This window comes from Salinisphaera sp. Q1T1-3 (genome assembly GCF_003602005.1).
Taxonomy (GTDB): domain Bacteria; phylum Pseudomonadota; class Gammaproteobacteria; order Nevskiales; family Salinisphaeraceae; genus Salinisphaera.
The window spans coordinates 1-44,859 of record NZ_QZWD01000025.1; the positions used below are offsets into that span (position 1 = coordinate 1).

Sequence of the window (44,859 nt, forward strand, 5' to 3'; positions counted from 1 at the left end):
AACGCTGAGTCGCGCATTCTTGTGCGTGTTCATCCGGGTGGCTCCTTTGGCTTCTGGATTTCAGCACCCATCAGCTTCAAGGGTCGCGGCTCGGATGAACAATCTACTGAGAGGTCACACCTAGGGCCTGTTGAGGTTTCGTTCGAGCGCCTTTTCGTCGAGAGACCGCCGTGTGTCCGGCAAGGCTCGCAACGCCGCCGGGCGGGATTTGTGGCCCAACCCTTCGGGACAAGTGCCCCAAAATCAAAAACACGACGGCAATCCAGCGTTCTACACGCTGGCGCAGAATGACACGCTATGCGTGCTATGCCTCGTCTTGCCGCCCATCGTCAATTTCAGGGCGCACTTGGCGCGGACTCGCACGAAGCCTCAACAGGCCCTAGCCGCAACACCTGCCGCGGGCGGGACGGCGATCTATCGCGCGACGACAGACCAAGCCCATCCGGCCGGCGCCGACGACACCGGCCCGGGTGGTCGTCTCATTCGTCCTCGATGCCCAGCCGCCGACGGACCGCTTCGGCCGTGGCCCGGTTGCTGGTGACGACGGGCAGGCCGAACCGGCGCTCCAGATCAGCCAGCAGATGACGCGTCGGCAGATTCGTACAGCTCAACAGAAGCGCTTCGGCCGGGTCGTCACCGGCTGCGAGTTCGGCAATCGTCGCGGCATCGACCCGACCGATCGCCTGATCCGCGCTCAGCCCCAGAGAACGACTGCTGACCACGTTGAGATCATAGGATTCGAGATAACGCTGCTCGAGTATGGTCACGTCCTGGGTATACGGTGTGCGCAGCCGCATGGCCCGCCCACGACGACGCCCCGCCTCGGCGAACGCACGTGCGGTCGTGACCACCGGGCAACCGGCAACGGCCGCCAGCCGCTCCGCCAGCGCCGTCTCGTGCGCGGCGCCGCGAAAGAAGGACCCACTGGTACAGGCAAAGGCCACAACGCTCGGGTCGATATCGGCGATGAGTGCCGCCGCCTCGAGCGCATGGTCCTCCATGACAGCGAGCCCTGCCTCGGTGACCGACGGCAACCGCATCCGGGCGAAATGCACGGAGCAGCCTGGGCCGAGCAGCGCCGGCAACTCCTGTTCGATCGTGGTATCCGTCGAGGGCACCAGCACCCCGACACGGATAGGCGATTCCGTCATGACACGACTCCAAAGACGCTCAGCAGCGAAGTACCGCCCAGCAGAACAACCACCGCAACGACAATCAGGCCCAGCAGATTCTGGAGCCAGCCATTACGCCAGGCCCCCATCAGACGCCGATGGTTGACGGCGACCAGCAGAGCGATCACCAAAATCGGCAACAACAGCCCATTGGTGAACTGGGCAAACAGGATCAGCGCCAGCGGCTTGGTCTGGAACGTCGCCGAGATCGTGCCGAACAGCAACACCGCGAGCCAGACGATACGAAACGGCCATGCGCGCATGTTCTGCCCGAACCCGAGCGAGGTGCTCACCGCGTAGGCAGCCGCCAGGGCCCCGGCGATTGCACTGGTCAAGCCTGCCGCGAACAGCCCGAGCGCCATGAAATAAGGCGCGGCCGGGCCCAGCAGCGGTTCGAGCTGGCGCGCCAGCGCCCCGGCACTGTCCACCGTGATATGGCGGCTGAAAAACGCGGCCGCGGCCGTCACCAGGATCGCCAGCGTGATGAGGCCACCGATCGCCACGGAGATGACGGTGTCGATGCGGGCGGCGCGAATCGAACGCGCGAGAGCGCGGCCGCGTGGGTAGGCTTCGAGCACGCCCGATGAATGCACGAACAGGTTGTAGCCGACGACTGTCGTGCCGATGAGCCCGACGGTCAGCATCTGCGCGCCCGAGGGAATCGTGGGGTGCAGCAGGCTCTGGCCCATGGCCAGCAGATCGGGCTGTACGAGACAGGCCGTCGTCACGAAGACAAGACACATCACCGCAACCATGCCGGACAGCGCCCACTGGATGACCCGGAATCGGCCGGTCCAGAGCAACGCACCGACCAACAGGCATATCACCGGCGGCCAGTATCGTGGGTCGGTTGCTGTCAGGCCCGACAGGCCCGCCGCCGTGCCCGTGATATCCCCGGCCGCATAGACCGCACTGCCAACCCCGAGCGCGGAGACGATCAGGGCGACCAGGGCCCAGCGCGCCGGGCCGCGTGGCACGAGCCCGCGTATCGCATTGCCCAGGCTGGCGCCAGTGGCCAGACCAAGGCGTGCGGCCATTTCCTGGAGAATCATGGTCGCCACGATCGAGAACAGGATCGCCCAGAGCAAGGCGAACCCGTGTTCCGCGCCGGCCAGCGTGGCCGTCGTGATCGTGCCCGGCCCGACGAAACAGGCCGCCACCATGATCGCCGGCCCCGGCCGCCAGCCACTCCTCGGCGGTGTCGGCACCGTATCGCGTTCCTCTGCGGTCCGTTCAATCATGCCCTTCCCTTTTGTTGAACAATCAAACCCGAAAAAGCATGAATCGGGCCAGCCATGTCTGACATCGTCTTACCGACGGGCCTCTCGCCACCGCGACGAAACCACTAAGGCCTGATAAATCACTTTAATTACAGATTCTTACGGCACAAACGGTCTTCTTTCATCGGGCCACAACGCAAACCCGATCTGAGGTCCGCTGGTGATGAGTACGTCGGCTTTGACAAAATTGTTCAACAAAAACTAAAGTCCCAAACCATGACTTGTCCACACGCCATTCGTCGCACGACGCTGCTTGCCGGCCGATCCTCGGCCGCGGTCAACGCGCGCGTGCATGGGCGTGATGCTGCCTGCATGCGGGAGACGACCGTGCCGACCGAACGCATCCCACTGCACTCGACGGGGGCAGCAATGCCCGCTTTCGGGGCAGGACATCGATCGGGCGTGACGTGTTGCCACCACGCCGACAAACCGATGATGACGGGCCTCACAACGCCGCGACCCCACGGCTTGCCCGGCGCCATGGCACGGGCCGGCACCGAAATCAAAACGCGTAAACTGCGGGCAAACCCACGCACCACATCGAAACCGGACAATATGGTGGCCAACAGCCCGACGCCCGCATCGGACGCCGTCGTCGATCGCGTTGCGGCCGCGCTGCGCTCGCGCATCGTGGCCGGCGAACTCAAACCGGGAACACGCATTGTTGAACAAGCGCTAGCCCGGGATACGGGCGCTTCCCGCAACACCCTGCGCGAAGCCCTGCGGCTGCTGCGCACCGAGCGGCTTATCGAACATGTGCGACACAAGGGCGCGGTCGTACGTTTCGTCAAACCGGCCGAAGTCATCGATATCTACAAGGTTCGACGCGCGCTGGAAATCCGGGCATTGCAGGAATCCGGGGTCGCTGCCGGGGATCGCCTGCGGCAGGTCCGCGAGGCCATCGAACAATCCGAGGCCGCCCTGCGCGAAGGCCGATGGCAGGATGTCGGTACCGGCAGCCTGCGTTTTCATCAGGCCCTGGTCGGGCTGCTCGATTGCCAGCTGCTCGACGAATTCTTCGAATCCACCGTCGCTCAGATGCGGCTGATCTTTGCCGTCATGGCCGACGAAGGCGCGTTCCAGTCGCCGTGGATTCCGCGCGATCGGGCGATTCACGATGCCTTTGTCGCCGGCCGCCGCGACGAAGCCATCGACCGTCTGCGCCTGTATCTGGACGACTCCGAGCGCGCCACGCTCGATGTGGTCCATGCCCATCACGCCTCCGACTAGAAAAGGACTTGCCGATGCCATCTCCCGCCGCTGCCTATCAGCCCGCCTCGGACACCGAAGTCGCCCGTCACCGGACGTTCTGCGACGGCATCGCCGCGGCCGAGCGCACGCCGGTCGAGCGTTTCACGCTGCCGATTCGCAGCGGCCGGGCCTGGCATGTGCCGGCCGGCCATGTCTGTCGCATCGTGGCGACCGACGGCCCCCAGGTCGGCGACCTGAATATCTGGAATGCCCACAACCCCCGCGAACACATGTGGGCGGCCCGGACACGCCAGATGCAGGCCGCGCACGTGACGACCTACGACCGGCTCTGGTCGACGCTGCCCTACCTGCGCCCGATCGCCACGATCACCGGCGACTCGCTGGCGCACTACGGCGTCGACGATGAAGGCGGGCGCGTCCACGATCTATTGGGCAGCCGCTGCGATCCGTACGTGAACAAGATTCTGTCCGGCGAGGAATTCGACTATCACTGTCACTCGAATCTCACACGAGCGGTGCTGCCCCACGGACTGACCGAATTCGATGTGCATGACGTGCTCAACGTGTTTCAGTGCACCGGGCTGAATGACGAAGACCGTTACTTCATGAAGGCCTGCCCGGCCGAGGCCGGCGATTATCTCGAATTCTTCGCCGAGATCGATCTGTTGTGTGCCCTGTCGACCTGCCCGGGCGGCGACCTGTCGGTACCGCTCTGGGGGCCGGATGCCCGCGACCCGATCGATACCTGCCGGCCACTGGGGGTCGAAGTCGATGCCGTGGCACCGGCGGCCCTGGCGGACTGGCATTCGCCGGCCGTGGCCGACTATGCCGGGATGCACGGCCTGTCCGCGCCGCGCCACGACGGCACGCGCGGCTGAGCGCGGCGCCGCTGCCATGATTCGCCGCGCCTGCCGGATGCATCGCCCGCACGACTCCGGCAGGCGCGCGGGCGCCATCGACGGCGACGCCTCCGGGATCAACCCGGCAGAGGGCCACGCTGCGTTGCTCCCGGCCACAATCTGTCGCAACGTCATCTGACGCCTATTCGAGCCCAGATACGCCTATGCCCACCATCGATCTCAATGCCGACGTCGGCGAATCCTTCGGCCGCTGGCAGCTCGGCGACGATGCCGCGATGTTCGAGTCGGTGACCAGCGGCAACATCGCCTGCGGTTTCCATGCCGGCGACCCGTCGACGATTCGTGCCACCTGTCGGGCCGCGGTCGATGCCGGGGTATCGATCGGCGCCCACGTCGCCTATCGCGACCTGGCCGGCTTCGGCCGTCGCTTCGTCGATTGTGCCTCGGGCGAGCTGGCCGACGACGTGCTCTATCAGCTCGGCGCGCTGGATGCCTTCGCTCGGGCCGCCGGCGGGCGCATCGGCTACATCAAGCCCCACGGGGCGCTGTATCACGCCATGATCGATCACGAGCCCCATGCCCGCGCCGTCATCGAGGCGCTGCGCGCCTTCGATCCGACACTGCCGATCCTGGCTCTGCCCGGCGCGCGCGTGCTGGAACTGGCCGACACACACGGCATCCGCGGCGTGGCCGAAGCGTTTGCCGATCGCGCCTACAACGCGGACGGCACGCTCGTCTCGCGCCGCAAGCCCGACGCGCTGATCAAAGACGACGAGACCATCGTGGCCAATATGATCCGGCTGGCCGAGGACGGCGTGATCATCGCGCGCGACGGCACCCAGGTCCGCGTGGCGGCCGAGAGCATCTGTGTCCATGGCGACAGCCCGGGGGCGGTGACCACGGCACAGGCCGTGCGACGCGCACTGGACGATGCCGGCATCACGATCGCGGCCTTCGCATGAGCGCTGCCGGCATCCGTCGCGTCGGCACCCGGGCGCTGCTGGTCGAATGCCAGTCGCTGGATGATGTGCTGGCACTGGACGCGCATCTGGCCGAGACGCCGCTGGCCGGCCAGATCGAACGGGTCCCGGCGGCCCGCACCCTGCTGCTGGGTTTCGACAGCGCACACCACGTAGCCGCCGCGGGGGCCCGCCTGCCCACGCTCGCCCCCGCGCCGATCGATGCCGACACCGGCCGCGAGATCACGATCGATGTGGTCTATGACGGCGCGGACCTGGCCGATGTCGCCGACCACACCGGCCTGTCGGTCGAGGCGGTCATCGCCGCGCATACCGGCCAGCACTGGCGAGCGGCCTTTGGCGGGTTCGCGCCCGGATTCTTCTACATGGTCGGCGATAACGACCGACTCGACGTGCCGCGACGCGCCGCGCCCCGCACGGCCGTGCCGGCCGGCGCCGTCGGGCTGGCCGGCCATTTCAGCGCGGTCTATCCCAAGCAATCGCCCGGCGGCTGGCAGCTCATCGGGCGGACCGATGCCCGGCTCTGGGATCCGACCCGCGACTCGCCCGCCCTGATCCGGGCCGGCGACCGGATTCGTTATCGGGCCGTCGATACGCTGGACGACACGCCGGCCGACGGCCCGGCGAGCGCGTCCGCAACGCAATCCGATGTCGGGGGTGATGCCGGCCCGGCGCTGTGCGTCGTCGACCCCGGTCTGCAGTCGCTGGCCGAGGATCTCGGCCGACCGGGGCAGGCCCATCTCGGCGTGCCGGTCTCCGGCGTGGCCGACCGGGCCGCGGCCCGCCAGGCCAATCGGCTGGTCGGCAACGCGCCGGGGGCCGCCGTGATCGAGACCGTGCTCGGCGGGCTCGTCGTGCGTGCCGTCGGCGAGGCCGTGGTGGCCGCGTCCGGCGCCCCGGGTGTGCTATCCATCGAGGGGCCGCACGGCCCGCGCCGCGCCGAGACCGGCCGGCCCTTTCTGCTGCGCGACGCCGAAACCCTGACATTCGCAGCCCCCAGCCACGGGCTGCGCCGATATCTGGCCGTACGCGGCGGGTTCGTCGTCGACCCCGTTCTGGGCAGTGGCGCCCGTGACACGCTGTCCGACATGGGCCCGCCGCCGCTTGCCGCCGGCGATACGCTGTCGATCGGCGCGGCCGACAACGGCCATGTTGTCGGCGCACCGGAGCCGACGACGCTGGCCGCCCCGCCCGACGATGGCATTGTCCGACTGCGCGTCGTGCTCGGCCCGCGGGCCGACTGGTTCAGTACGGCCACGATCGAGCGGTTCACCACAACGCCCTGGCGTGTCACACAGCAATCCAACCGGATCGGGCTGCGACTGGCCGTCGATGGCGACGACCAGGGCGACGACGCGGAGCCGCCGCTGCCCCGCGATGCGACCGGCGAACTGCCCAGCGAGGGCACGGTGCCCGGGGCGATCCAGGTGCCGCCGGCCGGCCGGCCCGTCCTGTTTCTCAACGATCACCCGGTCACGGGCGGCTATCCGGTGATCGCGGTGCTCATCGACGCGGATCGCGACCGCGCCGCCCAGCTCGCCCCCGGCGCAGTCATCCAGTTCGTCGCGGTCGACGCCGACGCGCCCCATTCGATCGAAGGAAGCTGACATGAAGCGGATTCTCATCGCCAACCGCGGCGAGATCGCCGTGCGCCTCGTGCGGGCCTGCCGCGACGCCGGCCTGGCCTCGATTGCCGTCTATGCCGATGCCGACGCCGATGCCCTGCATGTGCAGCTCGCCGACGAAGCCTGGGCACTGGATGGCACCGCCGGCGAGACGACCTATCTGGCCATCGACAAGCTCATCGCCATCGCCCGCCGGGCCGCGGCCGATGCCGTGCATCCCGGCTATGGTTTTCTGTCGGAGAATGCCGATTTCGCCCGCGCGGTCGTCGAGGCCGGACTGATCTGGATCGGCCCCTCGGCCGAGACGATCGAAGCGCTCGGCAACAAGCTCACGGCCCGCGAGATCGCCACGCGCGTCGGCGCGCCGCTGGCCCCCGGCACCGACGGCCCGGTCGACACCCCGGAGGCCGTACGCGACTTCGCCGACGAACACGGCCTGCCGATCATCATCAAGGCCGCCCACGGGGGCGGCGGGCGTGGCATGAAGATCGTGCACAAGGCCGCCGACATCGAGGATGCGTTCGCCTCGGCCGTGCGCGAGAGCGAGGCCGCCTTCGGCCGCGGCGAGTGCTTCGTCGAGCGCTTTCTCGACCGTCCCCGCCACGTCGAGGCCCAGATCCTGGCCGACACGCACGGCCATATCATCGTCGTCGGCACCCGCGACTGCTCGTTGCAACGCCGCAACCAGAAACTCGTCGAGGAAGCCCCGGCCCCGTTTCTCAGCGATGAACAGCGCCAGCGCATCCACGACTCGGCCAGGGCGATCTGTGGCGAGGCCGGCTATGTCGGCGCCGGCACCGTCGAATACCTGGTCGCGCCCGACGGCCTCATCTCCTTTCTGGAGGTCAACACCCGGCTGCAGGTCGAGCATCCGGTCACCGAGGCCACCAGCGGGATCGACCTCGTGGCCGAGCAGTTCCGCATCGCCGACGGTCAGGCCCTGACCGTGACCGAAGATCCACCGCCCCACGGCCACGCGCTTGAGTTCCGGCTCAATGCCGAAGACCCGGCCCGGGGGTTCCTGCCGTTTCCCGGCACCATCGAGCGCTTCGAGCCCCCCACCGGCGCGGGCATTCGGGTGGATACCGGCGTGCGCTCGGGCGCGATCGTGCCGGATGCCTTCGACTCGCTGATCGCCAAACTCATCGTCGCCGGCGACACCCGCGCCCAGGCCCTGCAACGCGCGCGCGCCGCCCTCGACGAGTTCGTCATCACCGGCCTGCCGACCGTCATCCCCTTCCACAAGGCCGTGCTGCGCGAACCGGCCTTCACCGCCGACGACCGATTCGGCGTGCATACCCACTGGATCGAGACCGACTTCAGCGAACGGCTGGCCGCGTCCGACGAACTGGCGGCCGCCGCGCCCGAGGCCGATCGCAGACGCTTTACCATCGACCTCGACGGCAAGGCCGTCCAACTCGGCCTGCCCGCCGCACTGCTGAACGCCCTGGGCACCGCCCAGACCGCCACGGCCGACACCCACGCCAGCGACGAAGCCGACGACAATGCCGTCACCGCCACCCTCAGCGGCACCCTCGTCCAATGGCAGGCCGACGACGGCGCCGACGTCGCCGAAGGCGATGCGCTCGCCGTGCTGGAAGCGATGAAAATGGAAACCACCATCAGCGCCCCCCGAGCCGGCACCTTCGAGCGGGGCGACCAACAGGCCGGCGATGCCGTCGCCAACGGCGACGTGCTCGGGCGGATCGGCTGATATCGGCCGGCCGCCCTGCCGGTTCTGCAACGGCGCGTTCCGCATCCGGGCAGCCTCCGGCTTGGCGAGCCTGTCGGTGACTTACAAAAACCGGGCCCTAGACCGGAAACACTCAGATCACCGCCTGCCTCCCGGGCAACGCACGCACACCGCCTCACGTACCACCACAGTGACACGCGATATGCATTTGGACCGATAAAGGCGTCCTCTCATCATGTCCGACACTGTTCCACGAATCGAGTTGTTACAAGTCGAACCCACCACCGTCTGGTAACGCGTCCTGGAGCCCGAGCAAATCAATCTGCGACGCCTGTGTCAGAGCATCCAGTACGCCATGGGCCGGCTGGAAACGAATTTGAAATCAACGGCAAGCGATACGGGCATCCCGAACTGGCCGATGGTCTGAGAGACAACATTGCCCGAGCGGCCAACAAGAAAACTCTTACGCTGTTGCCGCATTTGAATAACGGCTGTCTTCTATATCGCTACGATTTCGGCGACGATTGGACACACCGGATTATCGCCCAGGATAGCGGGCTGCCGAAAACCACGCCGTGCCCGCCACTGCTCGACGGCGCCATGGCCTGTGCCCCCGAAAACATCGGCGGCCACCCGGCCGCGCCGCATTCAAGGCCATCACAAGCCACAAGGCGATCACTGCATTCAGATATTCGGCGCGGATTTTGAGCCGACCGATTTCGATCGGGAAGCCGCCGCGGCATACTCAAGCGTATCCATGGCGCTTTCGGCCACAAGTGACCCCGCGGAGCCGTGAATGCTGACGCAATTCGGCACGGATGAAACCGAGCGGAAAACACGTTAACGCGGCTGCCTCAATCGTCGTCATTCGCGGCCTGCCAGAACACGGACCGCGCTTGCTCGGCCGCCTCGCGCAATGCGGGGCCGATCATCGGCGCCAGCCCGAAACGCGCCCGCACAACATCGCCCGTCGGCTGATAATCGTTCGGTTTGCTGATGTCTTCCGCGATGAATGCCATCAGACCGACGGTTGTCCAATTTTCACCGCTCGCCAGCAGATGCGCCATGGTCTGGTCGTAGCCGTTGATGCTCGCCAGAACCGAGCGCGAATTGCTCTTGGCGATATGCAACGGCGCCATCGCCGCGATTTCCGACTCGATCAAGGGTTCGGGGATATGCAGATAACGCAGCAGATACGGCAGATCCTCGAGAAAACGCTCGGTCAATGTGGCGTACGGCGCGGCCGGCAGCAGCAAAGCGATACGCGAATGCTCGGCCACGGCGATCACGAAAGGTTTGCGACCGTAGCGCACCACGTTCGCCGTCCAGTCCCCGAGACGATTTTCCGGCGTCGGCGTATCGGTTTCGACCGTCGCCTTGAGCGACTTGAGCAGCTTGCCGGTACAGCGGAATGCGGTCATGGCAGATTCCGTGGTTCCGTTCGTGTAGAACACCAAGCGATCATGGCACACCCGAAAGCCTCGTATGCCCGGCGTAACGGGCCAACCCGCAAAACGGCCTCGACAAGCCGGCCGGTGGCCACACGTCGACGCTGCGTCTATGAATTGAGCCCAGCGCGCCTCAGGACCGGCGTCGCTCGATAGCCAGACCGGGAAATCACGTCAGACACCGATGATCACAATCGGCACGGTCGATCATCACCGCCATACACAAAGCCATCGCCGAAACAGTCTCTGTATAGATTCTTCCCGAAGTTTATACACGTGGTGACAAACGTGTATATTTATTCCTTTAAAATATACACGTTTCCGATGGTCGCGCTTCCGTCGCTCAAACAACTCGACCCTGGACGATTCGAAACCGTCGCGATTTTCAAGCGACTCAATGCCACTACGCGTCGGCTCGCGGAGCTCAAGGGTGTGGCATCGACAATCCCGAACCAATCGATCCTGATCAACACGCTCGGCATCCAGGAGGCCAAGGACAGCTCCGCGATCGAGAACATCATCACCACCCATGATGAGCTGTTCCGGGGCGATGCGACCGAGCCTGGCAGCTCGCTGCAGGCCAAAGAGGTCTATCGATACCGTGAAGCGCTATTCACGGGCTACGACGCGGTTCGCCGGGATCGGCTGATCACGAATCGGCATATCCAGACGATACAGGCCACGCTGGAAAGAAACGCGGCCGGATTTCGTCGCATTCCCGGCACAGCTCTGCGTAACGGTTATGGGGAAACGATCTACACACCGCCCTCGCCGGAACAAGTACCGGCTCTCATGACCGACCTCGAGGCCTTCATCAACGACGACGCGCTGTTCGCGATCGACCCATTGATCAAGATGGCGCTCCTTCACTACCAATTCGAGAGCATCCACCCATTCTACGATGGCAACGGCCGAACCGGCCGTATCCTGAACGTGCTGTACCTGGTGAAAAACGCGCTGCTCGATATTCCGGTGCTCTATATGAGCCGGCACATCGTGCGCACCAAGGACGAATATTATCGCCGGTTACAGGCTGTTCGCGATGACGACGCCTGGGAAGCCTGGGTGGAATACATGCTGATCGCCGTCGAGCAGACCGCCGGCGAAACGATCGAGACGATTCAGGCCATCAAGGCCGCACTCCAGCGTTACAAGCATCAGATCCGCGAACGCCACAAGTTCTATAGCCAGGATTTGATCAATAACCTGTTCATGCACCCGTACACGAAGATCGCTTTCGTGCAGGACGAGTTACAGGTGTCTCGGATCACGGCGACCAAGTATCTGGACGAACTCGTGGCCGACGGTTTCCTGAAAAAAGAACGCCTCGGCCGGACCAACTTCTACGTGAACATCGCACTCAACGATATTCTGACCGGCGAGTCGATGACGAACTGAGTCGGCTGCCCCAGAGTACGAATACGCGACCGGCCCGAGAAGACCAAGGTACGACGATGCGAACAGTATTTATCAGCTCGGTGATCGAGGGCTATCAGGAGATACGCCAGGCCGCACGCCGAGCGGTCGAGATCATGGGCTTCAAGCCCATCACGGTCGAAACCGACCTTCCCGCAAAGGCCTACTCTCCGGAGCAAGCCTGTCTGACCGAAGTCTCGCAAGCCGATATGTATATCGTCATCGCAGGCGAGCGCTTCGGATACCGGACCGATAGCGGCCTGTCGGTCACACAAACCGAGTACCGAGAAGCGCAGAAAACTCAGCGACCAACGCTCGTATTCATCGAGCAGGTTCAGCCGGAGGCTGACCAGGAATCGTTCATCGACGAGCTGCAGGATTATGCCGCCGGGCTTTTCCGCCGGACGTTTTCGTCGCCCGACGAACTGAAAGACGAAATCGTTCAAGCCCTCAGACAGCTCGACGAAAATCAGCGAGCCGCTTCCGAGAAAGATTTCCAGCGGCGACTGGAGCAAGCGACGGCGAGTCACCAACACGCCCGCTGGTCTTCGGATCCCAACCAGCCGACCCTGACGGCGGCCTGGTGGCCGCAACCACCACACGATATCGATCTCAGCCGGCTCGAAAACCATCTCGACGACTATTTCGATATCGCTTGCGCCCAAGGTCTCCTGGCCAAACGCGCTGGATACGAATCCGTGTCCGGACCCGACCACGTCGGCTTCGCGAGCCAGGACCATCAGATCCGCCTGTTCGAAGACGGCCTGATCCTCTATCGCGGGATCGCAACGCCGCCGCAAACATCTCGCCATAACCCGCTATCGGGTATGTTTGTAGCGCCTTCCCAGATTCGCGCGTACGCGCTCGCAGCGTCTCACCTGTTCGATGCAACTGGCGCCTGGTGCCATATCGCGTTGACGGGCATGTCGAACAAGCATTTCGCTGAGCCACCATCCGCCGAGCAACGCTCCATGAGCATGCCGATGATGGCGACCGAAAACGTCGCGCGTAATCGTTGCCTCATTCCGTATACGTCTGACCGGTATCAGCAATTCATCGACCGTGCGATCGACCAGTTCGGTCGCGAGCTGTCGCACCGGTTCTGAGACACCGCTATCGCAAAGGGCGGTCTTTCCTGGCTACGGAATGGCTGGGTACACTCCGGCGCGATATGTTTCTTCGTCGGTCGCGCATGACAACGCCGTGCGCGGCGGTCTTGTAATCCAAAAGCTTGCATTGATGAATCAGCAGACGCATGAGCAACTCAAGAGCGCGATCTGGGAGATCGCCAATCGGCTACGCGGCCCCTACCGCCCGCCACAGTATCGACTTGTCATGCTGCCGATGGTCGTGCTGCGCCGGCTCGATTGCGTGGTTGAGGAGCGCAAGGAAGACGTACTCGCCGAATACGAGAAGCTTAAATTCCAAGACTACGACAGTAAGATAAAAACCAAGCTGCTCGAACGCGCTGCTGACCGTAAGCATAAGCCTGCTCTTTACAACGTAAGCCCTTTCACGTTTGAAAAGCTGCTGGGTGATCCAGACAACATCGCAGCGAATCTAGCCGTTTATATCAACGGCTTTTCGCCGATCGCACGCAGCATCTTCGAAAAGTTCGGCTTCACGGAACAAATCGAAAAGCTCGACAACAGCGATCGTCTGTTCACCATCGTGAAAGAGATGGCCGCGCTCGATCTGCATCCGGACCGGATCGACAGCCTGCAAATGGGCTATCTGTTCGAGCATCTGGTGATGCGCTTCAACGAGCAGGCCAACGAAGAAGCCGGTGACCACTTCACCCCGCGCGAAGTGATCCGCCTCATGGCGAACCTCGTGTACACCGGCGAGCAGGACGTCTACACACCCGGCATTTACCGCACCATCTACGACCCGGCCTGCGGTACCGGCGGCATGCTCTCGGAATCCGAGAAATTCATCTACGGCCAGAACGAAGACGCAAATCTGGCGCTCTTCGGCCAAGAATTCAATCCAGAATCCTGGGCCATCTGCTGTGCCGACATGCTCATCAAGGACGAGGAAACCAATAATATCGCTCCTGGCGATACGCTAGGCGACGGCAAGACAAAAGACGGTTTCGAGGGGCACCAGTTCCACTACATGCTCGCCAATCCGCCGTTCGGCGTGGAATGGAAAGACCAGAAAAGCGTTGTCGAACGCGAGCATAAAACGAACGGTTTCAATGGCCGTTTCGGTGCTGGTCTACCGCCGATCAACGACGGTTCGCTGCTGTTCCTGCAGCACATGATTTCGAAGATGCATGCCCCACCCGATGAGGGCGGCGAAGGCTCACGCATCGCAGTCGTCTTCAACGGCTCGCCACTGTTCTCGGGCGATGCCGGCTCGGGCCCGTCGAATATCCGCCGCTGGATCATCGAAAACGACTGGCTGGATGCCATCGTCGCCCTGCCGAACCAGCTGTTCTATAACACCGGCATCTATACCTATATCTGGCTCGTCTCCAACCGCAAGCCCGAAGAACGCCGCGGTCAGGTCCAGCTCATCGACGGCACGCGCTTTTTCCAGCGCATGAAGAAAAGCCTGAACAACAAGCGGCACGAAATCGGCGACGAACAGATCAACGACCTCACACGCATCTACGGCCGCTATCAGGACGGCGAAACCGCAGATGTCGTGATCGGCGGCGAAACCGAAAACCGCGTCGTCTCGCGGATTTTCAAGAATCACGAGTTCGGCTCTCTCAAGGTGACTGTCGAACGCCCACTGCGGATGAACTTCGAAGCCACGCCCGAACGAATTGCCCGCCTCGACGACCAGACCGCCTTCGCCAACCTGGCCCAATCCAAGAAACGCAAGGATAAAGACGCCGCCGCCAAGGAGATCGCCGCCGGTGAAGCGCTCCAAGCCGAGATGCGCGTCCTGCTTACCAACCTGGGGGCCAACGGGCGATATATGGATCGCGCGGTGTTCGAGCGCGATCTGACACAGACCGTGAAGCAAGCCGACGTCAAACTGCCCGCCCCGATCAAGAAAGCGATTTTCACCGCCCTTGGCGAACGCGATCCAGAGGCGGAAATCTGCCACGACAGCAAAGGACGGCCGGAACCGGATAGCGAGCTACGCGATACCGAGAATATTCCGCTACCGGACAGCACAACGCTACCGCTGCCGATGGGCTTCGGGCCGGATACGCCAAACGAAGCGTTGGTCGAAGCGTTCCGGGACGACATCGACGTCTACATGGCACGCGAAGTCTTACCGCACGTACCGGATGCCTGGGTGGACTACGGAAAGACGAAGGTCGGTTACGAGATTCCGATCAACCGGCATTTTTATGTCTACAAGCCACCGCGGCCCCTGGATGAGATCGAATCGGACATCACGAAACTCGAAGACGAGATCGCAAACCTACTCGACGGATTGGTGACATGAGCGGCGAATCGTCTTCTCCTGACGCTCGAACCCAAAGACGGCTTCGCTTTGATATGCGGGTCAATCCCGTTAAATCTGAGCTAGAACTGCCGCCGGAAACCGAAGTGTCTTTCGTCTCGATGGATGCGGTCGGTTCGCTTGGCGGCCTGCGTCTCGATGACATCAGACCGCTCGCGGACGTTTATGACGGCTATACCTATTTTAGGGATGGCGATGTCTGCGTCGCGAAGATCACGCCGTGTTTCGAAAATGGCAAAGGTGCGCTTGCAAGTGGTCTGGCCAACGGTGTTGCCTTTGGCACCACGGAACTGCATGTTTTACGACCTCGCCCGACACTAGACGCGAAGTTCCTTTTCTACCTCTCGATGTCGCATGAATTCCGCTCACGCGGTGAGTCGGAAATGCTCGGCGCCGGAGGACAAAAGCGCGTACCTGAAGTATTTCTAAAGGATTTTCGGCCCACACTGCCGCCCCTCGAAGAACAACGCCGGATCACCGAGCTCCTCGACGAAAAAACCGCTCGAATCGACGCGCTGATCGAAAAGAAGCGCGCGCTTCTAGATCGGCTGGCTGAAAACCGCCAAGCGCTGATTACACGGTCCGTCACTAAAGGGCTAAATTCTGACGCACCGATGAAGCTTTCTAGTATCGATTGGCTTGGCGAGATTCCTTCTCATTGGCAAGTTAGGCCATTAAAAAGGGTAGCGAAATTAGAGAGCGGCCACACACCTGACAGAAAAATAGAAAGCTATTGGGAGAATTGCACGATCCCATGGGTTTCACTGAATGACACCGATGCCCTTCGTCAAAACGACTATATCTCTTCAACAGCGTTCAACATCAATGAGCAAGGCTTAGCGAATTCCTCCGCGAGACTACTTCCCGCCAAAGCAGTAGTTTTTACTCGCGACGCCACAATCGGCGAAAGTGCAATCACTACCTGTCCTATGGCTGTATCACAGCACTTAATCGCTTGGCTTTGCAACGAAGGCCGAGTGCTCCCTGAATTTCTGTTAGCCGTTATCTACGGCATGACTGGTGAGCTAAAAAAACTCACGAACGGATCAACAATCAGCACAATCGGACTAGCGGACGTAAAATCGATTCGAGTCGCGCTTCCGCCAGTTGAAGAACAAAGAGATATCGTGGAGTTTGTGTTCTCCGAAATAGAGAAAATCGCTAGTATCGCTGCAAAGGTTCGAACGTCTATCGAGCAACTCAGTGAATACCGCGACGCTCTAATTTCCGCGGCGGTGACTGGAAACATACGTTCGTTAAACTCTTAGACTGTGCATCTCATCTACTTCGACGAAAACAAATACAGCGAAGCCAATCCGTTCTTCACGATTGGCGGCGTACTGGTACCCGAGGCGAAGGTGCTGGAGCTCGATGAAACACTGACAAAGATCCAGTCGAATTTCTTTGGCAGTAGTCATCTCACGACCCAGAACGAGTTCCACGGCAAGGAGATGTTCCATGGCAAGGGCCCGTTCAAGGGCCGCAAGCTGGCAGAACGCGTGCAGCTCTTCGATTATCTGGCCACGTTTCTCGTGGATAACGCGATCCCGATCCAATTGATCCATATCGATGTAGACCGTCATCGCCAAAAATATACGTATCCGGATCTGGAATACCGACTGGGGCTGATGCTGTTTCTGGAACGCGCCTGCGACTATCTAGATGCGGTCGACGACCTGGGGATCGCCTTCGGCGATTACGAGCAGGATGAGGTCGCCCGCTCGGTCGTGGATTTCTCCGAATACAAGACCTCGGGCAAGACACCCATGCATTACGGCCGGCCGCTGGGGCGGCTCGTCGACACGGTGTACTTCACACAGTCTCACCACAGCCGGTTTCTGCAACTGGCCGATGTGGTGGTGTACATGGCGGGGCGTTATCTCCACCAGCCCGAGGCGCCGGAGAAATGGCACGATGCGAAGGTCTGGGAGATATGGGAAAAGATAAAGGCCAGTGCGGATCTGCGTATCCAGCACTGGCCTTGATAATCGGAACGACTAGACCGCGTGGGTTAGGCCGCTTTTGGGAACGGCCCTCTAGTCGCTCTTGAAAATATAAGGCGCAGACGCGTCAGAATCAAGCCGATCGATAGGGGACGGCGATGCCGGCACATACCGAACACGATTTCGAAACCGCGATCGAGGCGGGGCTGATCGACCACGGCGGCTACGAAAAACGCGATCCGAGCGCCTATGACGAATCGCTGGCTCTGTTCCCCGACGATGCCATCGTCTTTATTCAGGCATCCCAGCCCAAACGTTGGGAACAGCTCCGAACCCTGTTGGCCGATAAGACCGCGGCAACCGTTCTGGATAGCCTGAGCAAGGAGCTCGCGCTCAAGGGCTCGCTGCATGTGCTGCGGCACGGCTTCAAGTGTTACGGCAAGCTGCTTCGGCTGGCCTACTTCCAGCCCAACTCGCGCATGAACCCGGAGTCGGCCGCGCGCTATCGGCAGAACCGATTGACCGTTACCCGCCAGGTCGCCTTTACATCGGCCTTGAAGCGGCCGGATGGCAAGCATCGCCGTTGCATCATCGACGTCACGCTGGCGGTGAACGGGCTGCCGGTCGTGACCGCCGAACTGAAAAATCCGCAGACCGGGCAACGCGCCACAGACGCGATCAAACAATACGAGCGCGAGCGCGATCCGCGTGATCTTTTGTTCGAATTCAAAAAGCGCGCGCTCGTGCATTTCGCCGTCGACCCGGATGAAGTCTGGATGACGACTCGGCTGAACGGCGATGAGACGTTCTTCCTGCCCTTCAACCGCGGCGTGAATCACGGTGCCGGCAACCCGCCAGTCGCGGGTAACTGGAAGACCCATTATCTATGGGATGAAGTACTCCAGGCCGACAGCCTCATGGATATTCTCCAGCGCTTCATCCATCTGGAAGTGACCGAGAGAAAAGTCCCCAAGGACCGAGGCATACAAACGGTTCGGAAAGAAACCATGATCTTTCCCCGGTACCACCAGCTCGATGCGGTGCGCCAACTCGTGGGCCACGCACAGGCCAACGGTTCGGGCCACAACTACCTGGTGCAGCACTCGGCCGGCTCCGGCAAGTCGAACTCCATCGCCTGGCTCGCCCATCGGCTCGCGAGCCTGCACGACGCGGCCGATGCCAAGGTGTTTCATTCGGTGGTGGTGGTCACCGATCGTCGCGTGCTTGATGCACAGCTACAGGACACGATCTACCAGTTCGAGCACAAGACTGGGGTCGTCGAAAAGATCGACGAAGACACACAACAACTCGCGCGGGCGTTGTCGCAAGGCACACCGATCGTCATCACGACGATCCAGAAATTCCCTTTCATTTCCCAGGCGATTGAAAAGCTCGACGAGAAAGGCGAAGGCCTTCAGATCGACACGACAAACAAGCGCTTTGCCGTGATCGTGGACGAGGCGCATTCCTCGCAAAGCGGCGAGACGGCCGGCGCGTTGCGCGGCATGCTGAACAAGGACGGCATCGAATCGAGCATCGCGGCGCAGTTGTCCGATGAGGAAGACGATGCGCTATCGGATGCCGCCAAAGCCAATCTGCTGCGCGATGCGGCGCAACGTAAGCGACAGCCGAATCTCAGTTTCTTTGCCTTCACGGCCACGCCCAAATTCAAGACCAAGGCGCTGTTCGATGAGCCCGGCCCCGACGGCACGCCGCCCTTCCATGAATATTCGATGCGTCAGGCGATCGAAGAGCGTTTCATCATGGATGTGCTGGCGAACTACACGACCTACAAGCGCTTCTACGGGCTGGTAAAGCAGGCCGAAGCAGACCCGGAAGTACCGCGAAAGAAAGCGGCCAAGGCACTGGCGCGCTACATGGATCTGCATCCGGTCAATATTGACCAGATCGTCTCCGTGATCGTGGAGCATTTCCGGCTGAACGTGATGCACGAAATTGGCGGCAAGGCACGTGCCATGGTCGTGACCGGATCGCGCCTCGCCGCCGTAAAATACAAGAAAGCGTTCGATAAGTACGTCAAAGACCACGGCTACACGGCGATACGTTCGCTGGTGGCGTTTTCCGGCACGGTTGAAGATCCCGACGACGGGGGCGCTTCGTATACCGAAGTGGCCATGAACGATGGGTTGCCCGAACGTGAGTTACCTGAAGCATTCGAGCGCGACGATTACCGTGTCCTGCTCGTCGCCGATAAATATCAGACGGGCTTCGACCAGCCGCTGCTTCAGACGATGTATGTCGTCAAACGCCTGGCGGGCGTTCAAGCGGTGCAAACACTATCTCGACTCAATCGGATGGCATCGGGCAAGGCGCGTACCTTCGTCCTGGATTTCGTCAACGACGAAGCGGATATCTACCAAGCGTTCAAGCCCTATTACGAAACGACGCCGGTCGAAGAAAACGCCGACCCGCAGCGGCTCAACGAGCTACAGCACGAGTTAATACAGCAGGCTGTTTTTTCCCCCGATGATGTCATGGCTTTTGCGGCCATCTGGTACCAACCCAAACGCGAACACAGCGGGCGGGAGCATCGGGAAATGGCGGGCATCCTGGATAACGTCGTCGCACGCTTCGGCGCACTGGACGAAGAAGAGCAGTCGCGATTTCGCGGTCAGCTTACGGCGTTTCGCAATCTCTACTCGTTCCTTTCCCAGATCATTCCTTACCAGGACAGCGAACTGGAAAAGCTCTACACGTTCGTACGGCATGTGTTGACGAAGCTGCCGCGCCCGGACGATGACACGCCTGTCACGCTGGAAGGCGATGTGGCTCTGCGCTACTACCGTATGCAGCAGATGACCGATGGTTCCATCGGCCTCAAAGAAGGCGAGGCCTATCCGCTGAAGGGGCCGACCGACGTGGGTACCGCGGGCGTCAAGGACGAGGCCGTTCCATTATCGACGCTCGTCGAACGACTCAACGAACGGTTTGGAACCGACTTCACGGAAGCCGACCAATATTTCTTCGACCAGATTCGTGCCTCGGCCGAACAGGATGAAAAGATCAGCGAAGCCGCAAAAGCCAATACGTTTCCGAATTTCAAGTCTTATCTCACCCGGGTCATGGATGAGCTTTTCATACAGCGAATGGAAGGTAATGAAGAAATCTTTTCTCGCGTCATGAGCGATCCGGACTTCCGGTCGACGGCACAGGAGCATCTGGCCGCTGAAATCTTCAAACGCGTGCGCCACGGCTACGACTAATGGCGCTGACGTCACCGGTTTCCGCTGTTTTACTTTGTCAGCAGGCTCAAGCTGGCCTCTGGCACAAGCGGTTCGAGACCTCGCCTCGCCTGCTGAGAATGAGCCGACTCCGCTCTCTTTCAACGACCCGAGCCGCTGATGGGCTCTCGGAGTTTTTCTGAATGCCAGTCCGAAATACGATCTGGAAAGTCGGCGCACAGCCGCAGCTATTGAAGGAAACCCGTCTGCCCAGCGAACAGACGCTGGAACAGATGATCGTCGCCGAGCCGGGCATTCTGTCGGACGAGTGGATGCTGATCGGCCGGCAAGTCTCCACCGGCCATGGCGGGTATATCGACTTGCTGGCGATTGCGCCGGACGGCGGGCTGGTGGTGGTCGAGCTCAAGCGCGACCGCACACCGCGCGAAGTCGTCGCCCAGGCGCTGGATTATGCGAGCTGGGTCGGCGCGCTCGAAACCGCCGAGATCGCCGATATCTATGGCCGCTTCGACCCGGAAGGGACATTGGCCTCGGATTTCCGGGCCCGCTTCAACCAACCGCTGGATGAAGACACGCTCAACGACAATCACCAGATCGTGATCGTCGCGGCCTCGCTCGACCCGAGTACCGAGCGGATCGTCAATTATCTGAACAGCCGCGACGTGCCGATCAACGTGGTGTTCTTTCAGGTCTTCGAAACCGACGACACGCAGCTACTGAGCCGTACCTGGCTGATCGATCCGGGCGAAACACAGCTCAATGCCGCCGCCAGCGGCCGGACAGAACACGAACCGTGGAATGGCGAGGTCTATGTGTCCTTCGGCCACGACGATACACGCGACTGGGGCGAAGCCCGCCAGCATGGCTTTGTCTGCGCCGGCGGCGGCAGCTGGTACAGCAATACCTTGAACGCACTGGAAGCTGGCGCTCGGATCTGGGCCAAGATTCCCGGCACGGGCTTTGTGGGCGTGGGCCGCGTCAGCGGGCCGCGCGTCGCTGCCGCGGACTTTGAGCTACAGGACGCGAACGGCGAATGGCAGCCGGCCATGGATGTGCTGGAGCACGGTCACTACCACCACGAATACATCGACGACCCGGACCGCTGCGAATACTTCGTGCCTGTCGCGTGGCTAGAAACCGTACCCGTCGAAAAGGCGTTTAACGAGGTAGGCCTTTTCGGTAATCAGAACACGGTCTGCAAACCCACCGCGCCCAAATGGCGCGCCACCGTCGAGCGTTTGAAGAAAGCGTTTCCGCAATTCGACGATGAAGGCGCTGGCTCTCCCAACCGCCAGACGGCTCGATCCTCGCCTTGATATTTTCACCCCAAGGGTGAATAATTATAGGGCGCCTGTGACGGACGGGTGCCCTCCCATCCGCATTAGGGATTGCCATGGAGATACGGTTCAGAACGAACCAGCTCCAGAAATGCTACGAGCGGCATCAGACCGCGGTTCGTAAATTCGGCGACGCGGTGGCCCGCCGTTATGTCCTTCGCATCAACACCATCAAGAGCGCTCGCGATATCGACGAGCTGATCGCGCTTCCGGGGTTGCGATGTCACCCACTGAAAGGCGACCGAAGCGGCCAATACGCGGTCAAACTGACCGGCTTCTATCGATTGATTTTCACGCTCGAAGGCGACTCGCTCACGATCGTTCGCATCGAGGAGGTCAGCAAGCACTATGGCGACTGAAACCGACATTCGATCCGATCTTGCGATCGCGCCGGGTGAATACCTCCAGGAAGTGCTGGCGGACGCCGGCCTGAGCCAGAAGGATCTGGCGCAGCGCACTGGCCGCCCTGCACAGGCGATCAACGAAATCATCAAGGGCGTCAAGGCCATCACACCGGATACAGCGATCCAGCTGGAAACGGTGTTGGGCGTTCCGGCGCATATCTGGACCGGTCTTGAGAGCGAGTATCGGCTTGCGCTCGCGCGCCAGGAAGAGGCGCGCGCGCTTGCCGAGGAGCGCCCGTTGATGCGTAAATTTCCGTTCAAGGAAATGGCAGACATCGGGTGGGTGGCGTATACGCAAAAGCGTGACGAACGCATTCGAGAGCTGCGGCGATTTTTTGGCGTGTCCTCGTTGATGAACGTCGAAAACGTGGGTGCTTACGCGCCAGCCTTTCGCCATGCCGAGCATCGTTCGCCTTCTCAGTTGGCGGTCGCCGCATGGATCAAAGGCGGGGAGCACGATGCGAAACGAATCGAAACGGCAGCCTTCGATCGGAAAAAACTCGAAGCTCGGGTGAGCACCATCCGCGCGCTTGTGACTAATCGAGACGCGGTCGATGCCATTGCGCGATTGCGCGCCGTCCTTGCCGAGTGCGGCGTTGCTCTCGTGCTACGGCCCCATCTGACAAAAACCTATCTGACCGGCGCGACGTTCTGGATGAAATCGCAGAACAAGGCCGTGCTCATGATGAGTCTTCGAGGTAAATGGGCGGATATTTTCTGGTTCACGCTATTTCACGAGCTTTGCCATATTCTCAAGCACGAGAAACGACAGACGTTCGTGGATTTCGAAGGCGTAAGCACCCCGGGCATCACAGAACAGGAAGACGAAGCTGACGCGTATGCCCAGGAGGCGCTGATACCATCAGCCTACTGGCACGCGTTCGTTTCCGACCAAGATTTTTCGGCAAGAGCCATCGCCAAATTCGCGGCGCGAGTCGATACGGCGCCCGGCATCGTCACCGGACGCCTTCGCCGCGAGGAATTCATCGCGCCCAACCGACACGATTTCCGAGATCGGCTGGATTGGTCGGCCATTGCGCCAAGTGGCCTGGGCACGCGAATCACCCAGCGATTCGACGGCGTTGGCGCAACCGATCTCGAAACGCCCAACCGCGCCGAGCAACCTCGTATCGTCGATTTCGACGGATGATCGTTCTCGACACGAATGTGCTCTCGGAATTGATGCGCCCCGCGCCGAATCCCCAAGTCGTCGATTGGCTAGACAAAAGCAGTACGAACACGGCCGTTGCCGTGACGGCTATTACCGTCGCGGAGATACTTTACGGCGTCGAACGCTTGCCCGAGGGCCAACGCAAAACGAAGCTCGCACAGCACGCCGCGGCAATGTTCGATGAAGATTTCGCCGGCCGTATTCTGACATTCGACGGCCAAGCCGCCACGATCTATGCTGAACGCGTGGCTGCATGCGAGACCGCCGGCTCGCCGTGTTCCATGGCCGATGCGCAGATCGGTGCTATCTGCTTGCGCGCGAGCGCAACGTTAGCGACACGCCACACCCGTGACTTCGAGGCGCTGGGCGTGATGCTCATCGATCCTTGGACCGAAAACAATCGGTAGCGCGCACCCGCGTCTTCATTTACCAGCTAGATATCAGAAAACGGAGCCGCAGCAACCGCTCCAACTAGACTCGCACTCTTTCCATCAACGGCTCGAACCGATACACAGCGGATCGCCGACCGGAGGCTTCGCGGACCGTCTGCAGCAACCCTTCTTGCAAAAGAAGCCGTGTAAAGCGGCCGGCTGTTGCCGGCGCGATGCCTGCTTCGCGGGTAAAACGACTGTTACTGAAAACTGGATACGTGAATAGATAATCGAGCGCGGCCACCGAGTGCCTCGAGCCCAGCAGTTCGGCGAAGCGGACTTTCATGTGTTCATAGAAGGCTCGGATGGAATCCGCCACCTCGAGATTGCGCCTGGCCTGCTCGGCGACGGCCTGAAAGAAGAACTGGCACCAACCCGCCCAGTCGTTATTGGCCGAAATAGCGCGCAGGCGAGCGATGTATTCGTCTTTATGATCCTCGAAATAGCGGCTGACATAGAAGTGGGGCGCTGAAATAGCCCCGCCTTGCCAGAGCATCAACGTAATGAGCATCCGACCGACACGACCATTGCCATCCTCGAAAGGGTGCAGTGCTTCGAATTCAGCGTGCGCGAGTGCAGTACGCAGCAGTATCGCCATCTGCGGATCGTGGATTAGCGCGAACAGAGCCTCCATACCACCGGAAAGCTGCTCAGGCGCAATGGGCACAAAACTGACCTCGCTACTGCCGTGCGCGCCAACATAGTTCTGCTCGGTTTTGTAATGTCCTGGCGACTTGCTCGCTCCGCGGCCGAATGAAAGGAGCTGCTGATGGATACTTCGGAGCAACGATTCCGATAATGGCCGCCCTTCGTCGAGCTGCTCTTGCGCGGCGTTAAGCGCACGCCGATAGAGCGCGGTTTCTATCGCGTCCCAGCGAAACTCGGTCGAGGCATCCCCCTCGTCCGCATACTCAGCTTCGAGCTGAAGAATCTCGTCCATCGTGCTGATGGTGCCTTCCATACGCGAGGACACCACCGCCTCCTGGCTTCGCAATGGCGCCAGAAAAACTTCGCTGTTATGCAGGCCCTGGAGCATCTGATCGTAACGAGCCAAGGCTTCGGTTGCCGACAGCAGATTCGGCAGTAATTGCCCGTAGTCCAAGACATCGGGCGGAAATTGCGCGTAGTGATAGCGAACGGCTTTGCTGAGATCGAGGTCCATCTAGGTCGACGTGGCTCCGAAATACTTGCCGATCATTATAGGCTCATTCTGATCAACAAAAGAATTTGGCGATCATATTTGAGCAACAACAGGCATTGTTAATCACAACTGGGGACTAGAGAACGACAAGAAATGTTATGCGTCACCAGTGAGCGACAACGGGGTTCGCTAATCAAAATCAAGGGGGAATTGATCAATAAATCCCCCCATAAAATGATCAACGCATAAACGCATTGCGCGACAAACCGTCCAAAGTCCAGGCCAATTCCGGACCGGACGTCACGATCTACAAGTCCAGCCTATATGCTTAGTTACCAGTTCAACGTCTCAAACCCGCCTTCGACTTTCTTGTCCTGCTTGGACTCGTCCATGGCCACGGTCGCATCGTCGTTGCTGGCGTCCTGGGCCGGCAGCGGGCCGGCGCCGGGGTCGCGGGCGATGCCGTTGGTGATGGGGTGGTCGCGGAAGTATTCATCGAAGCGCATCTTCGCGTCGTCGCCGAACAGCATTTCGCAGGCTTCCATGAGGCCGTCGGATTGCTGGATGGTTTCCTGGCGCGAGACGAGGCTGATCTTGGAGCGGCGCCGCAGGAAGTCCTCGAGCTTGGTGATCATCTCGCGGCGGGCGGCCTGACGGACTTCGGCGCGGATGTATTCGGTGCCTTCGATGAGGATTTCGGCCTGGCGCGGATCCTCGCGGATGTTTTCCAGAATACCGATGGCATGGGCGGCATACCGACGCCACAGCCGCGTCGACAGCGGCTCGGAGGATGCGGGGCTGGTGTAGGCATCCAGGTCCATCAGCTGGGCCTGGTGGAAGAATTCGTCGCGCACCGCGTCCACCGGCTCGCCGTACCAGCGATAGCGCGGGTAGCGCACGCGGATGCCCATTTCCTTGACGAGGTTGGTGATTTCTTCGCCGACGTTCACGCAGTCGGTGAGCTTGCCGCCGAAGATGCTGACAAAGCCCTGTTCGATGTCGGAATCGATTTCATGCTTGCGCGACAGCTGCAGGAAGTCGCGATCCTTGCCGCCGGTGTTCTGAACCGCGAGCGGACGCACGCCGCAGCGCGTGGCGATGATGTCGGCCCGGTCCAGCGGTTTGTCGAGGTCCAGCCGCGCATTGATGTTGTTGAGGACGAAGTCGATGTCTTCGTCGGTGATCGCGGCGTGCGGATCGTCGGTTCGGGTGTCGGTGGTGCCAATGCAGGTCCGGTTGCCCATGGGGATGGCGAAGAACAGTCGCCCGTCTTCGTCGAAAAAGGCCAGCACGCGTTTGTTGGGCGTGACCTGATTGACGATCAGGTGAATGCCCTTGGACAGCACGTGGCTGTGTTCGGTGTGCTTGTCGGCCAGCGCGTTGGTGCGGTCGGCCAGCGGGCCACAGGCGTTGACCAGTGTCTTGGTCTGGACCGTCCATTCGCGACCGCTCATGACATCGCGCAGGCCGACGTGCCAGATATCGTCCCGGCGCTCGAAGCCGGTGGCCTCGACGTAGTTGGCGGCCACGCAGCCGCTGTTCATGGCCTTGCGCACGAAGTTCCACACGAAACGGGCGTCGTTGTCGTGCAGAAAGGCATCGGAATACTCGAAGCAGCCCGTGGCCGGCTTGGTGTTGATGACCGACTCTTCTTCGTTGATCTGCGTGAGCTTGGGCAGACGCGGGATCTTGGTGAAGCAGTTGCCGAAGAACCAGTAGATCCAGGTGCCGGCCCAGAGCACGAGCGGATGCCAGCGAAAGCCCTTGGTGATCGTGGTCAGGAAACGGATCTCCTGCACGGTCGAGGGGTAGTGGGTGATCAGATGATTGCGCGAGACACACAGCTCGCGCACCAGCTTGAAGTCGTAGGACTCCATGTACTTGATGCCGCCCCAGATGAGGTTGGACGACCACATGCTGGTCATGCCGGCGAAATCGCCCTGGTCGACCAGACCGACTTTCACGCCGCGCCCGGCAAGCGCGGCGGCCGAGACCGCGCCGTTGATGCCGCCGCCGATGATCAACGTGTCATAGACGCTGTCGTCGGCCAGTTTCTCGATATTGCTTTCGCGTAGCTGCATGGTCTCTCTGACACTCCATACGCCGCGCTATCCCGGCCGGGTGACGATCGGTGCGGCGTCAATACGACTGTAGGCTACCTAGCATACCGTGCTGCGCTGGTTTTCGATGCAGCTCGGCGCCAACCGGGCGCGCCCTGGCCCGTGAACACGACCGTCGACGCGATCGATGACGGCCCGCGGTCTTGTGAACACCGCCGCCCTGCGCGCTCGGCGCTCGATGTCGCGTTGCATGCACCGCACCGATGCACGGAGAATCCGGTCTTTCATCATCCGGGAGCCTGCCATGAGCCGCGCCATCGAGATCCAGACCGCGACGGGCACGATCGATGCCCACGTCTTCGTCCCCGAGCAGGCCCACGGCGCCCTGCCGGGCGTCGTGCTGTTCACCGATATCGGCGGCCTCCGCCCCTGTTATTTCGACAAGGCCCAGACCATCGCCGACGACGGCTACGCCGTGCTCATGCCCAACGTCTATTACCGCGACCGGGCCGGCTCGGTCGTGCCCGAGGGCAAGTCCTTTCGCGATGACGACGTGCGCCCGACGCTGTTCGAGTATGCCGGCCGGCTGACGCCGGATGCCCAGGCCCACGACTTCGTCGCCCTGCTCGGTGCGATCGATGCGGACCCGGCGTTCGCGGCCGGGCCGGTGGGCGTGGTCGGCTACTGCATGACCGGTGCGTTCGCCCTGCGCATGGCCGCCAACCACCCTGACCGGGTCGTGGCAGCCGCCGGCTTTCATTCGGCTCGACTGGCCGAGGCGGATGATGCGAACAGTGTGATGCACGGCGTGGATCGGATCCGGGCCCGGGTGTTTCTCGGCCATGCCGATGGCGATGCACTGATGGATGCCGCGCAGATCGGCCGGCTCGACCAGGCGATGGCCGCAGCCGGCGTGGATTTCGCCACAGAACTGTTCGCCGGCGCTGCCCACGGCTACACCGCCTTCGATGCGCCGGCCTACGACGAGGCCGCCGATGCCCGGCACTACAAACGGCTGTCGACCCTGTTCGACGAGACGCTGGCCGTGACGCCCGGCTGATCAGGGCGTCGTCGGCGCCTCGGGCGTCGAATGATCGGTGGTCGGCCCGTGGATGCCGAGCGTGCTGTCCACATCCGCGTAATGGGTGTGGATGGTGGTTTCCACCGACAGCCCCTGCTTGAGTCGGGCGATCACGTTGCGATCGGCATCGATGGCGATCTTGACCGGCAGGCGTTGCACGATCTTGGTGAAGTTGCCGGTGGCATTGTCCGGTGCGACCGGCGAGAACGTGACCCCGGTGGCCGGCGCCAGGCTGTCCACATGGCCAGACAGTTTCATGTTCGGAAACGCATCCACGTGGATCGAGACCTTCTGGCCGGGCGCGACATGGGTCAGCTCGGTCTCGCGATAATGGGCCAGCACGTAGATGCGCTGTAGCGGTACCACGGCCATGAGCGCCGTGCCGGCATTGACCCAGGCGCCCGGACGGGCCGCGCGCTGGGTGATCACACCCTCCTCGGGCGCGACGATCGTCGTGTACGACAGGTTCAGCTTGGCCTGGTCGAGATTCGCCTGGGCCTGCTGAAGATTGGCTTCGGCCCCGCTGGCCTGGGCCTTGAGCACGTCCAGCTGCTTGCGGGCATCGGCCAGAGCCGCCTCGTCGGCATTCGTCTGCGCTTCGGCGGACCGCGCCGAGGCATCCTGACGCTGGCGATCCTCCTGGGAGATACCGTGCTGGCGGGCGAGCGTGTTGTAACGATCCGCGTTGCGCCGCGCGAATTCGGCGCTGGCCTGGTCTTTGTTGACCGTGGCCTGGGCCTGATCGATACGCGCCGGCTGGCGCGCGATCTCGGCCCGGGTTTCAGCCAGGGACGCCTGGGCGGTGGCCAGGCTTGCCTTGGCCGCAGCGACAGCGGTCTGATAATCGCGCGGATCGATCTTGACCAGCGGCTGACCCTTGTGGACCGGCTCGTTGTCATTGACCAGCACGGTCGCGATCTGGCCCTGCACACGCGGCGAGATCGTCGTGTAGTGCGCTTCGATCTGGGCATCGTTGGTCCAGACGTTGGCGCTCGGCACGAACGTGCGCCACAGCACCACGGCCACAAACACCACCACGATCAGCGCGACGATGGCCAGCAGGACGTACCACCCGAGCGAGCGGCGTTTCTTGGGTTGTTCTTCAGACATGGGAGTCAGGTTCCTGGCGGAATCTTCAAACGGGGCGGATAAACGCGCTGCGTGACGATGCAGGTCAGCATCAGCACGCCGGCCAGCACCAGCATCAGACGCCAGCCGTCGGCATAGGCCAGCGTCTCGACCTGACGGTTCATCTGCTGGGCGAACGCGGCCAGCACGCTCGGGTCGGCATGGGGGGCGAGTGCGGCGGCGTCGTGGCCGGTCAAGGGCGCGGACTGGGACAGTTCGGCACGATGCGTACCGACCCGGTCGAGCAGCATCGTGGAATGCACATCGGTGCGATGCCGCAGAAACCAGTCGATCAGGCCGGTGCCGACCGGGGCGGCCAGGGCACGCGTGGTGTTGATGGTCGCCGAGGCATACGGGCCTTCCGTCGGGTCGACGACCCCGGTGGCGATCTTGAGTAACGACACCACGACCATCGCCTCACCCACGGTCGCGATCGCCTGGCCGAGATAGAAATTCTGGCGCATCCAGTCGGGGGCGACCTGCGCGTGCAGCCAGCACGTCAGCATCATCATGGCCAGCCCGGCGACGACGAACCAGCGCGCATCGACGCGCTTGAAATTGAGCACCCAGGCCACGAGCGGCAACAGCACGAGCGACGGCAATCCGATGATCAACGTCAACGGCATCGACTGCAGCGGTCGATAGCCGTGCAGGCTCGACAGGAAACCGCTCGGCAGCAGACTGACCGAAAAATTCAGGATGATGAAGCCGAACAGCATGACCGTGCCGAAGGCGAAATTCGGCCGCAGCATGATCTGGGGCCAGATGAACGGCACCGGGTGATACCACTCGTTGTAGATGAACAACGGCAGCACCACGACCGCCACGAGCGTCAGACAGACCAGGAACGGCGAGGCCATCCAGTCCAGGCGCTCGCCCTGCGTGGCGACAATGACGATACAGGTCGTGAGCGTCCAACCAAGCAGCAGGCCGCGCCAGTCGAGCTTCTTGAACCGGTCGAGGTGCAGCGGATCCTGCGGTACGCCGTACCAGATCAGCACGATCGCGATCGCCACGAGCGGGACCACCGACAGATACAGCGCATCGTAGCCCACGCTCTGATGCGCCCAGGCCACGATCGGCGCGCCGAGATTCGGCGCGAACGTCGCAGTCAACGCATAGACCGCGAAGCCCATCAACTTGATGGAAGGCGTCAGGAAACGCAGCGCTGTGGTCATCAGCAGCGGAATGAGAAAACCGGTCGACAGACCCTGGCCGAAACGCAGCATCAGAAAGACGCCGGGGGTATGAACCAGGGCACACCCCACGCCGACCACCCCGAGCAGGAGCGTGGCGAACGTTGCGAACCGCCGCATGGAGAATGCGATGGCCAGCCACGGGGCGATCAGCATGCCCATGGCTTCCCCCACGTCGAACAGCGTGGTCATCCAGCTGCCCAGACGGGTACCGATCCCGAGCGCGCCCTGGATGTCCGCCATCGCCAGGCTGGTCGCCTGCGCGTTCATATCGGCCGTCAGACAACCCAGCAATACGCCGAGCAGACCGCAGATCAGGTGCAGCGGCATACCCTGCTGCGGTTGGCCGCCGCTCACGTCGGCTCATCCGTGGACGAGCCGTTGAGGTTTTCGGCCATCGTTTCCGCCATGAAGACGAACTGCTCGATATCGGCCTGCGACAGACCTTCGGACATCAGAAGGCCGGCCTGGTGCTGCAGGCGGATGATCGGTCCGATCATCGCCTTGCCCTGCACAGTGCAGCGGATCAACGGCGCGCGCCCGTCCTGGGGATTCGGCCGGGATTCGACCAGCCCGAGGCGACGCAGCTGGCCCACGATGCGCGTGACCTGAGCGCGATCCGTGGCCATGAGTTCCGCCAGCACATGAACCGTCGGGGCGGCTTGGAAATAGGCGCCCTTGAGTACGCGCGTCTGGCCGACCGACAGCGTGATGCCGCTGTCGGAAAGCGCGCGGCGCATGGCGCGCTGATACGCGTGCATGAGCCGATGAAGACTCTCGCCGAAGATCAGGCGCTGGTCGTCTGCGTCGTGCATGGGAGGCGCTCCGTGAGCCGGAAAGCGGCGCATCATCCGCAAACTCATTGACGGTGTCAATGAAAATAATCATCGACAATGCATCGCTGCGGTATGCGGAACCAACCGGCTTGCCTACAGGTCGTTGTCAGTTGCAGCATCAGCCGATATCTCTCATCTCCCTTATGCCTGTGACCACCCAACAACCCGCCAACGCGCATCGCCTGGCGATCGGCGACTTCACGCTCACCACGCTGATCGACGGCCAGTTCGAGGCCGGCTTCGGTCTGCTGTCGAACATTGACGAAACCGAAGCCAAGCGGCTGCACGACGCCAGCCGACGGCCCACGCCGCCGCGCATCACCCTGAACGCCTATCTACTGGAAACCGGTCAGGAAACCATTCTCATCGACACCGGCTTCGGGCCGCTCGGCGGCGGGGCCGGCGGCCGTCTTTTCGAGAGCCTGGCCGATGCCGGCCACGCGCCGGACGATATCGACACGGTGCTCATCACGCACATGCATCCCGACCATATCGGCGGTCTGGTCGATGCGAACGACCAGCCGACCATGCCGCGGGCCCGTGTCCTCGTCCCGGCCGGCGAGCTGGATTACTGGGGCGGCGCGATCCCGGCGGATGCCGACGATGCGCAGACACAACAATTCGAGGCCGCGCATCGCGTGATCGCCGCCGTGGGCAGCCAGATCCAGCACCTGGAAGGCAATGCCGTGCTGCCCGGCATCACCCGCGTGCCGTTGCCGGGCCATACACCGGATCACAGCGGCTATCGCATCGCCTCGGGCAACGCACAACTGCTGCTCTGGACCGACATCGTGCACCTGCCGTCGATCCAGTTCCCGAATCCGGAGGCGACCGTGGCCTTCGACAGCGATGCCGCACAGGCCGCCGAGACCCGGCGCCGGATCATGTCCGAGGTCGCCGAGAGCCGTGAACCGGTCGCCGGCCATCATCTGGATTTCCCGGGCGTGGGTTACGTGGTCGCCGACGGCGCGGGCTTCCGCTGGCTGCCCCATGTCTGGACGCCATAGGGCGTGTTGAGGTTTTTCGTTCGAGCGCCTTTTCGTCGAGAGACCGCCGTGTGTCCGGCAAGGCGCGAGTCGCCGATCGTGGCGTGCCACGATCCAGACTGGCAACGCCGCCGGGCGCCCATCGTCGATTTTTCATGGGCGGCCCAACCCTTCGGGACAAGCGCTGTATTGCCGCAAAACAGCACTTGGCGCGGACTCGCACGAAACATCAACACGCCCTGGGTCTGAGCCTTCGAAGCACGCCTATCAGGAGTTCATCATGAAAATCGGATTCATCGGCCTCGGCGCGATCGGCGCGCCGATGGCCCACAATCTCGTGGCTGCCGGTTTCGACGTCACCGTCTGGAATCGCACGGCCGACAAGTGCCGAGCGCTGGTCGAGGCCGGGGCCACACAGGCCGATACGCCCGCCGACTGCGTCCACGGCGATCTCGTAATCACCATGCTTGCCGACGACCGGGCGCTGATGGCCCTGCTCGACGAGCACGGCCTGATCGAGGCAATGGGTGCATCCACGGTGCACGTCAATATGGCCACGGTCTCGATCGATTGCGCCCGACGCGTCGCCGCGCGTCATGACGAGGCCGAGCGGGCCTATATCGCCGCGCCGGTGCTCGGCCGGCCGGATGTCGCCAAGGCCGGCAAGCTGCAGATTCTGGCCGGCGGTGCCAGCGCGGCCATCGAGACGGCCCGCCCGGCGCTGGAAACGCTCGGCGCCCGGGTCTGGCCGGCCGGCGAGGCGCCGTACCGGGCCAATGTCATGAAACTGGCCACGAATTACATGCTGGTCTCGGCGGTCGAGAGCATGGGCGAGGCCGCGGCCATGACCGCGGCCTACGATATCCCGCCCGGTGATTTCCTGGAGATCATCACCTCGTCGGTGTTCGCGGCCCCGGCCTATACCGCCTACGCCCCGGCGATGACGACACGCGAATACGACAATCCCGAGGGCTTCAAGCTCGCACTCGGCGCCAAGGACATGGATCTGGCGCTGGCCGCCGCACACGCCGAGAACGTGCCGATGCCGATGGGGGCGACGGCCCGCACGCGCCTGACCGAGGCCATGGCCGCCGGCGACGGCGACAAGGACCTGGCCGCACTGGCCGAGAGCGCCCGACGCGGCGCCCATATCGACGACTGATCGCCAATTCGCCGGATCTGCCACAATGGACGCGTCGGCCGCACGGTCGGCGCGTTTTTTATTTCATCGAGCCGAGCCTGCCATGGATATCAGCAAAGCCAGCCCGCTGTCCCGCCTGTTCGGTGGGGGTTCGCCCTTCGAGGCCCTGTCCGAGCACATCCGACAGGTCGATCGCGGCGCGGATCTGTTGACCAATTTCTTCGAGGCCAGCTCGACCGGCGACTGGGATCGTGCACACACGCTGTATCGCGAGATCTCGGACTGCGAGCACGAGGCCGACGATCTGAAGGACCGGATCCGGCTGAATCTGCCGAACACGCTGTTCTTGCCGATCTCACGCTCGGACCTGCTCGAGCTGGTCGAGGCACAGGACAAGATCGTCAACAAGATCAAGGACATCGCCGGACTGATGACGGGCCGGCGCATGCAGTTTCCGGCCACGCTACTCGACCCGATCAACAAGTATATTCAGGTCACGATCGACACGGTCCACCAGGCACGCCAGGTCCTCGAGGAACTCGATGAGCTGCTGGAATCCGGCTTCGGGCGCAATATCTCCGAGATGATCGAAGACATGGTCGTCGAGCTCGGCAAGCTGGAAAAACGGGCCGACGAAGAACAGGTCGCCATTCGTCGCCAGCTGCTCGCGCACGAAAGCGAGCTGCCGCCGCTCGAGGTGATGTTCCTCTACCAGATCATCGACTGGATCGGCACGGTCTCCGACCGGGCCGAGCGTGTCGGGGCACGTCTGCAGATCATGATGGCGCGTTAAACGCCGAACGCCCCCATGACTGTGTGTATCCCGCGCCGGCCACCGGCGTCGCCGCCGCTCGGCCCTCCGGACCGTGGGGCCGTATTCGGGATGGTCATCGGGCTGACATGCGTCTGGGCTAGCGTGGTCGCAAATGCAATGACACCGCGTCATGGCCACGTCATCGGATACCGGCAGCGCGATCCAGCGACTCTTCGCGCGCTCGCCCTTCAAACCCCTGTTTCGTCATATCGCCACCGCCGATGCAGCGGCCGGGCAACTGCGGACGTTTCTCGCCGCGGCGCGCGCGGCCGACTGGCACCGGGCAGAGGAATGCCATGGCGCGATCGTCGATCTCGAGCACGAGGCCGACGATCTGAAACGCGATATCCGCCTGCATCTGCCCCGCCGACTGCTGTTGCCGATCTCGCGCGGAGACCTGCTCGAACTGATCGAGGCACAGGATCGCATCATCAATCGCATCAAAGACATCAGCGGCCTGATGCTCGGTCGTCGGCTGCTGTTCCCGGCCGCACTGGCCGACGAGATGATCGCCTTTGCCGGCACCTCGATCGCCGCGGTCGGCCAATGTCGCCGGCTGCTCGGCGAGTTCGACGATCTGCTGGAATCCGGCTTCGCCCGGGATGCGGCGACCCTGATCTCGGATTCGGTCGCCGAACTCGCTGCGCTCGAAAAACGCGCCGACGCCGAGGAAGCCGCGCTACGCGGTGCCCTGCTGGCGCGCGAACACGAACTGGCGCCGCTGGACGCCATGTTCATCTATCGCATTATCGACTGGATCGGTACCCTAGCCGACCGCGCCGAGCGGGCCGGCACGCGACTCCAGATCCTGGTGTCGCATTGAATCACCCGCGACCGCCGGTCCGTCTCCGAGGAAACGTTGCATGTCTCTGATCGCCAACCACGCCGATCTGCTTCTCGTTCTTGCCTGCGTATTCGGCTTCTTCATGGCCTGGGGCATCGGCGCCAACGATGTCGCCAACGCCATGGGGACATCGGTCGGCTCCGGCGCCGTGACGATCTGGCAGGCCGTGATCATCGCCGGGATATTCGAGTTTCTCGGGGCCTGGCTGGCCGGCGGGCAGGTCACGCAGACCATCAGCGGCGGCCTGATCGATCCACAGATCGTCGCCGCACAACCGGATCTGCTGGTGATCGGTATGCTCTCGGCGCTGTTCGGCGCCGCCTGCTTTCTCGTGGCGATGTCGAGCGCCGGCATGCCGGTCTCGACAGGGCAGTCGATCATCGGCGGCATCCTGGGTTTCGCGCTGGTGGCCTATGGCTTCAGCCCGATCAACTGGGGCGAGATCATCTCGATCGTGATCAGCTGGATCGCCTCGCCGATCATTGCCGGCGCCCTGGCGTTCTTGCTGTTCGAGTCGATCCGGCGTCTGGTGCTGGACAACCCCGACCCGGCCGCCGGCGCCCGGCGCTATATCCCGATGTATGTCTTTCTCGCGGCCCTGGTCATCAGCCTGGTGACGTTGATCAAAGGGCTGTCGCACATCGGCCTGAATCTGTCGCTGACCGCCAGCATTCTCATCGCGCTGGGCATCGGCGGCGCCGTGGCCCTGTTCGCGGGCATCGCCCTGCGCCGGATCGATCTGTCGCCGGAAGCCCGCGCCTCGGATCGCTTTCGTAATGTCGAGCGTGTCTTCGGCTACGCCCAGATCTTCACCGCCGCCACCATGGCCTTCGCGCACGGCTCGAACGATGTCGCCAACGCGGTCGGCCCGCTGGCGGCCATTCTCAACACGCTCAACCACCCCGGCCAGATCAGCGGCGAGTCGGAAATCGCCGGCTGGGTGCTCGTGCTGGGCGGCGCGGGTATCGTCTTCGGGCTGGCCACCTACGGCCATCGGGTGATCGCGACCATCGGCAAGCGCATCACGGAGCTGACCCCGACCCGCGGTTTCTCGGCCGAGCTGTCGGCAGCCAGCACTGTGGTACTGGCGACCTGGTTCGGCATTCCGGTCTCGACCACGCAGACCCTGGTCGGCGGCGTGCTGGGCGTCGGCCTGGCGCGCGGCATGCGCGCGCTCGATCTATCGGTGCTCGGCGGCGTATTCGCCGGCTGGGTGCTCACCCTGCCCGGCGCAGCTCTGTTCTCGATCGTCTTCTACTTCGTGCTGCACGCCCTGCTCTAGGGCGTATCGTCATTCGGCCAATCCGGCCGCCAAGAATGCCTGGACCTGGGCGTGCAGGGCCGCCCGCCGATGCTCCAGCAGTGCGAAATGGCTGGCGTCGGCGATCTCGACATACTGGCGATGCGGGGCGCCGGCCAGCGCACCGAACAACGCAAGCCCGTCGGTTCGTGTGGCGGTGGTATCGGCGCTGCCACGAATGACGAGCGTAGGCACGCGAATCGCGCCGGCGTCGTAGACCGGCCGGCCGGAAAAGGCCTCCCATAGATCGAGCATGACGCCGTTGGGCGCGCGCACAGCCTGGCCGGGCTCGTCGGACAGCATGGCCGCGAACCAGGCATCGTGGATTGCCGGATCACGCCAGGCGTCCGGCCGGGCCGCGGTGATCTGGGCCAGCCACCGCGCCTCGGCCTGACCGGCCGTTTCCGTGCGATAGGCGCCCAAGCGCCGACGGCAACGGGGCTGGCCCGGTTCGGCGAGCGCGGCCTGCCATTGCGGATTCGCGCTCGCATAGACCGGAGCGAACAATACCAGTCGCTCGATCGTGCCGGGCCGACCGGCCGCATAGCGTCCGCTCGTCATCGTGCCCCAGGACCAGCCCACGAGATGCACGCGTGCCACGCCGGCACGCCGGCGTATCTCGGCCACGGCATCGGCGATATCGGCCACGGCATCGGTCGCGCGACAGAACGGCTCGCCCGTATCGGCCGGGGCGTCCATCGCTTCTGGCCGATACGAGCCGCCGTAGCCGCGCACATCGAGGGCATAGGCGTCGTAGCCGTCGGCAACGGCCCGGGCCAGCCAGCTGGCCCCGGGCACGTCGAACATCACACCGGGATAGGTCGCACCGTGGACGAACAGCACCGCCCGGCCGGCATGCCCGGGCCGGCCGACCGCCGTGGCCTCACGCAGCCGAATGCTCTCACCCGGTGCTGCAGTGCTGTCGATCGTCAGCGATGTGGTCATGTCGGATCGGGCGGTTCGGCGTCGAAATCGATATCGTCGGCACGCTTGGCCACATTATCGGCCACGAATGCACCGCGCTCACCCATCGGCTTGTTACCCGAGACCGTGGTATCCGCGGCGGTCTGAAATTCCATCTGGGCGTTGATCTCGCCGCCCACGAGCATGATCAGAATGGTGATGTAGAGCCAGGTCAGCACCACGACCACAGCCCCCAGAGAGCCATAGGTCGCCGAGTACGAGTTGGAAAACGCGACGTAGAGCGAGAATGCCAGCGAGCCGAGCACCCAGAACACCGTCACGATGGCCGCACCGACGATTACCCAGCGCCATTTCGGGCGCGTCCGGCTCGGGGCATAGCGATACAGGCCGGCGATGCCGAGCATCAGGAACAGCGCCCCGATACCGAGCCCTACGCCGCGGGCGACGGCCACCAGGCCGGTCCCGAAACCCAGCCCGGCCACGATCAGCGGCACGCCGGCCGCCAGCAGCGCCACGGCGATCAGCCCGACGATGATGGCGATCGTCAGGGCCAGCGAGACCAGCGTGGTGATCACGAAATGCCGGGTTTCCTTCTCTGCGTAGACGACGTTGAGCGCCACCATCAGCGCGGTCGTGCCCTTGCGCGCGCTCCACAACGCCAATGCCAGCGTGACCAGCGCGGTCACCCCCAGCGAGCCACTGGGGCGGGCGGCGATCTGCGTCATCTGGCCGGTGATGGTGTTGATCACGTCCGGCGGCACGAGGCCATCGAGACTGTTCATCTCGGTGACCACGGTGGCCGGATCCTGGAACAGGCCATAGATGGCCACGAAGGCCGCTACGCCGGGAAAGATCGCGAGCAGGCCGTAGAACGACACGCCGGCCGCGATGATCGACAGATTGTTGTCGGAAAAGGCATGAAAGACCCGCATAAGCACGTCCTTCCAGCCCACGAGCGGGATGTGCGCCGGCGTTCGTGCGGCGCGCCCGCGGCCGTCTTCCGGCATGCGCTCTCCCCGGCCCAGTCGTTGTGCGTTTTTTCTGTGCACCACTTCGATCCCTGGTGAAACCCCGCGACTGCAGTATACGAGAACCGGACGATCCACCGATGCCTGCCGATGCCTGCGCATCGGCGCCTGCCGCGTGGTTCAGCGGCGAGGCGGCCCCGGCTGCCGACGCGCCACGCGCGGGGCGAGCTCGTCCCATTCCAGCTCGTGATAACGCGCCACGTCGTCGCCAAAGAAAGCGTACTTGATGACATCGAAATACGGCGAGTGGTCAAAGTCCCGCGGCGTGATCAGCCGGGCGTTGCGGCGATGGAAGACCATGCCGCCGTCGACGCCGCGATGAATGGTCGGCAGGATCGGATAGCGCACGCTGGCAAAGGCATTGGCCAGCAGCGTCGAACAGATCGCACGCACGGCGTCGCCGTGGCCGGCCTCGAACAGCGTCGAACGCCAGCGGCGCGGCAACAGCCCGTACGGAAAGAAGAATCGCAGCAGATCGAGAATCTGGCGACGGTCGTACGGGACACCGAGCCGGTTCAGGGCGTAATCGATCACGGCCTGGGCATCCGCCGGTGGCATCTCGTGCGGCCGACACAGGCGCAGGTGCTCGCCGCGATAGCGTGACAGCGGCGACAGATGTACCCCTTCGCCGAGCTGGGCCTCAAGCAGCAGCGGGGTATCCGCGGCCCAGCCGGCCGTGTCGACTGCCGCGCGGGCCTCGGCGTGTTCGAGCGTATCGGCCCGCCCGATATAGAGCGCGGCGTGTGTCCAGGACGACAACGTCACGCTCTGGATGATGCCGGCCACGCGGCTGCGTCCCTGGACGAGGATCACATCGGCCGGCCGGGCGTGCTCGCACAGACGCGCGAAATCCGTCCGCGGCGCCTCGGGTGGCTCGACATCGCGCGACAGCCAATCACTGACGGCATCGATCAGGCGCGCCCGCCAGCGGCGTGGTTTCCGAGCCGTCACGCTATCCTGCATCCCGATCATCATCCATACTGATTTGCGCCTTTGCTGGGGCCAGGCCCGACTTTGGTGTAATATGGCATCTCAACGGAAGACGCTGTCCGATGCGGCTTCCGGTTCCCTGACGCCAACCGAGAGAGACCGAGTGGCCCGGCCACGTGCGATAGAACGCTCCAGCCTAGTGCTCGCCCTGATGGCCGTGGCCGTGGGGATTGCAGCGGGCTACGGCGCCGGTCTGTTTCGCGCCCTGATCGGGCTGTTCCACAACATCGCCTTTTCCGGCACCTTCTCTTTCGCTTACGACGCCAACCAGCATACCGATGCCAGTGTCTGGGGCGCGGGCATCATCCTGGTGCCGATGATCGGCGCGGTGATCGTGACCTGGCTGGTCAGGACATTCGCCCCGGAGGCCAAGGGCCACGGCGTGCCGGAAGTCATCGACGCGATCTATTACCGCGGCGGCATCATCCGGCCCTCGGTCGTCGCGACCAAGGCGCTGGCCAGCTCGATCTCGATCGCCACCGGCGGCGCCGTCGGCCGCGAAGGGCCGATCATCCAGATCGGGTCCGCGCTCGGCTCCGGGCTCGGCCAGCTCGTGCGCCTGCGCGAGTGGCAGCGCAACACGCTGATCGCCTCGGGCGCGGCCGCCGGTATCACGGCCACCTTCAACGCGCCGCTCGGCGGGCTGCTGTTCGCCATCGAGATCATCCTGCCCGAAACCAGCGGCCGCACGCTCATCCCGGTGCTGCTGTCCACCGGGGCCGCGGCATTCGTCGGCCAGAGCCTGTTCGGCGATACGCCCTCGTTCAATATTCCGGCGCTCGGTAACAGCGGGCTGGAGCTCAGCTCGCCGACGCTGTTCGTCATCTACGTGATATTCGGCGTGCTGCTGGGGCTGGCCGCCTGGCTGTTCACGCGCAGCATCTACTGGGCGGAGGCGGCGTTCGAGAAACTGCCGGTCAACGATTACGTGCGCCACGTGGCCGGCATGGGTGTCGTCGGCGTGATGATGTACGCCTTTCTGGTCTACGGCGGCCATTACTACGTGGAGGGCGTCGGCTACGCCACGATCCAGAACATTCTGGAAAATCTGCTGACCAATCCCTGGCTGTTGCTGCTGCTGTTCGCGGCCAAGCTCCTGGCCACCTCGCTGACACTGGGCTCGGGCGCTTCGGGCGGCGTGTTCTCGCCGGCACTGTATCTGGGCGCGACGCTGGGCGGGGCCTTCGCCGTGGCCATGCAGCACATCGCCCCGGGCTTTCATCTGGACGTGGCCACCATGGCCGTGCTCGGCATGGCCGGCGTTGTCGCCGGCTCGACCGGTGCCGCCCTCACGGCGCTGGTGATCATCTTCGAGATGACGCGCGATTACCACGTGATCATTCCGATGGTGATCATCGTCTCGATCGCCTACGGCGTGCGCCAGTTCCTGATGGCCGACACCATCTATACCTTCAAGCTGACGCGGCGCAATCACCCGGTGCCGGCCTCGCTGGAAACCAATCTGTTCATGCTGCGCAAGGCAGCGGAGTTCTACGACCCGCGGGTGGTACGCGTGGGCAGCACGCGAGGCATAGCCGAGGTGCGCCGCCGCTTCCGACGCTTCGGGCGTCAGAGTCCGAACGTACTCGTTCTGGACAAGAATCAACAGATTCAGGCGATCTTCTCGTCCCGGCGGCACTATCGCCTCAAGAAACAGGGCGGCCTGGGCATCCGCTCCTGGGCCGACGACCACATGGAGACCGACTACATCGTGGTCGGCGCCGAAGACATGATCTTCGACATCGTCGGTCGGCTGCGCGCGGCGGCCTGTGAGGTCGCGCTGGTCACGCCCGACGGCACGATGAGCCACCCCCGTGAGGTGCAGGGGGTGCTGACGCTGTCCGATGTCGCCCGCTCGTCCCGGCTGGCGCGCCAGATGGAGCGTCGGCGCAGCGCCCGCAAGCCGACGTCGCGCTCGCGCGATTCGGCCGTCGAAGACGCCGACGAGACCTGAGCGCCCGGTGACGCCCCCGCGGCCTTGAGCCCCGACCGGATCATCGCGTCACATCGAGGACAGATCGATCCACCAGCCCTGAGGAATCCCCGGATAGTCGCCCGAGGCAGCCTGCGGCATTGTCGTGTCGTCTTTCGCGATACGCGTCCGTAGGGTCTGTTAATACTTCGCGCGCGGCCGGTTTTTGAGCGCAACCCGACGGGACGGCGGTCATTTTTTGCGCAACCCGGCGTTGTCGTTCGCGACGCCAGAATGACGGCCGTACACGCCCGATGCCTTGTCTTGCAAAAATGAGCGCCGGCGCGGCGCACGCGGGACGTGTTAACAGGCCCTAAGCCAACGCGAGCATCGGTCGCTGTCGCGCTCATCGTTGCTGTATGCAAACCATTGCCGAGGCGCACTAATGATCGACTCTGACTGGTTCACCGCCGGACTCTCGGGCCTGGTATCGATGACGGTTTCCGCCATCGTGATCTATATCGCGCTGCTGCTGTTCACGCGCTTGTCCGGACTTCGCAGCTTTTCGAAGATGTCGAGTTTCGATTTCGCGATCACGGTCGCCTTCGGCACGATTCTGGCCTCGACCCTGCTGTCTCGAAGTCCGGCCCTTCTGACAGGCATCGTGGCTCTGGGCCTGCTCTATCTGATCCAGTACGGGGTCGCCCGCGCACGCCGCGCCGATGCGGGCTTTGCCCGGCTGGTCGATAACGAACCACTGCTGTTGATGGCCGGTAGCGAGCTGCTGACCGACAACCTGTCGACGGCCCGCCTGACCGAGGACGATCTGAATTCCAAGCTGCGGCTTGCCGGACTGGCCAATCGCGAGGAGGTGCTGGCCGTGACGCTCGAAAGCACCGGCGACGTGGCAGTGATCAAGAAAGGCCAGACAATCGACCCACAGCTCTTCGCGCAGGTTCGAGACGGCCAGCGCCTGATCGACTGACCCGCCCGACCAAGGCCGGGCGGGACACCGGGCCTCGGTCAGCCCGCCAGCGCGGTCAGGCCACCGCGCTGGCCGGTTTCATCGGCCTCGCGCGAGAGATTGATCGCGCTGATGATGGCTTTCATCGATGCCGAGAGCGTATCGGCATCCTCGGCTACGGCCGGAATACGGATCGTCCCGGCCTTGATCTGGACGAAGGCGATCGCATCCGCGTCCGAGCCGGCCGATACGGCCTGCTCGGTGTAGTCGGCGATGGCAATGTCCTCGCCGGTATAAGCATTCCAGGCGGCCACGAACGCCGACAGCGGGCCGTTGCCCTGGCCTTCGAGGGTGAATTCCTGGCCGTGGTCCGACACGGTCACGGAAATCTTCTGCCCCTCGTCGGCGCGACGCACGCTGTAGTCGACCAGCGAGACCGGTGCCTGGCGGTCGAAATGCGCGAACAACAGGTCGCGGATCTCACTGGAGCCGAGCTCGCCCGTGATCTTTTCGCTTTCACGCTGCACGTGCGGGGCCAGTGAGAGCATCATCCAGCGCGGCAGGTTGATGCCATAGTCGCGCTCGAGCAGGAAGGCCATCCCGCCCTTGCCGGACTGACTGTTCACGCGGATCACGGCCTGATAATCGCGGCCGATGTCACGCGGATCGATCGCCAGATAGGCGACCTGCCAGGGCTCGTCGTCGCCCTGCTTGCGCAGAGATTTGCGAATCGCGTCCTGATGACTGCCGGAAAACGCGGTATAGACCAGCTCGCCCACCCAGGGATGGCGCGGATGCAGGGCAATGCCCGTGCACTCGTGGACCACGCGGATGATCTTGTCCGGGTCGGACAGGTCGAGTTCCGGGTCCACGCCCATGGAATACAGGTTCATCGCCAGGACGACGATGTCCATGTTGCCGGTCCGCTCGCCGTTGCCGAGCAGACAGCCCTCGACGCGTTCAGCACCGGCCAGCATGGCCAGCTCGGCCGCGGCCAGCGCGCCCCCGCGATCATTGTGCGTGTGCACGGACACGATCACCGAATCGCGGTTCTTCACATGCTGGCAGAAGTACTCGATCTGATCGGCGTGATAATGCGGGCCGACCTGCTCGACCGTATTGGGCAGGTTGAAGATGATCTTGTCTTCGGGCGTCGGGCTCCAGACATCCATGACCGCTTCACAGATGCGCACGGCGAAATCCATCTCGGTGGTCGAGAAGCTCTCCGGCGAATATTCCAGCCGCCAGTGCACGCCCGGCCGGGCACGGGCGTTTTCCTTGACCCGCGTCGCGCCGTTGACCGCGATATCGATGATGCCGTCCTGGCTCATCTCGAACACGCGCTCGCGCTGGACGGTGGAGGTCGAGTTATAGAGATGGATGATTGCGCGGGGCACGCCTTCGAGTGCGTCGAAGGTCTTGTCGATCAGATGATCACGACACTGGGTGAGTGCCGCGATCGTCACATCGCCAGGGATCTGATCCTCGTCGATCAGCCAGCGCACAAAGTCGTAGTCCGGCTGGCTGGCCGAAGGAAAGCCGACCATGATCTCCTTGACGCCGATATCGACCAGGAGCTTGAACAGCTTCTGCTTCTGTTCGACGGTCATCGGCTCGAGCAGGGCCTGATTGCCATCGCGTAGATCCTCGCTCACCCAGATCGGTGCTTTCGTGATCTCCTGGTCCGGCCAGGTCCGCGTGAAGCCGGTGACCTTGGGAGCCGGCTTGTACTTGCGATGATCGAATCGGGACATGTCTTGCTCCGTGATGCATGGTCTCGGCCGCTCGCCGCCGAGGCCTCCATCATACGCGCCGAACGACGACAGCGGATTGCCAAATTGTCGTCGCAAGCCGCCCTGTCTTTTATTTATTGCGCATATGAGGCTTTTTAAAGCAATATAATTTCAAAACCAGCGGGTATCGCGCATGACTGATTCTCTCGATCGCGCCGATCGCCGGATCCTCGAAATCCTGCAGACGGAAGGCCGTATCAGCAACCAGACGCTGGCCGAGCGGGTCAATCTCTCGCCCTCGCCCTGCCTGCGGCGCGTGCGAGCCCTGGAAGAGGCCGGCTATATCACCGGCTACCGGGCCACGGTCGATGCCCAACGTCTCGGCTACGGGCTCAACGTGGTGCTCCACATCTCGATGGATCAGCACACGCCGGAACGTTTCGACGCCTTCGAGACCCGCGTGGCAGCGTTGCCGGAAGTCGTTGAATGTCTGTTGATTACCGGGCAGGAGGCGGACTATCAGCTCCGCATCTGGGTCGTCGACATGGAAGACTACCAGCGCCTTCTGTTGCATCACATCACGCGTATACCCGGTGTTTCCGGCGTGCATACGAGCTTCGTGTTACGCCGCGTGCTCACCGCGCGGGCCCTGCCGGCACGGACCTGACGAACCGGTTGCGCCCCGTCAGCCATCGTTTGTCGAGATTGGCGCATATCATCAGGTCGGTGCGCGGGTCCGCCCGTCCGGCCCGCCCCCTGTGTCGGCACGGGTCACGGGAATCTGCCATGAATCGAATCGCCCTGGGCCTGTCTGTGATACCGACAGCCATTTTCGGACCGGCCGGTTGTAACACGATCGCCGGTGCCGGCCACGACATCGAGGATGCCGGCCAGGACATCCAGAACACGGCCAACAAGCACAAATCCCAAAGCGACCAGTAACGTCGCTGTTCTAGGGCCTGTTGACACTTCCCGCGTGCAAAGCGTTAACAGGCCCTAGATGTGACCTCTCAGTAGATTGTTCATCCGAGCCGCAGTCCTTGAAGCTGGTGGGTGCAGAAATCCGTCAGACCTAAGGAGCGACCCGGATGAACACGCATAAGAATGCGCGACTCACCGTTCACAGTCGACAGGTGCTGGTGCGTCGAGTGATCGAACAGGGCCTGAGACCGGTCGA

Annotated in this window: 39 protein-coding genes; 27 read left to right on the plus strand and 12 right to left on the minus strand. The window is 63.0% G+C overall.

Translation table 11 applies throughout. From position 1 onward, the window contains the following. Positions 1-479 precede the first annotated feature (479 nt). On the minus strand, positions 480-1,151 hold the full coding sequence (locus tag D3260_RS16340; RefSeq protein WP_120099683.1) for an aspartate/glutamate racemase family protein: 672 nt from the start codon (positions 1,149-1,151) through the stop codon (positions 480-482). Next, a complete protein-coding gene (locus D3260_RS16345) occupies positions 1,148-2,413 on the minus strand; it encodes an Nramp family divalent metal transporter (protein WP_120099684.1) in 1,266 nt (421 codons plus the stop codon). The genes D3260_RS16340 and D3260_RS16345 overlap by 4 nt, the downstream gene beginning before the upstream one ends. Positions 2,414-3,007: 594 nt before the next feature. Here D3260_RS16345 and D3260_RS16350 point away from each other — a divergent pair. From D3260_RS16350 to D3260_RS17585, 6 genes are all read left to right on the plus strand, one after another. Then, a complete protein-coding gene (locus D3260_RS16350) occupies positions 3,008-3,682 on the plus strand; it encodes a GntR family transcriptional regulator (protein WP_120099718.1) in 675 nt (224 codons plus the stop codon). 14 nt (positions 3,683-3,696) lie between these two features. Continuing rightward, the gene (locus D3260_RS16355; protein WP_120099685.1) at positions 3,697-4,542 is read left to right on the plus strand and encodes an urea carboxylase-associated family protein; all 846 of its coding nucleotides are present in this window, start codon (positions 3,697-3,699) and stop codon (positions 4,540-4,542) included. A 185-nt stretch (positions 4,543-4,727) separates the two neighbouring features. After that, positions 4,728-5,486, plus strand: coding sequence for a LamB/YcsF family protein (locus D3260_RS16360; RefSeq protein ID WP_120099686.1), 759 nt, complete (start codon positions 4,728-4,730; stop codon positions 5,484-5,486). Beyond that, positions 5,483-7,111, plus strand: a complete 1,629-nt coding sequence (locus D3260_RS16365; protein ID WP_120099687.1) for a carboxyltransferase domain-containing protein — start codon at positions 5,483-5,485, stop codon at positions 7,109-7,111. The genes D3260_RS16360 and D3260_RS16365 overlap by 4 nt, the downstream gene beginning before the upstream one ends. Position 7,112: 1 nt before the next feature. After that, positions 7,113-8,843 (plus strand): biotin carboxylase N-terminal domain-containing protein, encoded by a 1,731-nt coding sequence (locus tag D3260_RS16370; protein ID WP_120099688.1) that lies wholly within the window; start codon positions 7,113-7,115, stop codon positions 8,841-8,843. A gap of 312 nt (positions 8,844-9,155) precedes the next feature. Continuing rightward, the gene (locus D3260_RS17585; protein WP_158583581.1) at positions 9,156-9,530 is read left to right on the plus strand and encodes a hypothetical protein; all 375 of its coding nucleotides are present in this window, start codon (positions 9,156-9,158) and stop codon (positions 9,528-9,530) included. A gap of 146 nt (positions 9,531-9,676) precedes the next feature. On the opposite strand, the gene D3260_RS16380 is transcribed toward D3260_RS17585, so the two are convergent. After that, positions 9,677-10,243 (minus strand): hypothetical protein, encoded by a 567-nt coding sequence (locus D3260_RS16380; RefSeq protein ID WP_147418242.1) that lies wholly within the window; start codon positions 10,241-10,243, stop codon positions 9,677-9,679. Between the two features lie 351 nt (positions 10,244-10,594). On the opposite strand from D3260_RS16380, the gene D3260_RS16385 reads away from it, so the two are divergent. From D3260_RS16385 to D3260_RS16430, 10 genes are all read left to right on the plus strand, one after another. Continuing rightward, a complete protein-coding gene (locus D3260_RS16385) occupies positions 10,595-11,668 on the plus strand; it encodes a Fic family protein (protein ID WP_120099691.1) in 1,074 nt (357 codons plus the stop codon). Between the two features lie 56 nt (positions 11,669-11,724). Next, positions 11,725-12,792, plus strand: a complete 1,068-nt coding sequence (locus D3260_RS16390) for a DUF4062 domain-containing protein (RefSeq protein ID WP_120099692.1) — start codon at positions 11,725-11,727, stop codon at positions 12,790-12,792. A gap of 133 nt (positions 12,793-12,925) precedes the next feature. Continuing rightward, positions 12,926-15,097: a class I SAM-dependent DNA methyltransferase gene (locus D3260_RS16395; protein ID WP_120099693.1), complete on the plus strand. Its 2,172-nt coding sequence runs from the start codon at positions 12,926-12,928 to the stop codon at positions 15,095-15,097. Then, on the plus strand, positions 15,094-16,383 hold the full coding sequence (locus tag D3260_RS16400) for a restriction endonuclease subunit S (protein WP_120099694.1): 1,290 nt from the start codon (positions 15,094-15,096) through the stop codon (positions 16,381-16,383). The genes D3260_RS16395 and D3260_RS16400 overlap by 4 nt, the downstream gene beginning before the upstream one ends. Positions 16,384-16,386: 3 nt before the next feature. Continuing rightward, positions 16,387-17,100 (plus strand): DUF3800 domain-containing protein, encoded by a 714-nt coding sequence (locus tag D3260_RS16405; protein ID WP_120099695.1) that lies wholly within the window; start codon positions 16,387-16,389, stop codon positions 17,098-17,100. 116 nt (positions 17,101-17,216) lie between these two features. Further along, entirely contained in the window at positions 17,217-20,282 is a 3,066-nt protein-coding gene (locus D3260_RS16410; protein ID WP_120099696.1) for a type I restriction endonuclease subunit R, read from the plus strand. Positions 20,283-20,443: 161 nt separating this feature from the next. Then, complete coding sequence (locus tag D3260_RS16415) at positions 20,444-21,577, plus strand: endonuclease NucS domain-containing protein (protein ID WP_120099697.1); 1,134 nt, start codon at positions 20,444-20,446, stop codon at positions 21,575-21,577. A gap of 77 nt (positions 21,578-21,654) precedes the next feature. Further along, positions 21,655-21,957: a type II toxin-antitoxin system RelE/ParE family toxin gene (locus D3260_RS16420; RefSeq protein ID WP_120099698.1), complete on the plus strand. Its 303-nt coding sequence runs from the start codon at positions 21,655-21,657 to the stop codon at positions 21,955-21,957. Then, positions 21,947-23,152 carry a HigA family addiction module antitoxin gene (locus D3260_RS16425; protein WP_120099699.1) on the plus strand — a complete coding sequence of 402 codons (1,206 nt, stop codon included), beginning with the start codon at positions 21,947-21,949 and terminating at the stop codon, positions 23,150-23,152. The genes D3260_RS16420 and D3260_RS16425 overlap by 11 nt, the downstream gene beginning before the upstream one ends. Then, on the plus strand, positions 23,149-23,580 hold the full coding sequence (locus tag D3260_RS16430) for a type II toxin-antitoxin system VapC family toxin (protein WP_120099700.1): 432 nt from the start codon (positions 23,149-23,151) through the stop codon (positions 23,578-23,580). The genes D3260_RS16425 and D3260_RS16430 overlap by 4 nt, the downstream gene beginning before the upstream one ends. A 64-nt stretch (positions 23,581-23,644) precedes the next feature. Here D3260_RS16430 and D3260_RS16435 read toward each other — a convergent pair whose 3' ends face one another. After that, a complete protein-coding gene (locus D3260_RS16435; protein WP_120099701.1) occupies positions 23,645-24,766 on the minus strand; it encodes a Fic family protein in 1,122 nt (373 codons plus the stop codon). Positions 24,767-25,077: 311 nt separating this feature from the next. After that, positions 25,078-26,826, minus strand: a complete 1,749-nt coding sequence (locus D3260_RS16440) for a glycerol-3-phosphate dehydrogenase/oxidase (RefSeq protein WP_120099702.1) — start codon at positions 26,824-26,826, stop codon at positions 25,078-25,080. A 283-nt stretch (positions 26,827-27,109) separates the two neighbouring features. On the opposite strand from D3260_RS16440, the gene D3260_RS16445 reads away from it, so the two are divergent. Further along, the gene (locus tag D3260_RS16445) at positions 27,110-27,865 is read left to right on the plus strand and encodes a dienelactone hydrolase family protein (RefSeq protein WP_120099703.1); all 756 of its coding nucleotides are present in this window, start codon (positions 27,110-27,112) and stop codon (positions 27,863-27,865) included. Here D3260_RS16445 and D3260_RS16450 read toward each other — a convergent pair whose 3' ends face one another. The 3 genes from D3260_RS16450 to D3260_RS16460 are packed head-to-tail and all read right to left on the minus strand — an operon-like array spanning position 27,866 to position 31,025. Beyond that, positions 27,866-28,996, minus strand: coding sequence for an HlyD family secretion protein (locus D3260_RS16450; RefSeq protein ID WP_120099704.1), 1,131 nt, complete (start codon positions 28,994-28,996; stop codon positions 27,866-27,868). A 5-nt stretch (positions 28,997-29,001) separates the two neighbouring features. After that, entirely contained in the window at positions 29,002-30,567 is a 1,566-nt protein-coding gene (locus D3260_RS16455; RefSeq protein ID WP_120099705.1) for an MFS transporter, read from the minus strand. Then, entirely contained in the window at positions 30,564-31,025 is a 462-nt protein-coding gene (locus D3260_RS16460) for a MarR family winged helix-turn-helix transcriptional regulator (RefSeq protein WP_158583582.1), read from the minus strand. Before D3260_RS16460 ends, D3260_RS16455 begins: the two co-directional genes overlap by 4 nt. Before the next feature lie 170 nt (positions 31,026-31,195). On the opposite strand from D3260_RS16460, the gene D3260_RS16465 reads away from it, so the two are divergent. The 5 genes from D3260_RS16465 to D3260_RS16485 all read left to right on the plus strand — a co-directional run bounded on the left by D3260_RS16465 (position 31,196) and on the right by D3260_RS16485 (position 36,113). Then, entirely contained in the window at positions 31,196-32,053 is an 858-nt protein-coding gene (locus D3260_RS16465; RefSeq protein WP_233544118.1) for an MBL fold metallo-hydrolase, read from the plus strand. 259 nt (positions 32,054-32,312) lie between these two features. Then, on the plus strand, positions 32,313-33,194 hold the full coding sequence (locus tag D3260_RS16470; protein WP_120099708.1) for an NAD(P)-dependent oxidoreductase: 882 nt from the start codon (positions 32,313-32,315) through the stop codon (positions 33,192-33,194). An 88-nt stretch (positions 33,195-33,282) separates the two neighbouring features. Further along, positions 33,283-33,966: a TIGR00153 family protein gene (locus D3260_RS16475; protein WP_120099719.1), complete on the plus strand. Its 684-nt coding sequence runs from the start codon at positions 33,283-33,285 to the stop codon at positions 33,964-33,966. Between the two features lie 151 nt (positions 33,967-34,117). Further along, positions 34,118-34,810 (plus strand): TIGR00153 family protein, encoded by a 693-nt coding sequence (locus D3260_RS16480; protein ID WP_120099709.1) that lies wholly within the window; start codon positions 34,118-34,120, stop codon positions 34,808-34,810. Between the two features lie 40 nt (positions 34,811-34,850). Beyond that, entirely contained in the window at positions 34,851-36,113 is a 1,263-nt protein-coding gene (locus D3260_RS16485) for an inorganic phosphate transporter (RefSeq protein ID WP_120099710.1), read from the plus strand. Between the two features lie 9 nt (positions 36,114-36,122). Here D3260_RS16485 and D3260_RS16490 read toward each other — a convergent pair whose 3' ends face one another. From D3260_RS16490 to D3260_RS16500, 3 genes are all read right to left on the minus strand, one after another. After that, on the minus strand, positions 36,123-37,076 hold the full coding sequence (locus tag D3260_RS16490; RefSeq protein WP_120099711.1) for an alpha/beta fold hydrolase: 954 nt from the start codon (positions 37,074-37,076) through the stop codon (positions 36,123-36,125). Then, entirely contained in the window at positions 37,073-38,062 is a 990-nt protein-coding gene (locus D3260_RS16495; RefSeq protein ID WP_158583584.1) for a YihY/virulence factor BrkB family protein, read from the minus strand. Before D3260_RS16495 ends, D3260_RS16490 begins: the two co-directional genes overlap by 4 nt. Positions 38,063-38,203: 141 nt before the next feature. Further along, on the minus strand, positions 38,204-39,046 hold the full coding sequence (locus D3260_RS16500) for a YiiX/YebB-like N1pC/P60 family cysteine hydrolase (RefSeq protein ID WP_158583585.1): 843 nt from the start codon (positions 39,044-39,046) through the stop codon (positions 38,204-38,206). Between the two features lie 130 nt (positions 39,047-39,176). Between D3260_RS16500 and D3260_RS16505 the strand changes: the two genes are divergently transcribed. Then, positions 39,177-41,027: a chloride channel protein gene (locus D3260_RS16505; protein WP_158583586.1), complete on the plus strand. Its 1,851-nt coding sequence runs from the start codon at positions 39,177-39,179 to the stop codon at positions 41,025-41,027. Between the two features lie 403 nt (positions 41,028-41,430). Then, entirely contained in the window at positions 41,431-41,970 is a 540-nt protein-coding gene (locus tag D3260_RS16510) for a DUF421 domain-containing protein (protein ID WP_120099714.1), read from the plus strand. 38 nt (positions 41,971-42,008) lie between these two features. Here D3260_RS16510 and D3260_RS16515 read toward each other — a convergent pair whose 3' ends face one another. Continuing rightward, complete coding sequence (locus tag D3260_RS16515; RefSeq protein WP_120099715.1) at positions 42,009-43,703, minus strand: 2-isopropylmalate synthase; 1,695 nt, start codon at positions 43,701-43,703, stop codon at positions 42,009-42,011. Positions 43,704-43,875: 172 nt separating this feature from the next. Between D3260_RS16515 and D3260_RS16520 the strand changes: the two genes are divergently transcribed. The 3 genes from D3260_RS16520 to D3260_RS16530 all read left to right on the plus strand — a co-directional run. Beyond that, a complete protein-coding gene (locus tag D3260_RS16520) occupies positions 43,876-44,349 on the plus strand; it encodes an Lrp/AsnC family transcriptional regulator (protein ID WP_120099716.1) in 474 nt (157 codons plus the stop codon). A 119-nt stretch (positions 44,350-44,468) separates the two neighbouring features. Then, positions 44,469-44,624, plus strand: a complete 156-nt coding sequence (locus D3260_RS16525; protein WP_120099717.1) for an entericidin A/B family lipoprotein — start codon at positions 44,469-44,471, stop codon at positions 44,622-44,624. 146 nt (positions 44,625-44,770) lie between these two features. Next, a partial coding sequence (locus tag D3260_RS16530) for a leucine zipper domain-containing protein (protein WP_147418170.1) occupies positions 44,771-44,859 on the plus strand: 89 nt, incomplete at its 3' end.

What these genes read in the sequence shown, in the direction of transcription:
- D3260_RS16385 (WP_120099691.1), top strand. Translation starts at nt 10,595, where the DNA reads ATGGTCGCGCTTCCGTCGCTCAAACAACTCGACCCTGGACGATTCGAA.
- D3260_RS16470 (WP_120099708.1), top strand. Translation starts at nt 32,313, where the DNA reads ATGAAAATCGGATTCATCGGCCTCGGCGCGATCGGCGCGCCGATGGCC.
- D3260_RS16420 (WP_120099698.1), top strand. Translation starts at nt 21,655, where the DNA reads ATGGAGATACGGTTCAGAACGAACCAGCTCCAGAAATGCTACGAGCGG.
- D3260_RS16435 (WP_120099701.1), bottom strand. Translation starts at nt 24,766, where the DNA reads ATGGACCTCGATCTCAGCAAAGCCGTTCGCTATCACTACGCGCAATTT.
- D3260_RS16430 (WP_120099700.1), top strand. Translation starts at nt 23,149, where the DNA reads ATGATCGTTCTCGACACGAATGTGCTCTCGGAATTGATGCGCCCCGCG.
- D3260_RS16340 (WP_120099683.1), bottom strand. Translation starts at nt 1,151, where the DNA reads ATGACGGAATCGCCTATCCGTGTCGGGGTGCTGGTGCCCTCGACGGAT.
- D3260_RS16450 (WP_120099704.1), bottom strand. Translation starts at nt 28,996, where the DNA reads ATGTCTGAAGAACAACCCAAGAAACGCCGCTCGCTCGGGTGGTACGTC.
- D3260_RS16480 (WP_120099709.1), top strand. Translation starts at nt 34,118, where the DNA reads ATGGCCACGTCATCGGATACCGGCAGCGCGATCCAGCGACTCTTCGCG.
- D3260_RS16440 (WP_120099702.1), bottom strand. Translation starts at nt 26,826, where the DNA reads ATGCAGCTACGCGAAAGCAATATCGAGAAACTGGCCGACGACAGCGTC.
- D3260_RS16490 (WP_120099711.1), bottom strand. Translation starts at nt 37,076, where the DNA reads ATGACCACATCGCTGACGATCGACAGCACTGCAGCACCGGGTGAGAGC.
- D3260_RS16495 (WP_158583584.1), bottom strand. Translation starts at nt 38,062, where the DNA reads ATGCCGGAAGACGGCCGCGGGCGCGCCGCACGAACGCCGGCGCACATC.
- D3260_RS16425 (WP_120099699.1), top strand. Translation starts at nt 21,947, where the DNA reads ATGGCGACTGAAACCGACATTCGATCCGATCTTGCGATCGCGCCGGGT.
- D3260_RS16400 (WP_120099694.1), top strand. Translation starts at nt 15,094, where the DNA reads ATGAGCGGCGAATCGTCTTCTCCTGACGCTCGAACCCAAAGACGGCTT.
- D3260_RS16380 (WP_147418242.1), bottom strand. Translation starts at nt 10,243, where the DNA reads ATGACCGCATTCCGCTGTACCGGCAAGCTGCTCAAGTCGCTCAAGGCG.
- D3260_RS16350 (WP_120099718.1), top strand. Translation starts at nt 3,008, where the DNA reads ATGGTGGCCAACAGCCCGACGCCCGCATCGGACGCCGTCGTCGATCGC.
- D3260_RS16345 (WP_120099684.1), bottom strand. Translation starts at nt 2,413, where the DNA reads ATGATTGAACGGACCGCAGAGGAACGCGATACGGTGCCGACACCGCCG.
- D3260_RS16485 (WP_120099710.1), top strand. Translation starts at nt 34,851, where the DNA reads ATGTCTCTGATCGCCAACCACGCCGATCTGCTTCTCGTTCTTGCCTGC.
- D3260_RS16515 (WP_120099715.1), bottom strand. Translation starts at nt 43,703, where the DNA reads ATGTCCCGATTCGATCATCGCAAGTACAAGCCGGCTCCCAAGGTCACC.
- D3260_RS16355 (WP_120099685.1), top strand. Translation starts at nt 3,697, where the DNA reads ATGCCATCTCCCGCCGCTGCCTATCAGCCCGCCTCGGACACCGAAGTC.
- D3260_RS16525 (WP_120099717.1), top strand. Translation starts at nt 44,469, where the DNA reads ATGAATCGAATCGCCCTGGGCCTGTCTGTGATACCGACAGCCATTTTC.
- D3260_RS16390 (WP_120099692.1), top strand. Translation starts at nt 11,725, where the DNA reads ATGCGAACAGTATTTATCAGCTCGGTGATCGAGGGCTATCAGGAGATA.
- D3260_RS16415 (WP_120099697.1), top strand. Translation starts at nt 20,444, where the DNA reads ATGCCAGTCCGAAATACGATCTGGAAAGTCGGCGCACAGCCGCAGCTA.
- D3260_RS16395 (WP_120099693.1), top strand. Translation starts at nt 12,926, where the DNA reads ATGAATCAGCAGACGCATGAGCAACTCAAGAGCGCGATCTGGGAGATC.
- D3260_RS16445 (WP_120099703.1), top strand. Translation starts at nt 27,110, where the DNA reads ATGAGCCGCGCCATCGAGATCCAGACCGCGACGGGCACGATCGATGCC.
- D3260_RS16500 (WP_158583585.1), bottom strand. Translation starts at nt 39,046, where the DNA reads ATGCAGGATAGCGTGACGGCTCGGAAACCACGCCGCTGGCGGGCGCGC.
- D3260_RS16365 (WP_120099687.1), top strand. Translation starts at nt 5,483, where the DNA reads ATGAGCGCTGCCGGCATCCGTCGCGTCGGCACCCGGGCGCTGCTGGTC.
- D3260_RS16520 (WP_120099716.1), top strand. Translation starts at nt 43,876, where the DNA reads ATGACTGATTCTCTCGATCGCGCCGATCGCCGGATCCTCGAAATCCTG.
- D3260_RS16370 (WP_120099688.1), top strand. Translation starts at nt 7,113, where the DNA reads ATGAAGCGGATTCTCATCGCCAACCGCGGCGAGATCGCCGTGCGCCTC.
- D3260_RS16510 (WP_120099714.1), top strand. Translation starts at nt 41,431, where the DNA reads ATGATCGACTCTGACTGGTTCACCGCCGGACTCTCGGGCCTGGTATCG.
- D3260_RS16410 (WP_120099696.1), top strand. Translation starts at nt 17,217, where the DNA reads ATGCCGGCACATACCGAACACGATTTCGAAACCGCGATCGAGGCGGGG.
- D3260_RS16360 (WP_120099686.1), top strand. Translation starts at nt 4,728, where the DNA reads ATGCCCACCATCGATCTCAATGCCGACGTCGGCGAATCCTTCGGCCGC.
- D3260_RS16460 (WP_158583582.1), bottom strand. Translation starts at nt 31,025, where the DNA reads ATGCACGACGCAGACGACCAGCGCCTGATCTTCGGCGAGAGTCTTCAT.